This window comes from Dyella ginsengisoli LA-4 (assembly GCF_000334915.1).
Lineage (GTDB): Bacteria > Pseudomonadota > Gammaproteobacteria > Xanthomonadales > Rhodanobacteraceae > Dyella_A > Dyella_A ginsengisoli_A.
This window is the reverse complement of record NZ_AMSF01000075.1, coordinates 1-55469: the sequence shown is the minus strand read 5'-3', so window position 1 is coordinate 55469 and position 55469 is coordinate 1. Positions and strand designations below refer to the sequence as shown.

Genomic DNA, 55469 nt, shown 5'->3' with positions numbered 1-55469 from the left:
GCCAGCGTTCGAGCACGGCCGTGTCGTCCTTGCCGATGGCGATGATGCGGAAGCCGGCCCAGACCTGGCCGGAGGCGGCAGGGCGTTCCTGCCACTGGGCCTGCACCCCGACTTCGATGTGCTGCGGCTGCGGGCCGAGTCCGTGCAGCGGCAGTTGCACCTGGTAGATCGCCTCGTCGCGCGGAGCCTGCTGGCAGATCAGCAGCATGCCGCCGGCCGAGAGGTTGCCCAGAAAGCCCATCGGCTTGCCGGCGATCACATCGGTGACCACTGCGGTGAAGTTGACGCGCTTGCGCTCGGCGCGGCGCTGCTCGCTGGACGGGAACGGAGGGTTCATGGCGGCCTCAATATGCCGGTCGGCCGGGTCGGCCGTTCGGTGTGCGCAGCAGGTTGCCGGTGAGCGAGTGCCAGGCGCGATCCAGGAGCGATTCCTTCATCTCGCCCAGCTCGCGTACGCGGCCCTTGACGATCTCGTGCGCCAGCTGCGGCAGGCTGATGTCGTCGGTGCGGATGCCGCGACGATTCACGAACAGGGTCTGTCCGGACACCGGTGAGAACCAGGCCAGCTTGCGCTGGCTGGTCTTGCCGGTCTTGCGGTCGGTGAACTCGAACCAGCGGCCGAACGGGAGCAGGCGCAGCCGCTCCTGTGTCTCGATCTCGCGGGGATCCACCACAGGCTCGCGCCGCGCCGGTGGTCGCGTCGCGGGCTCCTTGTGCTCGCGCCCGGTCTTTGCAGGCGATGGCGGTGCCGCCTCCGTTGGCGCCGCGGGCGGTGAGGCGGGCGCCACCGTGGGTGCCGCCGGCTGCTGGTGCTCGCCCAGCCGCTGGTGCTGCTTCAGGCGCAGCGCCAGATCGGTGGTGCTCAGCGTCTCGCCTCCGGCCATCGGGGCCGGTGCGTCGCCCGGGTTCACCAGGCGCTGGGCAACCTGATCGGCTTCCTCGTGGTGCATGCCGATCTGCTGCAGGCCGGCCTCGACGTCCGCCTGCAGTTGTGCCCGGTCGGCGATCGGCTTGCGTCCGAGCAACTGGTCGGTGATGAGCAGCTGTGCGGCCACCGCGTCGCTGTCCTCGCCGTGGCGCAGGATGGTCAGCGCCAGCACGTCGGACCAGGCGCGATCGAGCAGCGCGCGCAACAGGCCGCGCGGCGGGTCGTGGGCGAAGCGTTCGCCGATCAGCTTGGCCGCCCGCTGGCGCGCCTGGTCGAGCCGCTCGCGTCCCTGCATCGCCTCGATGTGGCGGCGCTCGGTCGCCTGTGCCTTGCGCGTGAGCAGGGTGAGGTGCTGCTGGATGTCGGCCAGCAGTGCCGTGTACAGCCCCGCGCTGGGCGGCTCGCGATTGGCGCGTTCCACCAGCTGCTCGAGCTTGGCACGCAGGTGCCGGTCGGCATCGCTGCCGGAATCGTCCAGCCAGTCGTTGGCCACCTCGGTGACCGTGCCCAGCAACTGGCGGGCGGGGTGCTCCTTCTGGTCGAAGAAGTTGCGGTCGCTGACCGCCATGCGCAGCACCGGCAACTGCAGGCCGCCGAGCAGTGCGTGGGTGCCCTCGCTGTGCTGGGTCTGCTGCGACAGTTGCTCGAACAGCATCGAGACCAGCTCGACCGTGTCCCCCTGCTCGGCGCTCAGGCCCGTGCGGGGGGCGTCCACGGGTTTGTCCGCGTTGAGCTGGGTCAGCAGCTCCTCGCGCAGCAGCTGCGCGCTGCGCAGCTCGCGGGTGGCCTTGTCGGCGACCAGGGAGAGATGCTTCTGCAGCGCGGACAGGGCGGTCTGCAGCTCCTCCGGCGTGGCTGCCTCGACCGGTTCACCGCCGTAGGCGGCGGGGCTGCGCCGACGTCGCGCGAGCAGTTCGCGCAGGCTGTCGAGCACCGCGATTGGCTCGTCCGCATGGGCATGATCGGTGGAGGCGCCCGCAGCGATGTTCGACCCCGGGGGCGCGGCTGGCGGCGCAGCGACGGGTGGCGTGCCGGCCGCTCCCGCTGCTCCGCCGGTTCGGGCCGGGGCGGCAGTAGGGCGCACCAACGGGTAGGGACGCAGGAGCGGCAGGATGCCCTCCTGTTCCAGCATGGCGTTGAGCGCACCGTAGAACCCGGACAATTCCGGCAGCAGCGCCGTCTCCAGGCAGCGCAGCAGCAGCAGGTCGTGTTCGACCGGCAGCTCGATGGCCGCGGTGGCGCTGCGCAGCGCGCGTGCCAGGGTCAGCGGTCCCACCGGAATGGCACCGCCCTCCAGCGGCGGCGCGGCGACCAGCACGGCAAGCCGGTAGCCCAGCTCGTACAGGGCACCGCCGCCCCGGGCCTCGCCGCGGGCGGCGAGCTTGTCGAGCGCAACCGTCATCTCGTGTTCGGTGGTGTCCACCAGGCTCAGCTGCAGCAGCCTGGGTTCGTCCGTCGCGCTGGGCCCGGTACCGGGGCCGAGCTGCTGGAAGGCCTCGCCAATGCGTGCGAGGAAGCGTGCTTCGAGCGCACCCCGTTCGGCCATGACGCGTTGGCGCACATTGAAATGGCGCTGCTGGTCGAACGGATCGCGGGCACCTTCGGACAGGGCGAACAGCTGGCGCTCGAGTTCGTCGAGGCAGGCCCGCACCGGCTGCTTGAGCCAGTCGGTGCTCATCGTCTGGCAGCGTTCGATCAGGCGACGCGCGCGCCCCGACCAGTGGTCGCTCGGTCGCCCGTGACCGCCGCCTTGCGGCGACGGCTGGCCTGGCTCATGCGGTTCTACATCCATGGCTGACCTTGAGAACTCCCCCGGGGCAACGAGTCTATGCCGGATACGTCGGTTACGTCACGATCCTGGAAGTCGGCAGAAGGCAGCGTGCCGCAAGCCCCGTATCGTAGGCCCACGCCATCGGCGTGGACGCAGGGGCGGTAGCAACCGGTGGAGCAGCAGATCGACATCGCGACCATCGACGCGCCGTGCTGGGGCACGGTCGGCGCCGGGCGCTGCCGGGGTGGGCGACCCACCCAGCAGGACGACCTGGTGTGCCTGCACGATCCGCTTTCCGCGACCTGGCTGCTGGTTCTGGCGGACGGCATGGGTGGGGAGGGCGCCGGCGAACTGGCTTCGGCGGGGGTGATCGCCGCCGCGAAGTCGCTCTGGACGCGGGGTGACTGGCGCAACCTGCCCGGCGCGGTGTTTCTCGAGCAGTTCTGCCAGGAGGCGCATCTCGAATTGCTGCGGCGTGGGGCGGCGCTGGCCGATGCCTCCCCCCGCGCGACCGTCGTGGCACTGCTTCTCAAGGGGCGACACGCCTTCTGGGCGCATGTCGGCGACAGCCGGCTCTACCGTATCGAGCACCACCGCGTCGCGGGCTGCACGGAGGACCACAGTCTGGTGCAGGAGCGCGTCCGGCGCGGCGAACTGGCCGCAGACCAGGCCGGCAGCGCGCCGGACCAGCATCAGTTGTTGCGGGGGCTGGGTGGCGCACGCCGGCCGGAGGTCGAGCATGGCTACGCGCCGCGGCGGCGCGACCAGCGCTTCGCCCTGTGCAGCGATGGCGTGTGGGCGCACCTGTCCGGGGCGGAGCTGGCCGCGTTCGCCGATTATGCCGACCCCTCGCTCGCCGTGCGCGAGGCGCTCTCGCTGGTGCTGCGCCGGGGACGGGGGGAAGGCGACAATGCCGCCCTCATCCTGGTCCGTGCGGAGCCGGCCCCTTTTCACCTGCTCGCGTCGATGCGGCGCGCATGGTCCAGGATCCTCGGTGCGTTTGCCGTCCGCCGGCACACCGATGCCACATTTTCCGGTCGACAGGTTTCGCTGCATGTCCCTGAGCCACGCTGATTCCTCCTCCACGCATGCGCCTGGCATGGCCCGGCGCCTGGTCTGGCTGCCCATGCTGCTGGCCCTCGGCGGCTGTGCCCAGCTGCAGGGCCTGTTGCATCCGCCGCCGAAGGTCGCGCCGGCCCCGCCTGCACCGCCTCCGGCACCCGTGGCGGCCCCGGCTCCCCCGCCGGTCGAGCTGCATCCGTTGGCCTGGATCGTCAACCGGCAGCTGCAGCGTGGTCACTACGAGGAGGGCGAGCGCTACCTCTGCCGCTACCTCGAGGCTCATCCCGGTGACCGCGCCGCCGAGGATCTGCTGCACCAGCTCACCGACGATCCGCGCGAACGGCTCGGTCCGCCCGCGCAGGTCCATGAGGTGCAGGCGGGAGAGTCGTTCAGCACCCTGGCCAGGCGCTATCTCGGCGACGGCCGCCAGTTCCTGATCCTGGCCCGCTACAACGGGTCGGACGACCCCTCCCGCCTGTGGGTGGGGCAGAAGGTGAAGTTGCCGAAGAGCCGCCGGGGCGCGGTGCGGCCGGCCGCTCCGGCCGTGGCCGAGGCGTCGTCCGGTTCGGCTGCCGTCCGCTCGCAGGCGTTGCAGCGCGAGAGCCTGTCGTTGCTGCGTGCCGGTCGGGAGACCCAGGCGCTGGCGAAACTGGACGATGCGCTGAAGGAAGACCCGGGCCTGGCTTCGGATCGGGGAGCTGCCGACGCGCTGCGCCAGCAGTTGGTGTCCACCTGCCACGAACGGGCCATCGTGCTGTATCGCGACCAGAAGCTGACGCCGGCGATCGCGCTGTGGGACCGCGTGCTGGCGATCGAGCCGGGCTATGAGCCGGCCATCGCCTACCGTGCGCGGGCGCTGGAGCTGCAGCGCCGCCTCAAGCAGCTCTGAAAGCGGGTCAGTCCGACGCGGATGGGCGCGTTCGGGTGGTAGGGGTGCGGTGGCCGCGCTCCAGTGCAGCCACCGCGCCGGGACCGCGCTGCGTGCGTGGTGCCAGCGGTCGTCGTTGGCGAGACTGCAGCGCGCCGGCCATCAGGTTGAAGGCGGCAAACAGACGGCCCAGTTCGTCCTGCCGCACCAGCCGGATGCGATAACGCAGATCGCCACGCGCCACCCGCAGCATGGCGTCGCCGATCAGGGCGAGCGGACCGAGCAGCCGGCGGAACAGGACGTAGGCGGCGAACAGCACCGCGACCAGGGTGACGCCCAGTACGGTCGCGATCACTCCGAGGGTGGTCCTCTGGGCGGCACGCAGCGGCGTGCGGCTGATGCCCAGCCGCAGGGTGCCGACGTTGGCCGCCTGGTACTGGATCGGCGCGTTGAACAGCAGCAGGCCGTCGCCGCCGCCGCGGTCTTCGCGGTAGCTGTCGATGTCGCCACGGCGTGCCAGCGGCGTCGCGGGAAGCGCCGGCAGGCCGTGCCCCACCTCCTGCGACTGCGTGCTGGCCACCACCTGGCCGTCGCGGTCGGCGATGGCCAGGTAGCGGATCTGGTGGTTGCGAGCCATGTCCTCGACCAGCGCACGGGTGGCGGCGTGGTCGCCCAGCAGCAGGTCTTCGGCCGACTCGCTGGCGACCATGCGACCGAGCGAACCGCCGAAATCCAGCGCCAGCCCGCTCACCGCGCGCCCCTGCATGGCGTAGATCGCGATCATCCCGACCAGCAGCACCAGGCTCAGCGTGACGCCGAGCAGGGCCGACCAGCGCAGCCGCAGCGACACGATCCGCCCCACCAGCGGCTGCTCGTGCAGGCGCTCGTACTCGCGCTTGGCCAGTTGCAGATCCGCCACCACCTCGCTGCCGCGCTGATAGCGGGTGGCCGCGTCCGGTGCCAGCAGGGTGTGGACGATGTCGATGAGGATCGAGGGCGCCGCGACGTCCATCGGCTCGAGCGGCGGCAGCGGGGACTGCTGGCGTTCCTCGATCAGGCGCAGCACGTCCTCGGTTTCGCTCCAGGGCAGGCGTCCGGCCAGCAGCCAGTAAAGCACCACGCCCAACGAATACAGGTCGCTGCGGGCATCGGTCCGCTCGCCGCGCAGGTGCTCCGGCGCCATGTAGGCCGGGGTGCCGCCGACCTCGGTGCGTGGGCCGCCGGTGTTGCGCTGCGCGCCGCGCCGCTCGGCGATGCCGAAGTCGGCGATCTTGGCGTGGCGCCAGCCGTCGGCCAGCATGATGTTTTCCGGCTTGATGTCGTGGTGCACCACGCCGTGGGCGTGGGCGTAGTCCAGCGCGGAGGCCATCTGGATCGCCAGCTCGATCACCGTCGGCAATGGCGGCAGGCCGTCCTTGGCGGCACGGCTGGCCAGGGTGTCGCCGGACAGCCGCTCCATCGCGATGTAGGGGCGGCCGTCGTCGGTCTGCCCGGCATCGAACAGGGTGACGATGTGCGGATGGCTCAGGTGACCGGCCGCGCGTGCCTCGACCAGGAAACGGCGCCGGTAGCCCTCGTCCGCCGCCACGCCGGCATGCAGGCACTTGATCGCCACTTCGCGTTCGATCTGCGGGTCGTAGCCGGCGTAGACCACCGCCATCGCGCCGGTGCCGAGCACGCCTTCGATGCGGTAGCGGCCCAGCATCTTCGGCCGCTGCGGATCGCGGACGGCCGAGAGCATCAGTGCAGCCACCAGGCCAGGGCGCCGATGCCGGCGAGCAGCAGACTCGCGCCGCCGATCCAGGCGGCACGGCCGAGTCGGCCGACCCCACGCTCGCGGGTCAGGAACACGAACTCCGCCTGGCCGAGACGGATGCGGTCGCCATGGCGCAGGATCGCCTCGTGCACGCGGCGGCCGTTGACGAACACGCCGTTGGTCGAGAGCGTGTTCATGATCACGTAATGGCCCTGCTGGTTGATCAGCCAGGCGTGCGAGGCGGAGACGCTGGGGTCGTCCAGCACGATGTCGTTGTCGCCGCGCCGGCCGATGGTCTGCTTGCCGGTACGCAGCGGGAAGCGCAGCTTGTCGAAACCCGGCCCGCGCCCGGCCAGCACCGGCTGGGCCACGCTGGCGCGTTCCTCCACCGGTGGCGAGAAGGCGACCGCGTACTCGCGCAGTTCCTCGGCGGTGAACAGGCGGGTGCCTTGCGTGCCGGAGAGACGGGTGTGGGTGGGAGCGGGTCCGTTCATGCGTAAGAGAGCGCCTTGCGTGGATGGAAAGGGGCTTCCTGCCGGTGTGCGTCATCCGGCCCGCCCTGTGACGGACCCTTGAGGTAGAACTTGAGCAAGTTGCGCGAAGTGCCGGCGTGACGGGCGGCACAGTCCTGGCGGTCGGTCAGGACAGGAAGGCGCCGATGACGTCGTTGAGGAAGCGCTGGCCCAGCGGCGTGGTGGCCAGCCGGGTCGGGTCGTCGATCAGCCAGCCGCGCCTGCGGGCGTCGGCGAGGGGCGTGGCGATGCGCTCGGGCGGCAGGCCGGTGAAGGCGCTGAATTCGTCCATCGGCACGCCGTCGATCAGGCGCAGCGCGTTGAGCATGTATTCGAACGGCAGGTCGCTGGTGTCCACCGCTTGGTCGCCGCCGACGCGGGCCGGGCCCCCGGCCGCCTCGAGATAGGTACGGGGCAGCCGCTGCTTCCAGCGGCGCCGCACCTGTCCAGAGGCCGTATCGGTGAGCTTGCCGTGGGCGCCGGCGCCGATGCCGAGGTAGTCGCCGAAGCGCCAGTAGTTGAGGTTGTGCGTGCAGCGCCGACCGGGCCGGGCATAGGCCGAGATCTCGTACTGACCGTAGCCGGCGTCGGCCAGGGCGGACTCGCAGGCTTCCTGCATCGCCCAGGCGTGGTCGTCGTCGGGCAGCGGCGGCGGGTTGGCGGCGAAGGCGGTGTTCGGCTCCAGCGTGAGCTGGTAGTGCGAGAGGTGCGTGGGCGCCAGCGCCACGGCGCGTGCCACGTCGGCCAGCGCGCCCTCGAGCGTCTGCTGCGGCAGCGCATACATCAGGTCGAGGTTGATGTTGGCGTAGCCGGCATCCTGGGCCGACTTCACCGCCGCCTCGGCCTCGCCGGCCGAGTGGATGCGGCCGAGCCGCCTGAGCTTGTCGTCGTCGAAGCTCTGGACGCCGAACGAGAGCCGGTTCACCCCGGCGGCGAGGTAGCCGTCGAAGCGGCCGTGCTCGACCGTGCCGGGATTGGTCTCCAGCGTGATCTCGGCGTCGTCGACGAACGGCAGCCGGGCGCGGGCGCCATCGAGGAAGCGGGCAACCAGCTCCGGCGCAAACAGGCTCGGCGTGCCGCCGCCGAAGAACACGCTGACGATCGGGCGGCCGTGCAGCGCGGCGCCGAAGTCGCGCATATCGGCTTCTAGATCGGCCAGCAGCACGTCGATGTAGTCGGCGTAGGGGGGCGGGGCGTCGCGCAGGCCGTGCGAATTGAAATCGCAGTACGGGCACTTCTTCACACACCACGGCATGTGCACGTACAGCGCCAGTGGCGGAGCGACCAGGGCCATCTCAGGCGGCGAGGTCGGCCAGTCGTGCGTGCAGCTGCGCCAGCGCCTGGCCGCGGTGGCTGATGCGGTTCTTCAGCGCCTTGTCCAGTTCGGCGGCCGCCCGTTCGTGCCCGTCCGGCAGGAACAGCGGGTCATAGCCAAAGCCACCCTCGCCACGCGGCGCGTGCAGCACGCGGCCGTGCCAGCGGCCCTCGGCGACCAGCGGGGCCGGATCCTCGGCGTGGCGCAGCAGCACCAGCACGCAGATGAAGAAGGCCCGGCGCTCGGCGTCGGGGCGGCCGTCGAGCTCGCGCAGCAGCCGCGTGTTGTTCGCGGCGTTGTCACCGTGCGTGCCTGCGTAGCGCGCCGAGTACAGGCCCGGTGCGCCGCCGAGCACGTCCACGCACAGGCCGGAGTCGTCGGCCAGCGCGGGCAGGCCGGTGACGCGGGCGGCGTGGCGGGCCTTGAGCAGGGCGTTCTCGACGAAGGTGAGGCCGGTTTCCTCGATGTCCTCCACGCCCAGCGCGCCCTGCGCGACGACCTCGAAGTCGGCGTCGGCCAGCAGCTGACCGAACTCGGCGAGCTTGCCGGGGTTGCCGCTGGCCAGGACGATGCGTCTCATCGCTCAGCCCTCGGCCAGCGCCGCGCGCTGGGCGGCGACCAGTTCGCCCACGCCCTTTTCGGCCAGGGCCAGCAGGGCATCCATCTCGTCGCGGCGGAACGCATGACCTTCGGCGGTGCCCTGTACTTCGATGAAGCCGCCGCCGTCGTTCATCACCACGTTCATGTCGGTGTCGCAGTCCGAGTCCTCGGCATAGTCGAGGTCCAGCACCGGCTGACCCTTGTAGATGCCCACCGACACCGCCGCGATCGCGCCGATGATCGGGTTGCGCTTGAGGTTCTCGCGCGCCATCAGGTGGTTCACCGCGTCGACCAGCGCCACATAGCCGCCGGTGATCGCCGCGGTACGGGTGCCGCCGTCGGCCTGGATCACGTCGCAGTCCAGGGTGATCACGCGTTCGCCCAGCGCCTGGCGGTTCACGCAGGCGCGCAGGCTGCGGCCGATCAGTCGCTGGATTTCCATGGTGCGGCCGCCCTGGCCACCCTTGGCCGCCTCGCGCTGCATGCGGGTATGGGTGGCCCGCGGCAGCATGCCGTACTCGGCGGTGATCCAGCCCTCACCCTTGCCACGCAGCCACGGCGGCACGCGGTCCTCGATGCTGGCGGTGCACAGCACGCGGGTGTCGCCGAAGCTGACCAGCACCGAGCCTTCGGCGTGGCGGGTGAAACGGCGTTCGATGGCGATCGGGCGCAGCTGGTCGCTGGCGCGTCCGCTGGGGCGGCTGACGGTTTGCATGGGTCGGGGAGCCTGATTGGGCAGGGCAGGACGGGAAAGTTTACCATTGCGCTCTTTCTCGGCATCTCCGCAAGGGCCCCCATGATCCGCAGCATGACTGCCTACGCCTCGGCTGACCTGGCAGGCCCCACCGGAGCGCTGAGCTGCGAGCTGCGCACGGTCAATCACCGCTACCTGGAAATCAGCCCCCGCCTGCCGGATGAGTTGCGCGGCTTCGAGCCGTTGCTGCGCGAGCGGGTCGCGGCGCGGCTGTCGCGCGGCAAGCTCGATCTCACCGTGCGTCTGCGCGGCGAGGGTCGCAACGATGCGCTGCAGCTCAACGAAGGCATGCTGGCCCGCCTGACCGAGCTGGCCCGCGAGCTGCAGCCACGTTTTCCGACGATGCAGGTGGAGTTCACCGAACTGCTGCGTTTCCCGGGACTGCTCGACCGCGCCGACGTGGACAACGATGCGTTGCAGGAGGCGCTGTTCGCCGTGCTGGACCGCGCGCTGGACGCCCTGGCGGCGACCCGCGAGCGCGAAGGCGCCAAGACCGCCGACATGCTGCGCGAGCGGCTGGACGCGATCGAACGGGTGGTCGCCGACGTGCGCGGCTGGATGCCGGATATCCGCGCCGCGCTGCGCACCCGGCTGGAGGGCCGGCTGGCCGACCTCAAGCAGCCGGCCGACCCGGGCCGGCTGGAGCAGGAACTGGTGTTGCAGATCACCCGTGCCGACGTCGACGAGGAGCTCGACCGCCTCACCACCCACATCGCCGAGGCGCGCCGCGTGCTGGGACTGGCCGAACCGGTGGGGCGCCGGCTGGACTTCCTGATGCAGGAGTTCAACCGCGAGGCCAACACACTGGGCTCCAAGTCGGTGGACTCGCGCAGCACCAACGCGGCGGTCGAACTGAAGGTGTTGATCGAACAGATGCGCGAACAGGTGCAGAACATCGAATGAGCACGTCGGCGGCAGGAACCCTCTTCGTGGTGGCGGCGCCCTCGGGGGCCGGCAAGTCGACCCTGGTCAATGCGCTGCTGGAGCGCGAGCCCACGATCTCGCTGTCGGTCTCGCACACCACGCGGCCGCCGCGGCCCGGCGAGCAGTACGGCCGCCACTACTATTTCGTCGAGCGCGCCGAGTTCGAGCGCGAGGTGGCCGAGGGCATCTTCCTCGAGCATGCCGAGGTGCACGGCAATCTCTACGGTACCTCGCGCACCACGGTCGACGGCCTGCTGGCGCAGTCGCGCGACGTGCTGCTGGAGATCGACTGGCAGGGCGCCCGACAGATCCGCGCGGCCAAGCCCGATTGTGTCAGCGTGTTCATCCTGCCGCCGTCGCGGCCCGAGCTGGAGCGGCGGTTGCGCGGGCGCGGGTCGGATGCGCCGGAAGTGATCGAGCGCCGCCTGCACAACTCCCGCGAGGAGATCGCCCACGCGCACGAGTTCGACTACATCGTGGTCAACGATCGCTTCGAGGATGCGCTGGACGATCTGCAGGCGATCGTGCACGCGGTACGCCTGCGCAGCCCGCTGCAATGGGCGCGGCACCAGGCCCTGATCGAGGCCTTGCTGGCTCCCTGAGGCCGGATTCGCGACCCGGCGGGATTTTCCCCGTGGCAGCAGAAACTTGCGTTGCATCCCGCGGTCTCTCGCGGGCCTCCGTGCAATGGCGCGGGAGGCCCGCTTCGGCTACCTTGTCCTTCTTTCGTCGCGCCCCTTCCCGATGACCGATCCCTTACGTCCGACCACCGATGCCGAGCCGCTGGTAAGCGTTCGCGGCCTGACCACGGTGCTCAGCGGCAAGACCATTTTCGATGCCCTGGACATGGACATCCCGCGTGGCCGCATCACCGCCATCATGGGGCCCAGTGGCACCGGCAAGACCACCCTGCTCAAGCACATCACCGGCCAGATGGCCGGCGACGCCGGACAGGTGCTGGTCGATGGACAGGATGTCGGCGAGCTGTCGCGCAGCCAGCTGTTCAAGCTGCGCGAACAGATCGGCTACCTGTTCCAGAACTCGGCGTTGTTGACCGACTTCGACGTGTTCGAGAACGTCGCCTTCCCGCTGCGCCAGCACACCGATCTGTCGGAAGAGCTGATCCGCAACGTGGTGCTGCTGAAGCTGCAGGCGGTCGGCTTGCGCGGCGCGGCGGCGCTGATGCCCAGCGAGCTCTCCGGTGGCATGGCGCGGCGTGTGGCGCTGGCGCGGGCGATCGTGTTCGACCCGATGCTGATCCTCTACGACGAGCCGTTTGTCGGTCTGGACCCGATCGCGCTGAACCAGGTGCTCAAGCTGATCCGCACGCTCAACGACACGCTCGGCATCACCAGCGTGCTGGTGGCGCACGAGCTGGACGCGATCAAGCAGGTCGCAGACCACGTCTACCTGATCGCCAACGGCAAGGTCGTGGCGCAGGGTGATCCGAAGACGATCGCCGACGACGGCTCTCCGTGGACGCGGCAGTTCTTCGGTGGCGAGGCCGATGGCCCGGTGCCGTTCCAGTACCCGGCCGGCGACTACGCCCAGTCGCTGGGCTTTCCGCGGAGCCAGGCATGAGCGCGCAGACCCAACGCAACATGGTGACCGAGGCGCTGGCCCAGATCGGTCAATGCGGCCTGTTCCTGCTGACCATCCTTAAGGCGGTGCCGGGCAGCTTCCGCTACGTCCGCGAGACCGTGCGCCAGCTGTGGTTCGTCGGCGCGATGAGCCTGACCATCATCATGACCTGCGGCCTGTTCGTGGGTATGGTGCTGGGCCTGCAGCTGTACTACGTGCTGTCGATCTTCGGCGGCACCGCGGCCAGCGGCACGGTGGTGGCGATCGCGATCTACCGCGAACTGGGCCCGGTGGTCACCGCGCTGCTGTTCGCCGGTCGCGCCGGCACCTCGATCACCGCCGAGATCGGCCTGATGCGCGCCACCGACCAGATCGCCGCGATGGAGATGATGGCGGTGGACCCGATCGCCTACGTCGTGGCGCCACGCTTCCTCGCCGGCCTGATCGCCATGCCGTTGCTGTGCAGCGTGTTCTGCGCGCTGGGCATCTTCGGTGGTCATCTGGTCGGGGTGACCTGGCTGGGTATCGACAACGGCACCTTCTGGTCGAACATGACCGCCAACGTCGACGTCTGGAAGGACGTGGTCAACGGCATCGTCTACAAGAGCGTGGCGTTCGGCGCCGTGGTCTCGCTGATCGCCGTGTTCCAGGGCTACACCACCCCGCCGACCAGCGAGGGCGTGGCTTACGCCACCACCCGTACCGTGGTTGCCTCGTCCATCGCCATCCTGGCGCTGGACTTCGTGCTTACCGCCTTCCTGATGTGACTTCCATGATTTCTTCCGTCTCTTCCGCTTCGAGGATCGTGCCGTGACCCAGCGAAAATCCTATGCCGTCGGCACCGGCCTGTTCATCGTGCTCGGCTTTGCCGCGCTGGCCTATCTGGCCACGCAGACCACCTCGGTGGCCAACGTCAGCCAGGGGCCCAGCTACGACGTCACCACCCAGTTCGCCAACGTCGGCCAGCTCAAGGAGCGTGCGCCGGTGAAGGTGGCGGGCGTGCGGGTTGGCCAGGTCGAGTCGATCTCGCTGGAGCCCGGCAAGGAGGTGGCGGACGTCACCCTGTCGATCGACAGGAAGTACGGCCAGATCCCGGTCGATTCGGTCGCCACGATCTACACCAGCGGCCTGCTGGGCGACCAGTACGTGGGCCTGCAGTACGGCACCGCCAAGCAGTACGTGAAGGATGGCAGCCGGCTTGCCCTGAGCAAGTCCACCGAGCCGCTCGAGGCGATGCTGGGCAAGTTCTTCGGCGCCGGTGCGGCTGCCGACGACCTGGGTGGCACCTACGCAGTGAAGGCCCGTTTCACCAACGTCGGCGCGTTGTCGCCCGGCGCCCCGGTGAAGATGGCTGGCGTGGCGATCGGCAGCGTCAAGTCGGTACAGGCCGACCCGGTCAAGCTGGACGCGCTGGTGACCCTGTCGATCGACAAGAAGTACGACCAGATTCCCGACGATTCCTCGGCGGCGGTGTTCACCAGCGGTTTGATCGGCAGCCAGTACGTTGCGATCCAGCCCGGCGGCTCCCCCGACATGCTCAAGGACGGTGACGAGATGATCCTCACCCAGTCCGCCATGCAGCTGGAGGACCTGATCGGCAAGTTCCTGGTCAACGGCTCGCCGGGCGACAAGAGCGGCGGCAAGTCGTCCGACGCCAAGTGATGGTTTCCCGAAATCCCTCCCCCTGGAGTTTCCCCATGTTGCGTCCCATCGCCCTAGCCCTGGCCCTGACCTTCGGTGCCGCGCTCGCCACTCCGGCGCTGGCGCAGGATCCCGCCCCGGCGGCGTCCGCGCAGCAGACCCCGGAGCAGGTCGTGCAGACCATCGCGCACGATCTGGACACCACCATCGCCGGCCACCGCGACGAGCTGAAGAACAACAAGGAAAAGCTCATCGGCGTGATCGATGACATTTTCCTGCCGCACTTCGACATCGACTACGCCTCGATCCTGGTGCTCGGCCAGCATGCGCGCGAGGCCACGCCGGAGCAGCGCGAGCGCTTCGCCAAGGCGTTCTACAACTCGATCACCAACCGCTACGCGGAAGGCCTGCTGAACTACACCAAGGGCGCGGTGGTGGTGCTGCCGTTCAACGGTGATCTCAACAACAAGCGCACCGTGGTGCGCACCCAGGTAGTGCTGGAGGATGGCAAGAAGGTCGCCGTCGACTACGCGTTCCGCAAGACCCGCAGCGGTGAGTGGAAGGCCTACGACGTGATCATCGAGGGCATCTCCTACATCACCAACTACCGCAACCAGGTGGATGCGGAGATCCGCAAGGTCGGCATCGACAAGCTGATCACCAACCTGGAGACGCGCGGCGAAGACGCCCTGAAGTCGATGGAACAGGACAGCAAGGCAAAGGCCCCGTGACGGCTGCCGGCTGCCAGCTCGAGGACCGCGCGGATGGCACGCTTGCCGTCCGCGGCGTGCTGACCTTCGATACGGCCAATGCCACCTGGCGTTCCCTGCGCGAGCGGCTGGCCCGGGCGCCTGCCCAGGTGCTGGACCTCTCCGCGGTGGAGCGCAGCGACAGCGCCGGCCTGGCCTGCGTGCTGGCCGTGTTGTCCGAGGCGGGGAAGCAGGGGCAGTCGTTGCGGGTGCGGGGACTGCCGGCCGGAATGCGGCGGCTGGCCCAGGTGTGCGAGGTGGAGTCGCTGTTGGCGGCAGGCTGAGTCGCCGGTAGCGACCTGCAAAAAAGGCCCCGGTACGGGGCCTTTTTCATTTCCGTCGCGGATGACCTCAGTGGCTGCCGGGCTGCTCGCCCTGGTCGGCCTGCTTCGGATGCTTGTTCTCCCACTGGTGCTGCTCCTGCAGCAGTTCGTCGGGATCGAAGCCCTGCTGGTCGAGCCCCTGCATCTGGTCGATCACGCTGGCCGGCGGGTTGCCGTCGTAGATCTTGTACAGCCGGCGTTGACGATAGGCGTCACGCACGAACACATAGGGATCGTACGCGGACTTGAGGAATCCCTCCGCGTCGAAGGCGCGCGAGCGCAGGTTCACCAGATAGACCAGCTGCGGGATGTACTGCTGGCCGTAGTGATAGCTGTGGTTGCGGGCGTAGATCGTCAGCGGGTCGAAGAAGTAGCCATCCACCGGCACCTGCCAGACGTCGCGCACCGTGGAGGGGCCGAGGAACGGCAGCACGATGTAGTCGCCCTCCGGCACGCCCCAGCGGGCCAGGGTGACGCCGAAATCGGTCTGCTGCAGCGGCAGGCCGAGCGAGCTGGCCGGGTCGAACAGGCCGCCGATACCCAGGGTCAGGTTGACCAGGAACCGCCCGGTGCTCTGCAGCGCCTGCTTGGGGCGGGCCTGCAGCAGGTCGTTGGCCACGGTGACCGGCTGCCGCAGGTTGGTGAAGAAGTCGCTCACCGAGCGGCGCACCGGTGGATTGGTGATCTTGCGGTAGCCCACCGCGACCGGACGGATCACCGCCTGGTCCACGGCGTCGTTGAACGCATAGACCTTGCGGTTGACCTTCTCGAGCGGGTCGTCGGTGCGCGGCTTGGCGATGGCGCAGCCGGCGAGCAGCGAAACCAGGCCGAGCGCAGCGACCCGGCGCAGCCATGAAGGAATGTGGGGAAAAGGCATCGGTGAGTAGTCCGTTGCGGTGCCGTGGGAAAATTAAGTGTACTTCTCGGTTTTATAATATGCACGCGTTTCGCCGCGCTTTCGTCCTGAACCGGCGGCAGACCAACCGGGCATGATACGGGTTGGCGCATTGCCAGCAAAGCCTACGCTGGATACACTGAACGACCTTCCAAGTTGCTTTACCGCCTGAGGATTTCGCATGGCACGCATTACCGTGGAAGACTGCCTTGAGGTGGTCGACAACCGTTTCGAGCTGGTGCTGATGGCGACCAAGCGCGCCCGCCAGCTGTCCAAGGGCGCCGAGCCGGCCGTCAATCCGGACCATGACAAGCCTACCGTGCTTGCGCTGCGCGAGATTGCCGATCGCCGCATCGACCAGGCCACCATCGACGAGATCGACCGCGCCGAACGCGAGCGTGCCGAGCGCGAGGCGCTGGAGTGGGCCGCGGCCGAGGTGGACGACGATCTCTCCAAGGGCGGGGACGACTGAGCATGTGCTCCGACGGCACCATGCGCTGCACGGGATCGGTGGCGGAAGCCGCCGATCTCCGTGATGGTGCCTGCTGTCGTCCGGTCGCCCCGCGCGGGGTGACTGTCTGAGCGGGCAGCGCATTCCCGCACCCGTCGCCGCGACGGATCCTTCGCAGGACGCGGCGTTGCCGGACTACGTCCTGGCACTCAAAGACCGCCTCGCCTACCTCCCTGAAGACCAGGTCGAGCGTGTCGTTCGCGCCTTCCGCGTCGGTGCTCATGCGCATGCGGGGCAGGCGCGCAAGAGTGGCGAGCCCTACATCACCCATCCGGTCGCCGTGGCCGGCATCCTGGCCGAGCTGGGCCTGGACGCCGAGACCATCATCGCCGCGATCCTGCACGACACGCTGGAAGACACCCAACTGAGCCGCGTCGAGCTGGCGGGCGAGTTCGGCGAGACCGTGGCCGAGCTGGTCGATGGCGTCACCAAGCTGGACAAGATGAAGTTCGGCAGCCGCCAGGAGGCCGATGCGGAGAGCTTCCGCAAGATGCTCCTGGCGATGGCCCGCGACATCCGGGTGATCCTGATCAAGCTGGCCGACCGTCTGCACAACATGCGCACGCTGGGTGCGAAGGACACCTCCTCGCGCCGCCGCATCTCGCGCGAGACGCTGGAGATCTACGCGCCCATCGCGCAGCGGCTGGGCATGAACAAGTTCAAGGCCGAGCTGCAGGACCTGGGTTTCCGTGGCCTTCATCCGGACCGCTACCGGGTGATCAGCGAGCGCATCCGCGCGGCGCTGGGCAACCGGCGCGAGGCGATGGGCAAGATCGAGGCGGCGCTTACCCAGCGCCTTGCCTCCGAGCACATCGAGGCCCGCGTGGTCGGGCGCATCAAGTCGCCGTGGAGCATCTATTCGAAGATGCGCAGCGAGCACAAGACGTTCGCCCAGCTGATGGATGTCTATGGCTTCCGCGTGGTGGTCGATACCGCGATGCGCTGCTACATGGCGCTGGGCGCGGTGCACACGCTGTACAAGCCGGTGGACCGCCGCTTCAAGGATTTCATCGCGATTCCGAAGGCCAACGGCTACCAGTCGCTGCACACGGTACTGCTGGGGCCGTTCGGTGCGCCGATCGAGGTGCAGATCCGCACCGCCGAGATGGATTCGGTGGCCGAGCGGGGCGTCGCCGCCCACTGGGCCTACAAGACCGACTCCGGCCCGGCCAACAGCGCACAGGCGCGGGCGCGCGAGTGGCTGTCCGCTCTGGCCGACAGCCAGGCCAACACCGCCTCGTCGAGCGAGTTCATCGAGAACGTCAAGATCGACCTGTTCCCGGACGAGGTCTACCTGTTCACGCCGCGCGGCGACATCCTCTCGCTGCCGCGCAACGCCACCGCGCTGGACTTCGCCTACGCCGTGCACACCGACGTCGGCCACCATGCGGTGGCCGCGCGCGTGGACAAGAAGCTGGTGCCGCTGCGCACGCGGCTGGAGTCCGGGCAGCTGGTGGAGATCATCACCGCGCCGTCGGCGGTGCCGAACCCGGCCTGGCTGGAGTCGGTGGTCACCGGCAAGGCGCGCACGGCGATCCGCCAGTTCCTCAAGCATCTGCAGCACGAGGACGCGGTCGATTTCGGCCATCGCATGCTCGACCGTGCGCTCGATGCGCTCGGCTCCAGCCTCGATGGCATCGCGCCGGCCGTGCTCGACCGCTTCCTCGCCGATGCAAAGCTGCATCGGCTGGAGGAGCTGCTGGCCGACATCGCGCTGGGCAACCGGATGCCGGACGTGGTCGCCGCGCAGCTGGTGGCGGCGCGGGGCAAGAAAGCGTCCCGCGCCGTGGCGACGGCGGCACCGAGCAGCGAGAAGATCCGCATCACCGGCGCCGAACGCGGCGTGCTGAGCTTCGCCAACTGCTGTCATCCGTTGCCCGGCGACGACATCGTCGGCTACCTCTCCGCCGGCAAGGGCATCGTGGTGCACCGTGAGGAGTGCCCGAACGTGGCCGAGCTGCGCAAGCAGCCGGAGCGTCGCGTGTCGATCGAATGGGACCGCGACGTGCAGGGCGACTACCGTGCCGAGCTGCGCATCGAGGTCATCAATCGCCCCGGCGTGCTGGCCACGGTGGCCTCGGCGATCGCGGACGCCGATTCCAACATCGAGAACGTGGAATATGTCGAGCGCGACGCGGCGGCCGCCACGCTGCTGTTCACCATGGAAGTGAAGAGCCGCCGCCACCTGGCCGAGGTGATTCGCCGTGTGCGGCGTACCGGCGTGGTCAGCGCGGCGCACCGCTACCCGCTCTGACCGGCGCTTGCCTCGGACCGGCCGGCCGTCGCACGATGCGGCGCTCCGCGATCCTTCCCCCGAACCCGAGGTGTCCCATGTCCCGCAGCATCATCGCCACCGACCAGGCGCCCGCCGCCATCGGCCCCTATTCGCAGGCCGTGCGCGCCGGAAACACGGTGTATTTCTCCGGGCAGATCCCGCTGGATCCGGCGACCGGCGCGCTGGTGCAGGGCGACATCCGCGCGCAGACCCGTCGCGTGTTCGACAACCTTGCGGCCGTGGCGGCTGCGGCCGGCGGCTCGCTGGCGCAGATCGTGCGCGTGGGCATCTACGTCACCGATCTGGCGCATTTCGGCGAGGTCAATGCGGTGATGGCCGAGTATTTCGAGGCGCCGTATCCCGCGCGTTCGACGATCGAGGTCTCGGCGCTGCCGAAGGAGGCCCAGGTCGAAGTCGACGCGGTGATGGTGCTCGACTGATCCGTCGCCGCGGCCACCACCCACGCCGGTGCGCTCCTGCGCCGGTGCGGCGGGGCCGCCGCCTCGGCTAGGCTTGGCGGGATGGCTGCCCGTTCCCGATCGACTCCCGCTCCCGCCGACGAGCCCCCCGGGCTGCGTCCGGTCACCACGCTGCCCGGCGTCGGTCCTGCGCTGGCCGAGTCGTTGGCGCGACTGGGCCTGGAGCGGGTGCAGGACCTCTGGTTCCACCTGCCGTTGCGCTACGAGGACCGCACCCGGGTGACGCCCATCGCCGACCTGCGCCCGGGCGACCGTGTGCAGGTCGACGCGGTGGTGGAGGCGGTGGAGCGCGGTTTCCGCTACCGCCCCCAGCTCAAGGTCGTGGTGAGCGACAGCACCCGGCAGAGCCTGCTGCTGCGCTTCTTCCATTTCCATCGCGCGCAGGCCGACCTGCTCAAGCCGGGCACGCGCCTGCTCTGCTACGGCGAGGTGCGCCTCGGACCGCAGGGGCTGGAGATGGTGCATCCACAGTACGAGCGGCTGGCCGGCAACGCGCCGCTGGTGCTCGACGAGCTGCTCGACCCGATCTATCCCACCACCGAGGGCCTGGGCACGCGGCGACTGGCCGGGGTGGTCGGCAAGGCGCTGGCGCTGCTGCCCGGCGACGAGGCGCTGGAACTGATCCCGCCGGCGCTGTGCGCCGAGCACGGCCTGACCTCGCTGCGCGAGGCGCTGCTGTACGTGCACCGGCCGCCGGCAGACGCCCATCTCGGCCAGCTCACCCTCGGCCACCATCCCTCGCAGCAGCGGCTGGCCTTCGAGGAGCTGCTGACCCAGCATCTCAGCCTCAAGCGCCTGCGTGCGGCCGTGCGCAGGCGACGCGCCCCGGCGCTGGGTGGCGGCGGGGCGCTGGTTGCGCGCTTCCTTGCCGCGCTGCCGTTCCGTCCGACCGGTGCGCAGCAGCGCGTGGCGCGCGAGGTCGCGGCGGACCTGGCCCGGGCCAGGCCGATGCTGCGGCTGGTGCAGGGTGACGTCGGCTCCGGCAAGACCGTGGTGGCGGCGCTGGCTGCGCTGGCCGCGGTGGAGTCGGGCTACCAGGTCGCGTTGATGGCGCCCACCGAACTGCTCGCCGAGCAGCACCTGCGCAACTTCCGGCAGTGGCTGGAGCCGCTCGGCATCGCGGTGGAGTGGCTGGCCGGCAAGGTGCAGGGCAAGGCCCGGCAGAAGACGCTCGCCCGCGTCGCCGAGGGGGCGGCGGTGGTGGTCGGTACCCATGCGCTGATGCAGGAGGGTGTGGTGTTCGGGCGGCTGGGGCTGGTGATCGTCGACGAGCAGCACCGCTTCGGCGTGCACCAGCGCCTGGCGCTGCGCGACAAGGGGCTGGAGGGTGAGCAGGTGCCGCACCAGCTCGTGCTGACCGCCACGCCGATCCCGCGCACGCTGGCGATGAGCGCCTACGCCGACCTGGACGTCTCGTCCATCGACGAGCTGCCGCCGGGGCGCACGCCGGTGCAGACGGTGGCGATCTCCAACGCGCGCCGCGGCGAGGTGATCGAGCGCATCGCCCATGCCTGTCGCGAGGGGCGCCAGGTCTACTGGGTCTGCACGCTGATCGAGGAGTCCGAACAGCTGCGGGCGCAGGCCGCCGAGGTGGCACACGCTGAACTGGTGGCCGCGTTGCCGGACCGGCAGGTCGGACTGATCCACGGCCGCATGAAGCCGAAGGACAAGCAGGCGGTGATGGATGCGTTCAAGGCTGGCGATCTGGCTGTGCTGGTGGCCACCACGGTGATCGAGGTCGGGGTCGATGTGCCCAACGCCAGCCTGATGGTGATCGAGAACAGCGAGCGGCTGGGCCTGGCCCAGTTGCACCAGCTGCGCGGCCGGGTCGGTCGGGGCGCAGTGGCCTCCAACTGCGTGCTGCTGTACCAGCCGCCGATCGGTGCGCTGGCGCAGGAGCGCCTGCAGGTGATGCGCGACACCAACGACGGCTTCCGCATCGCCGAAAAGGATCTGGAACTGCGCGGCCCTGGCGAGGTGCTCGGTACGCGCCAGACCGGTCAGCTCGCCTTCCGCATCGCCGACCTCACACGCGATGCGCATCTGCTCGCCGCGGTCCAGTCGGTCGGCGAGGTCATGCTGCGCGAGCATCCGCAGTCGGCCGAGCGGCTGATCGAGCGCTGGGTCGGCGGCGCCGCGCGCTACGCCCATGCCTGACCCGGCTCGCGTTGTCCGGTCTCCCTTGGCACGCGTAAGCTAGGCGGCTCGAACCGACCCACGTGAAGGACCATGAGTAAACCGCACCTGCTGATTGATACCGATCCGGGCGTCGACGACGCACTGGCGATCCTGATGGCGCATGCCCATGCCGACGTTGCGGGGTTGAGCGTCGCTGCCGGCAACGTGGGACTGGGCCACACCGTGCGCAACGCGCGAACCCTGGTCGATCTGGTCGGTGCCCGTACCCCTGTGTTCGCCGGTTGCCCCAGTCCGCTGGTGCGTCGGCCGGAGGAGGATGCCGCCTTCGTCCATGGAAGCGACGGGTTCGGCGACGTCGGCTTTGCCGAGCCGCAGGCGGGGGTGGAGGACGAGGCCGCCGCGCTGGCACTGCTGCGCCTGACCCGCGAGCGGCCGGGCGAGCTCACCGTGGTGGCGCTCGCCCCGCTGACCAACGTGGCGCTGGCTCTGAGACTGGATCCGACGCTTCCCGATCGGGTGAAGCGCCTGGTGGTGATGGGGGGGGCGGTCACCGGCCACGGCAATACCGGCAAGGTGCCGGCCGAGTTCAACGTCGGCTTCGATCCGGAGGCGGCCCATGTGGTGTTCGAAGCCTTCCCGGAGTTCGATCTGGTGGACTGGGAGGCGACCCTCCGTTACGCCTTCGACGATGCCGAGTTCGATCGCTGGCTGGCCGCTGGTGACGAGCGCGCGCGGTTCTTCGGTCAGGTATTCGGTACCGCCCGCGCGTTCAATCGCACGCACGACCGCAGCGGCGTGATCGCTGCGGACGCGCTGGCCATGGCGGTGGCGATCGATCCGTCCATCGTCGTCCGCAGCGAGCGGCGTCACGTCGCGGTGGAGCTCGATGGCCGCCTGACCCGCGGCGCCACCGTGGTGGACTGGGCCGGGCGGCTCAAGCGGCCGGCCAATGCGAACATCGTGCTGGAGATCGATGCCGGGCGCTTCGCGGCGATGGTGCGCAGGGCGCTCGGCGCCCAAGGTTGACCTGGCGGTTCCCGGCTGAGTAAAATGCCGCTCTTTTCACCCGCAGCTTTGAGCCTGTCATGAAGCCCGATATCCATCCGAACTACCGCCCCGTGGTGTTCCAGGACCTGTCGTCCGATTTCGCGTTCCTGACGCGCTCGACGATTGCAGCGAAGGAAACCGTCAAGTGGGAGGATGGCAACGAGTACCCGCTGGTCAAGGTGGATATCTCCAGCCATTCGCACCCGTTCTACACCGGCAAGCAGAAGACCATCGACCAGGGTGGTCGCGTCGACCGCTTCCGTCGTCGTTACGCGCAGAAGTAAGACTTCTGCGCGGGCCGATCCATGGCCCGCCGTTGCAAGAAACCGAGCACAGGGCAGGCTCCGCGCCTGCCCTGTGTTTTTTTCGTGGCCGCCATTCGACCATCCGCTGACGCATGTCCGCGGGGAGGTTGTGCGATAATTGCGGGCCCGGGCGCTCCGATGCCCGTCGCAGCGTTGGTCTTCCCCAGCCGGCGCTGTCCCGATTCCCTCGCCAGCCGGTGCCGCGCCCGTGGCCGCCTGCGGCGGTGACATACGTGAAGGAGGTTTCCGTGTCCGAGTCCAAGATCGTCAAGCTGACCGACGAGTCGAACAACCGCAGCAGCGAGCTGCCCCTGGTGAGCGGCACGCTGGGTCCGTCGTGCATCGACCTCGGCACGCTGTACAAGGACACCGGCCACTTCACGTACGACCCGGGTTTCGGCAGCACCGCTGCCACCAAGAGCGCGATCACCTACATCGACGGCGACCAGGGCGTGCTGCTGTACCGCGGTTACCCGATCGAGCAGCTGGCCGAGAAGTCCAGCTTCCTCGAGGTGGCCTATCTGCTGCTCAATGGCGAGCTGCCCAAGCAGGCCGAGTTCGCCAGCTTCGAGCACCAGATCACGCATCACACGATGATGCACGAGTCGCTGAAGAACTTCTTCCAGGGCTTCCACCACAACGCGCACCCGATGGCGATGCTGGCCGCCTCGATCGCCTCGCTGTCGGCCTTCTATCACGACGATCTCGACGTCGATAACCCGGAAGACCGCAAGCTCGCCGCGATCCGCCTGATCGCCAAGATGCCGACCATCGCCGCCGCGGCTTATCGTTATTCGATCGGTTGGCCGATGCGCTATCCGCGCAACAATCTCGAGTACGTCACGCGCTTCCTGCACATGATGTTCGAGGTACCGAGCGAGCCGCTCCAGCTCAACCCGGTGGCCGCCAAGGCGCTGGACCTGCTGTTCATCCTGCACGCCGACCACGAGCAGAACGCCTCCACCTCGACCGTCCGCCTGGTCGGTTCGACCGGCGCCAACCCGTACGCCTCGATCGCCGCCGGCATCACCGCGCTGTGGGGCCCGGCGCACGGCGGCGCCAACGAGGCGGTGCTGAAGATGCTCGAGGAGATCGGCACGCCGGACAAGGTCGAGACCGCGGTCAAGCGCGCCAAGGACAAGAACGACAGCTTCCGCCTGATGGGCTTCGGCCACCGCGTGTACAAGAACTTCGACCCGCGCGCGAAGATCATCCGCGAGATGTGCCACAAGGTGCTGGGCGAACTGGGCGTCAACGACCCGCTGCTCGACGTGGCGATGAAGCTGGAAGAAGCCGCGCTGAAGGACGAGTACTTCGTCGAGCGCAAGCTGTATCCGAACGTCGACTTCTACTCCGGCATCATCTACAAGGCGCTGGGCATCCCGACCGAGATGTTCACCGTGATGTTCGCCATCGCCCGCACGGCCGGCTGGATCGCGCACTGGATCGAGCAGCACGAGACCCCGGGGTCGCGCATCGGTCGTCCGCGCCAGGTCTACACCGGCTCGGTGCCGCGCGACTTCGTGCCTGCCGACAAGCGCTGATCGAGGCTTCCGTCCGGCGTCGCGCCGGATGGGCCGCCTCAGGAAGAACGCCCCGGGCTGACCGGGGCGTTTTGCTTTTCAGCGCAGTGCGGCGAGCTTGCGCTCGAGGGCATCTTCCTCGTCCTGCTCGTGCAGCAGTTGCTCCACCGCGGCCAGCCCCGCACGGCGCATCGGCCGCTCGTCGATGCGATCGACCGGTGCCTGGCGCAGCGCATCCACCGGAAGCACCGTCAGGTCGAAGGGCAGGCCGTCGGCGGAAAACAGCGCCACCGGGAACTCGGCCGTGTCGTCGCGGCTGGTACGCAGTCGCCGGGTCTGGGTTTCGTACGGTACGCCGCGCCCATGCAGGAAGCGCAGCACCGCCTCGGGATCATCGCTGAAAAGATGCAGGCAGATCGCCGAGTGTGCGTCGGCGGTTCCCTCCAGCACGGCGCCTACCAGGCGCGGCTGGAAGTCATCGAGGAAGCGCATCGCCTCCACCGCGGCCTCGCGGCAGCGTCGCAGATGCTGCGGTTGGCTGTCGGCCTGGAAGATCCGCTGGTGTTCGCGCAGCGCGCGCTCGATCTCGTCGTTGCGGGGCAGGCTCTGCGCATCCAGGATGCCGAGCCGCTCGGAGGCCTTCAGCTTGGCGTGGTGGAAATCGCGGATGCCGTGCTCGCTCATCAGCCGGGCAGCCTCCTGGGCGACGCGCAGCCGGTTGCGCTGCAGGCGGTCATGGGCGTGGATGCGGTGATGCTCGCCTCGGGCCATGTCTCGCTCCTTCCTCGGTGGCCGCCGCCCTGGGCCGGGCGGCGGTCGCGGTATCGATCCTACCTGCTGGGTCAGAAAATGTCGTAGGCGTGCTTCTTGTCCTTGTCCTGCTGCTGCTGCGCCGCCTGGCTGCGCAGCTTGTCCAGGTCCTCGACCTTGAAGACCTCGGGCATGGTGTCGGTGTCGCCCGGTGGTGCCGGCAGGCCGGTGGTGCGGTCGATGGTGATCGTGCTGATGCCGGGCGGCATCGGCAGCGAGTTCTCCGGCAGGCCCTTCAGCGCTGCACCCATGTACTGCATCCAGATCGGCAGGGCCGCCTGGGCGCCGAACTCGGCCACGCCGTTGGCGCGCCCCAGCGAGGTGAAGTCGTCGAAGCCGACCCATACCGCCGTCGACAGGTCGCCATTGAAGCCGACGAACCAGGCATCGCGATGATCGTTGGTGGTGCCGGTCTTGCCGGCGAGGTCGGGCCGATTGAGTGCCCGGGCGGCCGCGCCGGTGCCATGCAGGATCACGTCCTTCATCAGCGAGGTGATCAGGTAGTCGTTGCGGATGTCGATCACGTGCGGTGCCAGCACTGGCGGGGCCTTGGCGTCGCCATGGGTGTCCTCCGGCAGCACGGTGTCGCCGACATCGGCGAGGCTGGCGGCGCCCGCCGGTGCCGACGTCGAGGTGGCGGGCGAGGTGGCCGGGGCGACGCTCTTCTCCACCGGCGGCGGGCCCGGCGGCGGCGGGTTGAGCAGCCGTTCCTGGCACGAGCGGCAGGCGCGCGCGGGATTGGCCAGGTACACCGGCTTGCCGTCGCGGTCGTCGATCTCCTTGATGAAATACGGCTTCACCAGATAGCCGCCGTTGGCGAACACCGAATAGCCGCGCGCCATGTCCATCGGCGAGACCGATGCGGTACCCAGCGCCATGGACAGGTTGGCGGGCAGGGCGTCCAGCGAGAAGCCGAAGCGCGTGGCGTACTCGCGGGCGAAGCTCACGCCGATGGCGTCAAGCAGGCGCACCGAGACCAGGTTCTTCGACTCCACCAGCGCCTGGCGCAGGCGGATCGGTCCGTCGAACTTGTTGTCGTCGTTGGCCGGGGTCCACAGTCCGCCCGGCTTGGACGGGTCGGGCAGGGCCAGCGGTGCGTCGTTGACGATGGACGCCGGGGTGAAGCCGCGCTCGAAGGCGGCCGAATAGATGTAGGGCTTGAAGCTGGAGCCGGGCTGACGGGCGGCCATCACGGCACGGTTGAACTTGCTGCGGGCGAAGTTGAAGCCGCCGACCAGCGCTTCGATCGCGCCGTCCTCCGGGCTCACCGACGCCAGCGCGCCCTGCACCTTCGGGACCTGCGCCAGCTCCCATTCCCCCTTGTCGTTGCGGGCGAGCCGGATGATGTCGCCGCGCTTGAGCACGGTGTCCACCGCCTTCGGGGTGGCTCCCGTGCGGGTGTCGCTGACGTAGGGGCGCGCCCAGGACACGGCGGCCAGGTCCAGCGTGGCGCTCTCACGGGAGGAGAGGTAGACCGTCGCCTGCTGCGGCGTCACCGCGGTGACCACGCCGGGCAACATGCCCGACACGCTCGAGTAGCTGGCCAGCGCGTCGTCGAACTCCTTGGTGCCGGCGTTCGCCGGCAGGTCGGTGTGGGCCTCGGGACCGCGCCAGCCGTGGCGGCGGTCGTAGGCCACCAGTCCGTCGCGCAGCGCCTGTACGGCCTCGGTCTGGCGCTGGCTGTCGAGGGTGGTCTTGACCACGTAGCCGTCGGTCAGTGCATCGTTGCCGAGCCGGTCGAGCACCTGCCGGCGCACCATCTCGGCAAGGTACGGTGCCTCGACCTCGATCGGTTGCTCGTGCGGGTAGGCGTTGTTCGGCTCCCTGATCGCCTGCTCGTATTCCTGCTTGCTGATATAGCGGTGCTCGAGCATCTGCCCCAGCACCCAGTTGCGGCGCGCCAGCATGCGGGTCGGGCTGTTGATCGGGTTCACCGCCGACGGCAGCTGGAACGTCGAGGCGATGGTGGCGCACTCGGCGATGGTGAGCTGGTCGAGCGTCTTGCCGTAGTAGTACTCCGCGGCTGCTGCCACGCCGTAGGCGCGATGACCGAGGAACATCTTGTTGAGGTAGAGCTCGAGGATCTGGTCCTTGGTCAGCTCGTTCTCCATCCGCACGGCGATGAAGATCTCGATCAGCTTGCGCGAGTAGAGCTTCTCCGGGCTGAGGAAGAAGTTGCGCGCCACCTGCTGGGTGATGGTCGAGCCACCGGAGCCCTTTTCACCGCCGGAGATGATCACGTGCCAGGCGGCGCGCGCGATGCCGTGCCAATCGAAGCCGGGGTGGCTGTAGAAGTCGGCATCCTCGGCCGACAGCACCGCGTGCTTGAGGCGGTCCGGGACGTGGGCGATGTCCACCGGGATGCGCCGGGTCTCGCCGAAGGTCGCGATCAACTTGCCGTCCGCGCTCTCCACACGGAGCGGGACCTGCATGCGGTAATCCTTGAGCTGGTCGACGTTGGGAAGGCGGGGGGCGATCAGCCAGTAGGCGACGCCGAGTGCGGCTACGCCGAGCAGCAGTCCCGAGAAGGCCAGGATCAGTGCCCAGCGGAGCAAACGCTTGAAAATTCGCATGAGTATTGGGGTAGCGAGACCTGAGTCAAAACGTGCCAGAGTATAGATGTAGCAGTATCCACCACACGGCCGGCGGGCTTCCGCAGGAACCTGCGCCAATCGAACTCCAATGACTCAAATGTGTGACCCATCACGCCACTGAGTCGAGAAAGTGGCCGTATACCGTTGCTATTGCGTTAATTTTTGGATTTAATGCCAGCGCGCAGCCGCCGGATTCCGGCTCGGAGCGCTAGGGGTAAGGGGGACAAACCGTGGGTCTTTTCACACCCAAGAAGCCGCCGCTGATCGGCGTCGACATCAGTTCGACTGCCGTCAAGCTGCTGCAGCTCAGCCAGACCGGAGGGCGTTACCGCGTGGAGCACTACGCGGTGGAGCCGTTGCCCCCGAATGCCGTCGTCGAGAAGAACATCGTCGAGGTCGAGGCCGTCGGCGAGGCGATCCGGCGGGCGCTCGCCCGCTCCGGTTCCAAGCTCAAGCACGCTTGCGCTGCCGTAGCCGGCTCGGCCGTGATCACCCGGGTCATCCCGATGTCCGCGGAACTCTCCGAGGACGATCTGGAAGGTCAGATCCAGGTGGAGGCGAACCAGTACATCCCCTACCCGATCGAGGAAGTAAGCCTCGATTTCGAGGTGCTGGGACCGGTGCGCGACAACCCGGACATGAACAACATCCTGCTCGCCGCGTCGCGCACCGAGAACGTGGACATGCGCGTGGCAGCGCTCGATCTCGGCGGCCTGAGCGCCAAGGTGATCGACGTCGAGGCCTTCGCGCTGGAAAACGCCTTTGCGATGCTGGCTGACCAGTTGAATGTAGGGCGCGATGCCCTGGTCGCCGTGGTCGACATCGGCGCCACCATGACCACGCTCTCCGTGCTGCGCAACCAGCGCACCATCTACTCACGCGAGCAGGTATTCGGCGGCAAGCAACTGACCGACGAGATCATGCGTCGCTACGGGCTCTCCTACGAGGAAGCCGGTCGGGCCAAGCGCAAGGGCGGCCTGCCGGAATCGTACGAGACCGAGGCACTGGAGCCGTTCAAGGAGTCGCTGATCCAGCAGATCAGCCGCCTGCTCCAGTTCTTCTTCGCCGGCAGCGAGTACAGCAAGGTGGACCAGGTGGTTCTCGCTGGCGGGTGTGCCTCCATCGAGGGCCTCGGCCCGATGCTGGAGGAACAGCTGGGCATCTCCTGCGTGGTGGCCAATCCGCTGGCACGCATGTCGCTGTCCTCGCGCGTGCAGGCCCAGGCCCTGGCCCAGGATGCCCCGGCGCTGATGATTGCGGTCGGCCTGGCGCTGAGGAGCTTCGACTGATGGCACATATCAACCTCCTTCCGTGGCGCGCCGAACGCCGCAAGCAGCGCGAGCGCGAGTTCTTCATGCAGCTGGGTGCGGCCTTCGTGGCTGCGCTGCTGTGCCTGATCCTGTGGGGCTGGTGGATGGACCTGCGGATCGACAACCAGAACGAACGCAACGCCTACCTGCAGACCGAGATCCACCAGCTGGACGAGAAGATCGCCAAGATCAAGGACCTGGAGAAGGTCCGCGATCGCCTGCTGGCGCGCAAGCAGATCATCGAGCAGCTCCAGGCGAACCGATCGCAGATGGTCCACTTGTTCGACGAGCTGGTTAAGACCATTCCGGCCAGCGCTCGTCTCACCGGCCTGAAGCAGACCGGCGATTCGATGTCGCTCGACGGCGTCGCCCAGTCCAACGCCAGCGTCGCCGAGTACATGCGCAACATCGAGGCTTCGCCCTGGATGGGACACGCCGATCTGCGCAAGACCGAAAACGTGCACAAGGACGTACGGATGCCTTACGTATTCGGCCTGAACGTCACGTTGAGCCGACCGAAGGACGAGGGGCAGCCGGTCGCTGTGCCGGATGACAAGACGCCAGCGGGGAACCCGGCATCGACGGGTGCCAAGCCGGCGACGGGAGGGGCCAAGCCGTGAAGCTCTTTGATGATCTGCGCAGCCTCGACAAGAACAACATCGGTGGCTGGCCCCAGTCGGTCAAGATTTTCTTCACCGTCGCGCTGTTCGCCCTGATCGGCTTCCTGGGCTGGTACCTGTACATCAGCGATCAGCAGGATCAGCTGCAGTCGTTGGCGCACAAGGAAGAATCCCTCAAGCAGGAATTCGTGACCAAGCAAGCCAAGGCCGTGAATCTCGAAGCGCTGCAGCAGCAGCTCGACGAGATGCAGGACATGCTGCGGCAGCTGCTTCGCCAGCTGCCCAGCAAGACCGAGATGCCGGAGCTGCTGGTGGACATCTCCCAGACCGCGCTGTCTGCGGGCCTGGAGGTCGATTCCTTTGTTCCCGGGGCAGAAACGCCGAAGGACTTCTACGCCGAGAAGCCGATCGCGCTGAAGATGAGCGGTACCTATCACCAGTTCGGTACGTTCATCAGTGGCGTCGCCTCGCTGCCGCGCGTGGTGATCCTGACCCTGCATGACGTCTCGCTGACGCCGGCCAATCCTTCGGCCGATGGCGGCGGCAAGCTCGTGCTGCAGGGCACGGTGAAGACCTATCGCTACCTCGATGACGACGAGACCGGCGACGCGAAGAAGCATGCTGCGGGCAACAAGAGGGGGCGGAAATGAGCCGGTCTTTCGCCATGAACCCCGGTCGTGGGCTACGCATCGCTGCGCTTTGCGGCGCACTCATCGCCCTGGCCGGGTGTACGCGCGGCATGTCTGATCTGCGGACCTGGGTCGCCAAGGAAAAGCAGAAGAAGGGCGCGCCGATCGAGCCTCTGCCGGTGATCCGGACCTTCGAAACGTTCGAGTACAAGGACCAGGGGGATCGTGATCCCTTCAGTCCCAGCTCCGCCGAACTTCAGCCATCCACCAACACGGCATCCACCGGCCCGCGACCGGACGAGAACCGTCCGAAAGAGCCGCTGGAGATGTTTGCGCTCGACAGCCTGAAGATGGTGGGCACGATCGGCACGGGGGCTGGCATGGAGGTCCTCATCAAGGACCCGGGTGGCGTCATCCACCGCGTGCACAAGAACGAATACATGGGCCAGAACTACGGCCGAATCACGGCGATCAGCGACGACCACGTCGATCTGATCGAACTGATCTCCAACGGTAATGGTGGCTGGATGGAGCGTCCGGCCAGCATCGCGCTCGGCGAGAAATAGGAAACACAGGGGCTGATGCAATGAGCAACCAAAACACACCTGTTCAGGGCCGAATCATGCGCCACGCGAGCCGCTACCTGGTGACCCTCCTGTTCGCCGCCGGATCCCTGTGGTCGCAGGCGACCCTGGCTGCCACGTCCACGCTGAAAGACATCAGCTACAACGTGCTGCCTGGCGGCCGCATCGAACTGCACATCAACTTCGAGCAGGGCCAGGTGCCCGAGCCGAAAATCTTCACCACCGACACGCCTCCGCGCATCGCTGTCGACTTCGTCGACACGACGAATGCCGCAGCAAGGCATATGGATGTCGGCAAGGGTTCCCTTTCGGGTATCTCCGCGGTGTCGGCGGGCGATCGCACGCGTGTGGTGGTCGACCTGATCCGCCCCTCGAGCTACACCACCCGAGTGGACGGCAACAGCCTGGTTCTGACGGTCAACAACGGCACTGACGCCCAGACCACCACGACTGCGGCGAACATCGATCCATCCAAGCGCCTGCCTTCGGCGAGCAGCGGCCCGGCGGTATCCAATATCGACTTCCGCCGCGGCCCCAATGGCGAGGGGCGCGTGCTGGTGAACTTCAGTGGAGCCGGCGCCACCCCCAACATGCGGCGCGAAGGGGACAAGGTCATCGTCGATCTCGATCACGTGAACCTGCCGCCCAGCCAGGCGCAGCGTCTGGACGTGATGGATTTCGCGACTCCGGTGCAGGCCATCGTGACCCGTGCGGCCAGCAATGGCGCGCAGATGGAGATCAGCACGTCGGGCAACATCGAGACGTCGGCCTATCAGTCGGGCGACCAGTACGTGGTCGAAATCGCACCGAAGAAGAAGGAGGCCGCCACGGGCAAGCTGGCCAAAGGCCAGGAACCGGTCTAAACCGGCAGCCGCGTCACCTTCAATTTCCAGGACATCCCGGTGCGCTCGGCATTGCAGCTGCTTGCCGACATCTCCGGCCTCAACCTGGTGGCATCGGACTCGGTGGGCGGCAGCGTGACCCTGCGCCTGGTGAATGTGCCCTGGGATCAGGCGCTGGACGTGGTGCTGCGCGCCAAGGGCCTGGACAAGCGCCGCAACGGCAACGTGATCTGGATCGCCCCGCAGCAGGAGCTGGCCAAGTACGAGCAGGACCTGGCCGATGCCCGCATGAAGGCCGAGGACAACGCCGAGCTGGTGACCGACTACATTCCGATCAGCTACGGCAAGGCGGCGGATATCGCCAAGTTGCTCACCACCGAGGCCAAGCAGGGCACAGGTTCAGGCGGTGGCGGCGGCGCATCCGCCAATGCCAGTCGCGGATTCCTCTCGCCGCGTGGCAGCGTCTCGTACGACAACCGCACCAACACCCTGCTGATCAGTGACACACCGGAGAAGATCAAGGAGATCCGCGCGCTCGTGGCCGTGCTCGATCGCCCGGTCCAGCAGGTGCTGATCGAGTCGCGCATCGTGGTGGCGACCGACCAGTTCACCCGGGAGCTGGGTGCCAAGTTCGGCATCAACGGTTCCCAGACCAATCCGAGCGGCCAGGTGCTGCAGCTGGGTGGTGCACTGGGAACGAATATCGGCAGCAACGGCGCGCCGGCTTCGCTGGGGTCCGGTGGTCTCAACGTGAACCTGCCCACCACCACGCCTGGCGGCAGCCTCGGCCTGGCGATCCTGGGTGCGAACTATGCGCTCGATCTCGAGCTCTCCGCGGCACAGACCGAGGGGCGTGGCGAGGTGATCTCCAGTCCGCGCGTGATCACTGCCAACCAGCAGGAGGCGGTCATCCGCCAGGGCCAGCAGATCGGCTACGTGACCTATCAGAACAGCGCCACCGGCGCGGCCGGCAGCGGCACCGCCACCGTGCAGTTCAAGGACGCCGTGCTGGAGCTGAAGGTCACCCCGACGATCACCGCCGACAACCGCGTGTACCTGAAGATCAACGTCAAGAAGGATGCGCTGGCGAAGTTCATCGACGCCCCGGGCAGTGGCCAGGTGCCGCAGATCGATACGCGCGAGCTCAACACCTCGGTGCTGGTCGACAACGGTCAGACGGTGGTGCTGGGTGGCATCTACGAGATCACCAAGCAGAACACCGTGACCAAGGTGCCCGGCCTCGGCGACATCCCCGGCATCGGCATGCTGTTCCGCAAGACTTCGCGGCAGAACGACAAGGCGGAGCTGCTGATCTTCGTGACGCCGCGCATCCTCAGCGACAAGCTGCAGTAAGCCGGATCGGAAGAGAAATAGTGAAAGGGCGGCCGAAAGGCCGCCCTTTTTCATTGGGTCGCTTCGCATGACCACCGGGCTATATCGCCGCGCTGGCTAAACTTCCATGATCGGACGCTGTCCTACGCCGCGTCTCCCATGGAAGCCTTCCGGATGACCGATCTCGCGCCAGCCCAGCCAGCCACCGCCCTGCAGCAGTCCTTTTCCCTCCTGAGGGAGGGATTGCAGCGTTCCATCATCGGGCAGCCACGACTGATCGATTGCCTGCTGATCGCCCTGCTGGCCGACGGCCATCTGCTGGTGGAAGGGGCGCCCGGCCTGGCCAAGACCACGGCGGTGAAGGCGCTGGCTTCGTGCATCGATGCCGATTTCCATCGCGTGCAGTTCACCCCCGATCTGTTGCCCGCCGACCTGACCGGCACCGACGTGTTCCGCCCGCAGTCCGGAAACTTCGAATTCGAGCGTGGTCCGCTGTTCCACAACATCGTGCTGGCCGACGAGATCAACCGCGCGCCGGCCAAGGTGCAGTCGGCGTTGCTCGAGGCGATGGCGGAACGGCAGATCACGGTCGGTCGCAGTACCTGGCGCCTGCCCGAGCTGTTCCTGGTGATGGCGACGCAGAACCCGATCGAACAGGAGGGTACTTTCGCCCTGCCGGAGGCCCAGCTCGACCGCTTCGTCATGCATGTCACCATCGGTTACCCGGATGCTGCCGCCGAGTTGGCGATCCTGCGCCTGGCGCGCGGGCAGGCCAGTCGTGCGGCGCACGGCCAGCAGACCGCTCCTGCCGCGCGATTGACTCCTGCCGACGTGATGGCTGCGCGTGAAGAGGTGCTGGAGGTGCACATGGCCCCCGCACTGGAGGAATACATCACGCAACTCGTGCTCGCCACGCGCGATGCCGGACGCTACGGGGCGGAGCTCGATCGCTGGATCGCCTGGGGCGGCAGTCCCCGCGCGACCATTGCGCTCGATCGTTGCGCCCGCGCGCATGCGTGGCTGAACGGTCGTGACTACGTGTTGCCCGAAGATGTCCATGCCGTGGCGCATGAGGTGCTGCGCCATCGCGTGCTGCTGAGTTACGAAGCCGAAGCCGAGGGCGTGCGGCCCGATCAGGTGATCGATCGCCTGCTGGATCTCGTGCCATTGCCGTGAGCGCCGTGCTGCCGTCACACCCGGCCGATGGCGTCACCCAGGTGGCGCTGTCGGAGCTGTTGGCGCTGCGTGCGCGCGTGGGAAGGATGACTCTGCCGGTCCATGTCAGCCGTGCCTCACGCGCGGGTCAGCAGTCGAGCCGACTCTACGGCCGCGGGATGGATTATGCCGAGTCTCGCGTCTACCAGCGTGGGGATGACGTGCGGCGACTGGACTGGCGGCTCACTGCACGCAGCGGCAAGCTCCACACCAAGCTGTTCCAGGAGGAGCGCGAGGGGCGACTTCTGATCCTGCTCGACACTCACGCATCCATGCGATTCGGCACGCGCACGCGGTTCAAGTCGGTGCAGGCGGCGCGCGCCGCGGCATGGGCTGCATGGGCCGCCGTGAAGGGAGCCGAACGTGTCGGACTGATGGGCTTTGGCACGCGCGATGAATTGTTGGCGCCGCGCGCCGGCGCACGCGGTGCGCTCGCGGTCTGCGGCGCGCTCGCCGCCTGGGGCGGACGGTCGGCCGATGCCGACGAGGAACCGCTGTCGGCCGCGCTGCAACGGGCCATGCGGACGGTCCACGGAGCCAGTCGCGTGCTGTTGATCACCGATGGCGCCTGTTGCGACGAGACTGCTCGACGCGCCCTGGTGGAGTTGTCCCGGCGCGCCCGCCTGGGTGTGCTGGCGGTGGTCGACCCCCTCGAGGTGGCGCCCACGCCGGAAGGCGACTATCCGTTTGAGCACGGGGGCGTGCGCGCGCAACTGCACATTCATGGCGAGCGGCAACGTCATTGGCTGCCGGGCCTGCTCGGGGCGGGGCATGCAAGGCTGGCTGCGTTGTGTCGCGCCACGGGCGTGGCTTGTCGCACCGTGGACACGACGGCCGATCCGTTCGATGCCGTCGCTGCGCTGCTGGGCGCCCGGAGTGGCCGATGAGCCTGCCACTGCCCGCATCCGCCGCTTCCGCTGCATCCGCGCCGTCTGGTCCGGAGCTTCGCGACATCCATCTGCCGCCGCCGCCGTCATGGTGGCCGCCAGCACCGGGCTGGTGGGTGCTGGCTGCGTTGGCGTCGTTGCTGCTCGCCTGGGCGGTCTGGCGCTGGATTTCGCGTCAGCGGCATCTGCGAGCACGCGCGGCGTTGCTCGCTCTGGTGGACGACGCCCTGTCCGGGACCGAAGGTCGTCCGCAGGAGGCTGCGGCGGCGCTGCATGCGCTGCTGCGCCGCGCGGCGCGGAGACTGGATGGAGGCGGTGGCACGCTTCGCGGCGAGGCCTGGCGGGAAATGCTCGAGCGGGTGCCGGTCGATGCAGCCGTAATCGACCGCCTCACCGATCTGGATACCCTGATCTACCGACCCGCCCAGGCCATCGAACGCGATGCCCTGGCCGACGCCGTTCGAGCCTGGCTTGGTGCGTTCGCTGATCAGACCCGACGCAGCGGTGCGAACCGGAGGGCGCGTCGATGATGTGGCCCGAGTTCGCCTGGCCCTGGCTGGCCATCGCTCTGCCGCTGCCGTGGCTCGTGCGCCGCTGGCTGCGACCCACGGCACCGGGACGGGCCCTCCACCTGCCGCACCAGGGCATCGCGCTCGCCGTCGCGGTGCCGGTGAAGGCGGGCGGCGCGCGGCCCTGGATGCTCGCACTGGCGTGGCTGTGCCTGGTCGGCGCCGCGATGCGCCCGCAGTGGGTCGGACCGCCACAGGCGCAGCAGCGCAGCGGTCGGGCGATGATGCTTGCGGTGGACCTGTCCGGCAGCATGCGCACCGACGACATGCAGCTCGCCGGTCGGCCGGTGAGTCGCTTCGGCGCGGTGGAGGCGATTGCCAGCGACTTCATTGCCCGCCGCAGCGGCGACGAGATGGGACTGGTGCTGTTCGGCAGCCGCGCTTTTCTGGTCACGCCGTTGACCTACGATCTGTCGGCAGTACGCGCCCAGCTGCAGGGCGCAGCCGTGGGCCTGGCCGGCACCGAGACGGCGATCGGCGATGCGATTGCCGTGGCAGTGAAGCGTCTGGCGGCCTTGCCGGAGCAGGCGCGGGTCCTGGTGCTGCTGACCGACGGCGTGAACAACGCCGGTAGCATCACGCCGATCGAGGCGGCGAAGGCGGCGAAGGCGGCCGGCGTGCGCATCTACACCATCGGTATCGGTGCCGACCGCATGACCGTGCCGGATTTCTTCGGCAGCCGCGTGATCAATCCGTCGGCTGATCTCGACGTCGGCATGCTCACCTCGATCGCCGAACAGACCGGTGGCCGCTTCTTCCGCGCCACCGACAGCCGCCAGCTGGCCGATGCGTATCGCACCATCGATGCGCTGGAGCCGATGCCGCAGCGTGCGCCCACCCTGCGTCCCCGGCACGAGCTGTTCCGCTGGCCGCTCGGCCTGGCGCTTCTGTTGCTGGGGCTCGCGACCTGGCCGCGCTGGCGCGTCCTCGACGGGGAGACGCCGGCATGATCCAGGCGTTGCACGCATTCCATTTCCTGCGCCCGCTGTGGCTGCTTGCGCTGCTCGGCTTGCCGCTGGCGACCTGGTGGCTGGTGCGTGCCGACGCCGGCGAACGGGCGCTGTCGCGCTTGGTCGACCCGGCGCTGCTGCCGCATCTGCTCGCTGGCCAGCCGGTGGGGCGCCGCGCCGCCACCGGCCTGCTTGCCGCGGGATGGTTGCTGGCGACGCTCGCCTTCGCCGGCCCGACCTGGAGCCGTCGGCCGCAGACCCTGTATGCCGATCGGGCAGCCCAGGTGATCGCACTGAACCTGTCGCCGCGCATGCTCGCACGCGATATCGCTCCCAGTCGGCTGGACCGCGCCAAGTTCAAGGTGCGCGACCTGCTGCGCAGCAACCGCGATGGACAGAATGCGCTGGTCGCCTGGTCGGGCGAGGCGTTCGTGGTGGCGCCGCTCACTTCCGATGCGTCCAGCCTCGACGAGCTGCTCGATGCGCTCGCGCCGGACACCATGCCGACCGAAGGCGACAACGCGACCCAGGCGATCGAGCAGGGCGTCAAGCTGATCCAGCAGGCCAAGGCCGGGGGCGGGTCGGTGGTGTTGGTCACCGACCGCGTCGATGCCGGTGCGGCCGGCGCGGCGCGCCAGGCGCTCGCGCAGGGTGTGCGTGTGTCGGTACTGGGCATCGGCACGTCAACTGGTGGGCCGGTGCCGCTCGACGGCGGTGGTTTCCTGCGCGATGCACAGGGCAACCTGGAGATGGCGCGGCGCGACGATGCCGCGCTCGCCGCAGTGGCGCGTGCAGGCGGCGGCGTGTATCAGCCGGCCACCGACGACCAGCGCGACGTCCAGGCGTTGCATGCCGAACTGCCGCAGAGCGCACAACTCGCCGCGGGCGACGCGCGCAGCGAGCAGTGGCTGGACCGCGGACCCTGGCTGTTGCTGCCCTTGCTGGTGATCGTCGCCCTGGGCTTTCGGCGCGGCTGGCTGCTGATGCTGCCGTTGGCCTGCCTCCTGGCTGTGCCGGCGCCGGCGCACGCCGATGGCTGGCGCGACCTGTGGCTGCGTCCCGACCAGCAGGCGGCCCGCGCGCTCAGGCAAGGCGACGCGCTGGCGGCCAAGCGGCTGGCACAGGACCCGGCGCTGCGCGCGGCGGCGGATTACCGCAGTGGCGACTACGCGGCGGCGGCCCGCAGCCTCGACGGGCTGTCCGGCAGCGACGCGCAGTACAACCTCGGAAATGCGCTGGCCAAGCAGGGAAAGTACAAGGAGGCCATCGCTGCCTACGATCGCGCGCTGGCGACCAACCCGCACAATGCCGATGCGAGTGCCAATCGCCAGGCCGTGCAGGACTGGCTGAAGCGCCAGCCGCCGCCGAAGGGCGACAACGGAGCGCAGGACGACAAGGATCACCAGGGCAAGGACGGCCAGCCGCAGGATCAGCAGGGTCAGTCGAAGGGCCAGTCACAGCAGGGCCAGAAGGGCCAGCAGCAAGGCAAGCCGGGTGACGCCTCAAAGCCACAGCAGGGCCAGCAGGGCCAGCAGGGCCAGCAGCAGTCGTCGGGACAAGGCAAGAACGACGGTCAGGCCAAGCCGCAGACGCCCGAGCAACGCGCGGCCGAGCAGGCGCGCGCCGAGGCGGCGCGCAAGGCCTTGCAGAAGCAGATGGACCAGGCGTTGAAAGGCAAGCGGGCCAAGGGCGAGCCGGACCAGCCGCACCAGCTCGGCATGCCGGACCAGGACGATCCGTCCTCGCGCCTGCCCGCCGAGGTGCGGCAGGCACTGCAGCGCGTGCCCGACGATCCCGGTGCGCTGCTGCGCCGCAAGTTCGAACTGGAATACCGGCAGCGCCACGGCGGCGCCACCGGGGAGGATGAACAACCGTGATCCGTCCATGGCGCCCCCTTGTCGCAGTCCTGCTGCTCTCGCTGATGCCGATGCTGGCGCAGGCCGCGGTGCGAGCCACGCTGGACCGCAGCACCGCGCATCTCGGCGAGACGGTCACGCTCAACCTGCATTCGGATACCGCGCCGATCAGCGCTCCCGACCTGTCCGCGCTCAACCAGGACTTCCAGGTACTTGGCCAGTCCAGCGGGACCACCCGCAGCTTCGTCAATGGCAAGAGCACCGTCGACTACTCCTACGGCGTCGCCTTGCGTCCCCTGCACGAGGGCACGCTGCAGATTCCGGCGCTGACGATCGGCAACGAACAGACCCAGCCGCTGACCCTCGAAGTCACCGCGCCCAGCGCGGCCGATGCCGACGTGCACGGCCCGGTGTTCGTCGAGGCGCGCTTCGATCCGCCGCACCCGTACGTGGGCCAGCAGGTGGCGCTGAGCGTGAAGCTCTACTACACCAGCAACCTGGCCAACGCGTCGCTGTCCGACCCGGCCATCGACGGTGCCGACGTCAATCGGCTGGGCAACGACACCGACTACCAGGCGCAGCGCAACGGTCGCACCTACAACGTGATCGAGCGGCGGTATGCGGTGGTGCCGCAGAAGGCCGGCGAGCTGACCATGGCGCCGATCGTGTTCCAGGGCGACCTGCTCGACCCGAACGATCCGAACAGCTTCCTCGGCATGGGATCGCCGGTGCAGACACAGAGCAATGCGCTCACGCTGCGGGTGCAGGCGGCACCGGCCAGCTGGGGGCAGTCGGCGTGGCTGCCGGCGCGCCAGCTCACCCTCGGCGTGGACGGCCTGCCCGGTCCCGGCACGCCGGTGCGCGTGGGGCAGCCGTTCAATCTCACCCTGCGCATCGATGCCACCGGGCTGTCGTTCGAGGCGCTGCCGTCCCTGACCCTGCCCACGCTGGACGGTGCCACGGCGTATCCGGACAAGCCGGTGACCGGCAACCGGGTGGACGGCGGATGGATCATCGGGCATCGCGAGCACCGTTTTGCGATCGTGCCCGGTCGTGCGGGCACGCTGACCCTCCCGGCGATCACGGTGAAGTGGTGGAACGTGGTCACCGGCCAGCCGGAGACGGCCACCATTCCCGCCCACAGCATCCGGGTGTTGCCGGCGACCGGGACGACGGCGTCGGCCGGCGGTCCCGCGCCCGCGGCGTCGACGCCTGCGGCGACCGTCGGCGCCGGGAAGACGCCGGCAGCGCCTGCGACGGACTCCGGAACGGCGCGGACCACCCGTTCGCCGTGGATGTGGATTGCCCTTGCGCTGGGGACGCTGTGGTTGCTCACCCTCATCACGCTGCTGCTGCGCCGGCGGCGCTCCCCGCGCCCGGTGAGCTCGGTGCGTGGCGAGCCGGATGCGCCGGCGCCCCCGAAGGACCGCCGCGAAGCCTTCCTGCGCGCTGCGCGGAACGGTGACAGCGAGACCCAGGCACATGCGCTGCTGGCCTGGGCCCAGGGCGAGCGCCCGGGCTTGCGGCATCTGGAAGCCGTGGCGGCCGCGCTGGACTCGCAGGAGCAGCGTGCCGTGATCGCGGCGCTCGAGCGCGCCCGCTACGCCGGTGCGGTGGCCAGTCCTTCCCCCGCGGCACTGGAGGCGGCTTTCGTCCACGGCTTCGCCTGGCGCGATGCAGGCGCAGGTAAACCTGTCGACGAACCGCTGCCGCCGCTGTACCCGTTCAAGCTCCGCTGAGCGCGCGGGCGAACACCTCGCCCATCGCCGTGTCGCGCGCGCACAGCGTGACCTGCATGTCCGGGTGACGGGTCAGCACGGAGCGCACGCTGCGCACGGCTACCGCCGCTGCGGCTTCGGCCGGATAGCCATACACCCCGCAGCTGATCGCCGGGAACGCCACGGTGCGCAGGCCGCGGGCGTGGGCCAGTTGCAGCGAGCGCTGGTAGCACAGCTCCAGCAGCTCGGGCTCGCCGTCGTGGCCGCCGAGCCAGACCGGGCCAACGGTGTGGATCACGTGGCGGGCGGGCAAGGCGAAGCCCGGGGTGATCACCGCCTCGCCGGTCGGGCAGCGCACGCCCGGCAGCACCTCGGGCAGCGCCCGGCAGGCGGCGAGCAGCGCCGGACCCGCCGCACGGTGGATCGCCCCGTCGACCCCGCCGCCGCCGAGCAGGCCGGGGTTGGCCGCGTTGACGATGGCGTCCACGGCCAGGGTGGTGATATCGGCGACGATCTTGCTCAGGGTCATGGTCTGTCCAAGATGGGGCACGTATGCTTCCCCATGATGGTTGATCCGGAGTGCACGGCAAACATGACGAAAACCGAAGATCTACCGTTCGGCTACCTGCTCAACGACGTCACGCTGCTGTTCCGCAAGCACTTCGACCGTCGTGCCGTGCGGTTTGGCCTGACCCGCGCGCAGTGGCGCGCCACCAAGATGCTCCACTACCGCGAGGGGCTGCGCCAGACCGAACTGGCCGAGTACCTGGAAATGGAGCCGATTGCCGTCGGGCGGGTGATCGATCGCCTGCAGGCGGCCGGCTTCGTCGAGCGTCGCCCGGATCCGCGCGATCGTCGCGCGTGGCGGCTGTACCCCACCGAGCAGGCGAAGAGCGTGATCGGCGACATGGAGCAGATCGGTCGTGGTCTGCGGCGGGATGCCACCGTGGGCATCAGCTACGAGGAACTGGCCCAGGCGCTGGGCGTGATCACCCGCATCAAGGACAACCTGCAGGCGCTGGACCAGGCGGCAGGCGAGGGAGACGACCCGTTGCCGATCGGCGACGGGGAGGAGTAGCGGGCCATCGGCCGAACCGTGCCCGCCGGGTCGGTACCGCCGCGGCGCCTTCACATGCCGGCGGCTTAAGCTTCTGCTTTGCGAAACGGGAGGCGGGGATGCGGAACCATCACGCGAAACAGCTCATGGCGGTCGTGCTGCTGACCCTGGTCGCCGGTGCCTGCACCAGCCGGGCAGCGACGCCAGGCACGCTCGACGACGCGGCCCTGCTGGCCTATGCGAAACAGCCCTGGGACAAGGCCACCCTGATGCACACCACCGTACCGCTGGGCCGCTACCACGGCGTCCCCGTGGTGGCCGAGTTCCCTTGCGGGGACGTCTGTCCGCAGTACACCCAGCGCATCATCCATTTCGATCTGCCCGAAGGAGCGGACTGCGCCGCCGCGGGCGGGGTGGAGCGGGAGGTGCTGGTACCGATGGCGATCGCCATGCGCACGAAGCGCTTCTGCTTCCCCAGGGTGCTGGTCGACGCCGGGCTGCACGCGGTGCGTTGAGCCCGGCGTCGCCGTGGGTTCCGGTTACTCCCCCGCGCCGTCGTGGGCGAAGGCGCCCGGCGCCGAGCCGAAATCGCCCCGGGCCTGCGCCGCCATGTAAGCGTAGGCCGCGTAGACCGCCACGTTCTGGGCCAGGTCCTGCGGGTCGATCTTGTCCAGCGTGTCCTCCGACGTGTGGTGCCAGTCGAAGTAGTAGGTGCCGTCCTGGGTCAGCGACAGCGCGGCCATGCCCCTGGCGTGCATCTGCGAGAGATCCGAGCCGCCGCCGCCGGGCTTGTCCGGGTCGTAGGCCACGCCGATCGGCGCCAGCACCCTGGCGATCTGACCGATCGCGCCACGCGCTTCCGGCTTGACGCTGGCGCTCATCCGCCAGATGCGGCCCGCGCCGAAGTCCGACTCGGTGCCGAGCACATGCCTGGCGACCTCGGCGGCGTGCTTCTCGGCGTAGGCGCGACCGCCAAACAGCCCCATCTCCTCGTTGGCGAAGGCGATTACCCGGATGGTGCGGTCCGGCCGCTGCGGCAGGTCGTGGATCAGCTTGGCCGCACCCATTGCGATCGCCACGCCGGCGCCGTCGTCGATCGCGCCGGTGCCCGGGTCCCAGGAGTCCAGGTGGCCGCCGATGTCGACGATCTGCTCGGGGTGCTTGCGGCCGGTGATCTCGCCGATCACGTTGGCGCCGGTGTAGGTGCCGGCCAGGCCGCAGTCCAGGTCCATCGTCACCGTCACCGGCTTGCCGTAGGCGAGCACGCGCTCGAGCTGGTCGGCATCCGGTTCGGCCAGCGCCGCGGCGGGAATCGCCTTGGCCGGGTCGGTGAAGCCGGTGACGCCGGTGTGCGGCGCACGGCTGTGCGGGTCGGTGCCGGCCGAACGCAGCAGGAAGCCGGCCGCCCCCTTGGCCTGGGCGATCACCGGGCCGCCCACGCGCACGCCCGAACCGATGGCGTAGTCGTGGCCGTCTTTCTGTCGGGTCATGCGCGCGCCGACATAGACGATGCGCCCCTTGATCGTGGCCGGGTCGGCGGCCTTCAGTGCCGCCAGGGTCGGAAACGCGACCACCTGCGCGGTGAGTCCGCCCTTCGGTGTTGCCGGGGAATAGCCCAGCGCGGTCAGCACCAGCTTCTGCGGGAAGGGCGCGACGATGGCCCCGCTCTCGCTGCGGCGCTCCCACAGCGGGAAGCTCACCGGCTCGGTCCAGACCTTGTCGAAGCCCAGCGCCTTCATCTTCGCCACCACCCAGTCGCGGGCGCGCTGGTCGTTCGGGCCGCCGGCCAGGCGCGGGCCGATCTCGGTGGTCAGGCCTTCGACGATGCGGTAGGCGGTGTCGTCGTGCATCGCGGTGTCGCGCAGTTGCTCGGCCGTCTTCACGGCCTGTGCGGGAATCACGGTGGGTGCATTGGCCGCGCTGGCGGTGGCGCAGGCCAGCACGAGGCCGGCGGCGATCGGGGTGAGCAGGGTGCGGCGCATCGGGCGATCTCCGGGGGCAAACCCCGATTATCGCGACAATGCGCGGCGCGGCTTAGGCCGGAAGTCATGGGCGGCCGGGCGGGCCGGCCGCCCGGGCGGATCAGCCCTGTGGGCGATCCTTGAGCAGGTCGCGGATCTCGGTCAGCAGCACCACGTCGGCCGGCGGCGCGGCGGGCGGAGCGGCTTCCTCCTGCTTGCGGCTGAGGCGGTTGATCGCCTTGACCACCATGAAGATCGCGAAGGCGACGATCAGGAACTGGATCAGCGTGTTGACGAAGGTGCCGTAGTTGATCGCCACTTCGGCGACCTTGTGCGCGGGGTCGGAGTTGTCGGCCGCCTTGAGCACGAGCTTCAGGTCGGAGAAGTCCACGCCGCCGGTGAGCAGGCCGATCGGCGGCATGATCACGTCGTTCACCAGCGAGGTGACGATCTTGCCGAACGCGCCGCCGATCACCACGCCGACGGCGAGGTCGATCACGTTGCCGCGCATGGCGAATTCCTTGAACTCCTTCAGCATGCCCATTGGCGTCCCCTCCCGAGGGTGTATGGATGACCGTGCGACTCTAGCCCAGCGGTGAGGCCGGGGACAGCGGCCACGTCCGTCAGACGATCCGCCCCTCGAGCACCGCCACACCGGTCAGCTCGGCGCGGAACCGGTCGCCGCGCTGCAGTGCGGCGACGCCGGACGGGGTGCCGGTGAACACCAGGTCGCCGGCCTTCAGCTCGAACAGTCTCGACAGCGCAGCGAGGATCTCGGGGACGCCGTGCACCATCTCGCCCAGCGTGGCGTGCTGGCGCAGGGTGCCGTTCACATCGAGCCGGAGCACGGTGCCTGGCGCGACGGTCGCGACGTCTGCCGGCATCAGCGCGGACACCGGTGCGGAGTGGTCGAAGGCCTTGGCGACGTCCCACGGGTGGCTCTTGGCCTTGGCCGCGGCCTGCAGGTCGCGGCGGGTCAGGTCCAGCCCGACGCCATAACCCCAGATCCGCGAGGCGGCCTGCTCCGGCGACAGATCGCGGCCGCCATCGCCGAGCGCCACCACCATCTCCACTTCGTGGTGCAGGTCCGACGTCGCCTGCGGGAAAGGTACGTCGGCGCCGTCGGTCACCAGCGCGTCGGCTGGCTTGCAGAAGAACAGCGGCGCATCTTTCTCCACCGTCGCGCCCATTTCACGCGCGTGCTCGGCGTAATTGCGTCCGATGCAGAAGATGCGCCGCACCGGGAAGCGCGCGTTGCTGCCGGCGACGGGGAGGCTGGGAACCGGGGAGGGCGGGATGACGTAGTTCATGGCGCGGAAGGTTAGCAGGCGTTGCACGGGGCAGTGACAGCTGTCACGCCCGATGCCTGATGCCGGCCGCTGCCGGGCGCCGCCGGCCCCGAGCACACTGCTCAACGCAAGGCACCGGCGACCGCCGGGCAGGGGACACTCGTGGATCACACCGAACTGCTCAACCAGCTGAAGATCGACCGCGCGGCAAAGGACCTGGAGCCCTCCGGCCCGGGCGGTCGGCTGGTCTGGATTGCGCTTGCCGTACTGCTCCTGCTGGCCGTGGCCGGCGGCCTGTTCTGGTGGCACCAGCGGCCATTGCAGGTGAAGCTGGCCACCGCTGTCGCGCCCTCGGCCGCGGAGGCGTCCGGCGCCGTGCTGCAGGCGACCGGCTACGTCACCGCGCGCCGCCAGGCCACGGTATCGGCGCAGATCACCGGCACGCTGACCGAGGTGCTGATCGAAGAGGGCGACCACGTCCACAAGGGCCAGGTGCTGGCGCGGCTGGAAGACAGCGCCTACCGCGCCAGCCTCGATGCCGCTCGCGCCAATGCCCGGGCCGCGCATGCCCAGGCCGGGCAGATCGAGGCGCAGCTGCGTCAGGCACGGGCCGACGCGGCTCGCCAGGACGCCCTGGTCGCGCGCGGGCTGGTGTCGAAGCAGGCCGCCGAGCAGGCGAGGACCGCGGTCGACAGCTACCGCGCGCAGCTCGCCGCGCAGCGCCTCGCCGCCGATGCCGCCGATGCGCAGGCGAAGCAGGCGCAGGTGAACTTCGACTACACCGTGGTGCGCGCACCGTTCGACGGCGTGATCACCGAGAAGGCCGCGCAGGTCGGTGAGATCGTTTCGCCGCTGTCGGCCGGCGGCGGCTTTACCCGCACCGGTGTGGGCACGATCGTCGACATGGACTCGCTGGAGGTGGACGTCGACGTCAACGAGGCCTACATCGGCCGGGTCAAGCCGGAGATGCCGGCCGAAGCGGTGCTCGACGCCTATCCGGACTGGACCATCCCGGCCCACGTGATCGCGATCGTGCCGGCGGCCGACCGCGGCAAGGCCACGGTGAAGGTGCGCGTGGCGCTGGAGAAGAAAGATGCGCGCATCGTCCCGGACATGGGCGTACGCGTCTCGTTCCTGGAGAAGAAAGCCGCGCCGGCCGCGCAGGCGCTCCAGGGTGTGCTGCTGCCTGCGTCGGCGGTAGTCGAACGCGACCATCGCCGCGTGGTGTTTGTGGTCAGCGGCGGTCGCGCGGCGATGCACCGGGTGGATCCGCAACCGGCCGGCAGCGACATGGTGCGCGTGCCGGTGGGCGTGGCGGCGGGCGACCGCGTGGTGGTCGCACCACCGGCCTCGCTCGATGACGGGACGAAGGTAGAGAAGGCGACGGACGCGCACTGAGTTGCGCGTCGACCGTCGTGCACGCGGCCACGCCGGCCGTATCGGACAGACACCTAAGGATTGCCGGGAGAACCCAGATGAGCGCATTGATCGAAATCCGCGACCTCGCCAAGGTCTACGAGCGCGGCAAGCAGAAGGTGGAAGTGCTTCACCACATCGACCTGGACATTGCCGAGGGCGACTTTCTCGCCCTGATGGGACCGTCCGGCTCGGGCAAGACCACCCTGCTCAACCTGATCGGCGGACTGGATACGCCCAGTGCCGGCAGCATCGCCGTCGGCGGCCAGCGGATCGACCAGCTCGGCGCCGGCGCGCTGGCGAAATGGCGCGCCGCCCACGTCGGCTTCGTGTTCCAGTTCTACAACCTGATGCCGATGCTCAGCGCACAGAAGAACGTGGAGCTGCCGCTGCTGCTGACCAGGCTCTCCGCGGCGCAGCGGCGTAAGAACGCCTCCATCGCGCTCCAGCTGGTGGGCCTGGCCGATCGCGCCTCGCACAAGCCGAGCGAACTTTCCGGTGGCCAGCAGCAGCGCGTGGCGATCGCCCGCGCGATCGTCTCCGACCCGACCCTGCTGGTCTGCGACGAGCCCACGGGCGATCTCGACCGCCAGTCCGCCGAGGAGGTGCTCGGCCTGCTGCGCACGCTCAACCGCGAACACGGCAAGACCATCGTGATGGTCACCCACGATCCCAAGGCCGCCGAGTACGCCAACCACACCCTGCACCTGGACAAGGGCGCGCTGGTCGAATCGGCCGCGGCCTGAAGGAGGCGGCGATGAAATACTTCCATCTGGTCTGGGCGGCGCTGTTCCGGCGCAAGACCCGCACCTTCCTGACCCTGGTGTCGATCATCACCGCGTTCCTGCTGTTCGGCATGCTCGATGCGGTGCGCACCACGTTCGACAGCGGCAGCAAGAGCATCGCCGGCGTGGATCGGCTGATCACCTCCTCGCGCTACTCGATCATCCAGTCGTTGCCGCAGGCACTGCAGGCCCGCATCGCCGCCGTGCCGGGTGTGCGCGACGTGGCGTATGCCAACTGGTTCGGCGGCATCTACCAGGATCCGAAGAACTTCGTCTTCAGCTACGCGGTCAGCCCGAACTACCTGGACGTCTATCCGGAAATCCAGCTGCCGCCCGAACAACGCAAGGCATTCGACGACACGCGCACCGGCGTGGTGATCGGTCCGCTGCTGGCGAAGAAGTACGGCTGGAAGGTCGGCGACAAGATCCCGCTGCAGTCGACCATCTTTCCGCAGAAGAACGGCGACAAGACCTGGCAGTTCGACATCGTCGGCATCTACAGCCTGGGCAAGGGCGCGGCCAACGGCATGGACCAGCTGTTCCTGCTGCACTGGAAATACTTCGACGAAGCGAACCTGTATGCCCGCCACGAGGTGGGCTGGTACATCGACCGTCTTGCCAGTCCCGACGATGCCGACCGCGTGGCCAAGGCGATCGACGCGATTTCGGCGAACTCCGACCACGAGACCAAGTCGCAGACCGAGCAGGCGTTCAGCGCCTCGTTCGCCAAGCAGCTGGGCGACATCGGGCTGATCGTCACGGCGATCATGGGCGCGGTGTTCTTCACCCTGCTGCTGCTGACCGGCAACACGATGGCGCAGGCGGTGCGCGAACGCACCTCGGAACTGGCGGTGCTGAAAACCATCGGCTTCTCCAGCCGGGGCGTGCTGGGCATGGTGCTGGCCGAGTCGGTCCTGCTGCTGGTGTTCGGCGGCATCATCGGCCTGGGCATCGCCTCGGTGCTGGCGCCCGGGGTGAGCAAGGGCAGTGGCGGCATGGTCAACCTGCCGCCGGTCGGTGCGGGCAGCTGGGCGCTGGGCCTGGGCCTGATGGTGCTGATCGGGTTGGTGGTCGGCGCGCTGCCGGCACTGCGCGCGATGCGCCTGAACATCGTCGATGCCCTCGCGGGCCGCTGAGGAGATCCGCACCATGAAGAAATTCCTGTCTTTCCTCGGCAACCTCGGCCTGCTGTTGCTGCTGGCGGTCGCGTTGGTCGTCTGGACCCGCCTGCCGGTGATGGCGGTAGGCGTGCTCGCGGTGTTGCTTGTCCTGTGGCTGGTGCTGTTCCGGCGCGGCCGGCAGACACTCTCGGTGACCCGCGTGGGCATCAGCACACTGGGCCAGCGCCTCGGCGCTTCGTCGGTGATCGTGATCGGCATCGCCGGCGTGGTCGGCGTACTGGTGGCGATGCTGGCGATGGGCGACGGCTTCGCCGCCACCCTGGCGCAGACCGGCAGCGACGATACCGCCATCGTGCTGCGCGGCGGCTCGGCCGCCGAGCTCAATTCGGTGCTGGAACGCGACAACATCGACGTGATCGAGCAGGCACCGGGCGTGGCCAAGTCGGCCGACGGCAAGCCGGTGGCCTCGGCCGAAATCTCGGTGGTCGCCAACCTGCCGAAGAAGAGCGACCGCACCGTCGATGCCAACGTGCAGATCCGCGGCGTCGACGACGCGGCCTGGACGCTGCGGCCGAACGTGAAGATCCTCGCCGGCCGGCGCTTCAAGCCGGGCCTGCGCGAGCTGGTGGTGGGGCAGGGAGCGCTGCGCCAGTTCGCCGGACTTCAGGTGGGCAAGCAGATCCGTCTGGCCGGGCAGAACTGGACCGTGGTCGGCGAATTCGCCTCCGGCGACTCACACGATTCGGAGCTGTGGGGCGATCGCCAGACCGTCGCCTCGACCTACCGTCGCGGCTCGAGCGCACAGTCGGTCACCGTGCGGCTGACCTCGCCGGAGGCGTTCGACACCTTCAAGTCGGCGCTGGTCGGCGATCCGCGCCTGAAGGTGGACGTGAGCACCACCCGCGACTACTACGCCAAGCAGTCGGAGGGATTGACCAAGGTGATCCGCGTGGTCGGCATCACGGTCGGCGTGATCATGGCGATCGGTGCGATCTTCGGCGCGCTCAACACCATGTTCGCCGCCGTCGCTGCGCGCGCACGGGAGATCGCCACGCTGCGCGCGATCGGTTTCCGTGGCGTACCGGTGGTGGTCTCCGTGCTGCTGGAAACGATGCTGCTCGCCCTGCTCGGCGGCCTGTTGGGCGGCTTCGTCACCTGGGTGATCTTCAACGGCTACACCGCATCGACCCTGGGTTCGAACTTCAGCCAGGTGGTGTTCCAGTTCAAGGTGTCGCCGCAGCTGCTGTGGACCGGCATCAAATGGGCGCTGGCGATCGGCCTGGTCGGAGGCCTGTTTCCTGCCGTACGCGCCGCGCGTCTGCCGGTGAGCACGGCATTGCGGGAACTCTAGGGCGGGAGCGAGGCATGGAGTGAAGGGGATTGCGGGCCCGCGGTGCGTCGCCCGCTTTCCCGCCCCGTCCCTCGGCGCCTCCGGAGGCTGCCTGCCCGCTGCCGCCAATGGCGAAATGTCATCGCCGCTGCCGCGACAGGGTGATCACCGCGACGCCGAGCAGGATCACCGCCATGCCGGCCAGGTCGAACGGGCCGACGTGCTCGCCCGCGAGCAGCACGCCGAACAGCACGGCGACCGGCGGATTGACGTAGGCGTAGCTGGTGGCCAACGCCGGGCGGGCATGGCGCAGCACGTAGAGGTAGGCGCTGAAGGCGATGATCGAACCGAACACCGCCAGGTAGATCAGCGCCGCGGTGGCATGCCAGGTGGGATGGGACGGCAGCCGTTCGCCACCGCCGAAGCCGACCGCGAGCAGGGCGAGGCTGGCGCACAGCATCTGTGCGGCGGTATTCATCGGGCCGGTAGGCATGTCCTGCCGCTTGCTCCATGCCGAGCCGAAGGCCCAGCACATCGCTGCAGCGATCAACGCCAGCGCACCCAGACGCGAGCCGGACAGCCCGCTGCCAAGGTTGAGCACGATCACGCCGGCGAAACCCACCAGCAATCCGACTGTCTCGCGGCGGGTCGACCACTGGCCATAGAGTCCGGCGAACAGGGCGGCGAACAGGGGCATGCTCGCCACCGCCACGGCAGCGATGCCCGAACTCACCCGCTGCTCGGCAAAGCACACCAGTCCGTTGCCGAAACCGAGCAGCAGCACGCCGGTGACGGCGGCATTGCGCCACTGCCGGCGGCTCGGCGCGGCGACGCCGCGCAGGCGCAGAAAGCCGTAGAGCGCGAGGCCCGCGCCCAGGAAGCGCACGCCCGCCAGCAGGAAGGGCGGATAGCTTGCCAGCGCGAAGCGGATGGCGAGGTAGGTGGAGCCCCAGATCACGTAGAGCGCGAACAGAGCGAGCGGGATCAGCACGCGTTCGTCGGCGTGACCGCGGGTCGCGGCGATGTCGGACATGTCGGGGCGGGCTCGGGAAGGGACGCGCGATTATCGACGAGAGCGCGATGCGGAACGAGGCCGCTCGCCGACATTTTCCTGACCGGTGACGGCGCGCTCGCGTTCCAGCAACTGCCGCTTGCGCTCCACCCCCCAGCGCCAGCCGCCCGGCGAACCGTCCTCGCGGACCACGCGATGGCAGGGCACCACCAGTGCCAGCCGGTTGCTACCGCAGGCGTTGCCGACGGCCCGCGCCGCGCGCGGCATGCCGAGCCCCGCGGCCAGTTCGCCGTAACTCACCGTACTCCCGGCCGGGATCCGCGTGAGGGCCTGCCAGACGCGCCATTGAAATGCGGTCGCCGCGACGTCCAGCGGCGGCAGTTGCGCGGCATCGACTGCACTCCAGCCCAGCTTGTGCGCGACATGGGCGATCACCGCGTCGAGCCATTCCTCGCGACCGGCCTCCACCCGTTCGCGGGTGGCGTGGGGGAATTCGCGCGTCAGCCGGGTTTCCAGGGCGGCCTCGTCGTTGTCCAGCGTGACCGAACACAGTCCGCGGGTGGTGGCGGCGACCAGCATCGGACCCAGCGGAGTGTGGGTGATGGTGTAGCGGATGTGCGCTCCGGCGCCGCCGGAGCGATAGCTGGCCGGGGTCATGCCGAGCAGGCGGTCGCTGTGCTCATAGACCCGGCTGCCGGAACCGAACCCGGCCGCGTAGACGGCGTCGCTCACCGGCTGACCCTCGCGCAGCGAACGGCGCAGCTGGTCGAAGCGTCGTGCCCGATGATATTCGGCCGGGCTCACGCCGAAACGGCGACGGAAGGCGCGTTGCAGATGGGTCGGACTGAGTCCGGCCTGCGTGGCCAGAGTGGCCAGGGTGGGCAGTTCATCGGACTGCTCGATCCGTGCGCGGACGGCTTCGAGCGCAACGTCGGTGCGGGTCGTGGGCATGGCGGCATCCGTGGGAGGATGCGCTCAGGCTAGCGCTGCACTTTGTGCCGGCGCCATCCGGATCTTGCGCGTAGCGTCAGTGCGAGTGGGCGGTGTTGCGGTTGTCGCGCAGCACCACGAATTCACCCTCGATGGTCTGCGCGTCGTGCGATGCGCGCGAACCGGCAGCGGCCGGGCGCGAGGAGCCCAGTTTCCACTGACGGACCGCCAGCAGCACCAGGCCGCCGACCAGCAGCACACCGGCCACGACCAGGCCGAATACCATCAGCACGCCGATCACGGCCAGACCCAGCAGCACCGAGAGGGCGCGGGCAAGCGGATGGCGGGCGCGACGCGAAGCGGGCAGGACGAAACGCATGTGTTAAAAATCCGTGTGGTAAAATCAATGACTTACGCGTGCAACGATGAGGCCTCCGCGAACGTGACACAAGTGCCGATGGATAGAAACGAGAGCGCCCGCGCGATTTGCCGCACCGGGGACATTCCCGACGGGGAGGCCATCGCGGTGGATGCCGTGCTGCCGGAGGGCAAGGAGAATCTCATCGTGCTGCGCTTCGGCGAAGCGGTGCATGCGTACCTCAATATCTGCCCGCACGCCGGCCGCCGGCTGGACTGGGCGCCCGGCAAATTCCTGCTGAGCAAGGGGGCGCTGGTGTGCGCCGCGCACGGAGCCAGCTTCATGGCGGCCAGCGGGGCATGCATCGGCGGGCCATGCCGCGGGCAGGGGCTGCGGCGGGTGCCGGTGCGGGTGGAGGCGGGGGAGGTTTTCCTCGACGCCGGCTGAGCCGCCGCCGGGCTCAATGGAACATCAGGTTGATCATCACCATGGTCACCAGCAGCACCGCCAGGGTCAGCGGCACGCCCACACGCAGGAAGTCCTTGCCGCGGTAGCCACCGGGACCGGCGACCATCATCAGCGCCGGGTGGCCCGAGCTGATCAGGAAAGTGTTGGACGAGGAGACCGCGACGATCAGCGCATAGGCCGACGGGTTGCCGCCGGTGGCCACGGCGACGCTGATCGCGATCGGCACCATCATCACCGTGGCGCCCACGTTGGACATCACCTGCGAGAACAGCAGGGTGAGGATGGCCAGCGCCAGCTGCAGGATCCACGGCGCGGCGTGGCCGAGATAGACCAGCACCTCCTGCGCCAGCCAGGCGGCGGTGCCGGTGGCGTCCATCGACCAGCCCAGCGGAATCAGGCAGGCGGTGACGAAGATCGTCTTCCAGTTGATCGCCTTGTACGCCTCGTCCATGTTCAGCACGCCGGTCAGCAGCATGCCGATCGCGCCGGTCATCATCGCCACCGACAGGTCGAGGTTGGTGAACAGCGCCAGGCCCTTGGCCAGCAGGAAGAAGCCCACCGCGTGCCAGATCTTGCCGGGGCGCTGTTCCTCCTTCGGGATGTCGGTGACCACCACGAGGTCCTTGTCCTCGGTGGCTTGGGCCAGTTCGCGCCAGCTCGAGTGCAGCACCAGGGTGTCGCCGGGGCGCAGGCTGATGCCGCGCACATCGTCGCGCAGCACCTGGTCGCCGCGGTGCACCGCCAGCACCGAGATGCCGTAGCGCTTGCGCAGGCGCAGCGCGCCGATGGTCTGCTTGATGAAGCGCGAGCTCGGCGGGATCACCGCCTCGGAAATGCCCGCGCGGGTCGGGTTGAACAGCTCGCCAAGCTGGCGCATGCGCGGGGACAGCCGGCAAAGCTGGTTGTTGGCGAACTGCGCCAGTTGCTCCCGCGGTCCGAGCACGCCGAGCACCGAGCCGACCCAGATCACCTGGTCCACCGGTGGCGCCATGCGCGAGTCGTTGCCGCTCTTGATCGCCAGGATCAGTGGCGCCTCGCGCAGCTGCTCCACCTCGCCGATGCTCATGCCGACCAGCGGGCTCTCGGCGGTGACGGTGAGCTCGGCAGTGTCGCCGACGATGCCGTAGGTGTCGGCGAAGTAGCTCTCGGTGCGGCCGGGAGTGACCTTCAGCCGGTCGTCTTCACGCTCGGGCAGCAGCCTGCGGGTGAAGAAATAGAAGAACGTCACGCCCAGCACGGCCAGCGCCAGGCCGATCGGGGTCACGCTGAACAGGCCGAACTTCGGGATGGTGTGTGCACCCGGCGGCAGGTTGTTGTTGGCGCTGGCGATCAGGTCGTTGAGGATGATCAGCGGCGAGTTGGCGATCAGCGTGGTGTTGGTGGCGGTGAGGATGCAGAACGCCATTGGCAGCAGCAGCCGCGAGATCGGTACGCCGGTGCGCGCGGACAGCCGGCTGATCACCGGGATCATCAGCGCGGCCAGCGCCTGGCTGGGGATCACCGCGCTGAACAGGCTGGTGACCGAGTTGATCACCACGCCCAGCCGCGACTCCATGCCCCGCGCCATGCGCATCACGAAGTTGGCGGTGAGCGAAAGCACGCCGGCGCGGTCCAGCCCGGCGCCCATGATCATGATCGCGATGATGGCGATCACCGCGTTGCCGGCGAAGCCGTTGAACACGCGGTCGGAGGGAATCAGCCCGGTCAGGCCGATCACCACCACCACCAGCAGCGCCACCATGTCGGCGCGGATCCACTCCAGCACCAGCATGATCATGGTGAAGGCCACCAGGGCCAGCACCAGGATCATTTCGGGAGTGAGGGTCAGGCCCAAGGGGTGAGGTCTCGCCGGGTTGGGGGTCGCACGCCGTCAGCACACGGGGCCAGGCCGCACGTCTGCGTGCGGTGGTGCGAAGTAAGCCTCACGCGGCGCCCCGTCCCTCTCTTGGTGCGCAGTATATGCGGGCATGCATGACGGCTGGTGAATCCTTTCGTCGAAGCCGTCTTCAGCAGCGGCGGTAGAGCAGATCCCGGACGCCATGGCCGAGCTTGAGGCCGCGGCGCTCGAAGTGGGTCTCGATGCGCCAGTCGGGTTTCTCGGCATAGCTGCCGGGGGCGACTGCGTTGCGCCAGTCGGGCGCTGCCTCCATCACCTCGAGCATGTGTTCGGCGTAGGGCTCCCAGTCGGTGGCCAGGTGCAGCAGGCCACCGGGTGCCATGCGCGAAGCGAGCAGGGCCACGAAGGCCGGTTGCACGATGCGCCGCTTGTTGTGGCGCTTCTTGTGCCAGGGGTCGGGGAACCAGATGCGCACCTCGGAAAGCGTGCCGGGGGCCACCTCGTGCTCCAGCACCTCGACCGCGTCGTGCTTGTAGATGCGCACGTTCCGCGCGTCGCGCGCAGCCAGGGCATTCATCAGCCGGCCGACACCCGGACCATGCACTTCCACGCCGATGAAGTCCCGTTCCGCATCGTGTTCGCTGGCCCAGGCCAGCGCCTCACCATTGCCGAAGCCGATTTCCAGCACCCGCGGGGCCTGCCGCCCGAACGCGGCGGCGAAGTCGCGCGGTTCGCCGCGGTAGTCCAGGCCGAAGCGTGACCAGTGCGCGTCGAAAGCGCGCTGCTGGGCCGGGGTCATGCGGCCCTCGCGGAGCACGAAGCTGCGGATGCGGCGCAGATGCGTCTCGTGCTCGGCGTCCGCCGGGGCGTCGTCGTGGTGGGAGTCGTCGCTCATGGATGATCCGGGTCGGGCGGCCGCTGCGGCCGGCGCGCTGATCGGCCCGCCGGTTGGCGGGCCGATGGTTCGTCGAATCGTCGATTGTATCGCCGTCCGCTCCCGTGTGTGGTCTCAGCGGTGCTTGAAGCGTTCCGCGCCCGGGTTCTCGCGCTCCCGATGCGCAGGTGGTGACGGCCGGTTCTGCTGCGCGGCATGCGGGCTTGGCGTCGGGCGAGGCGCCGGTGCGGCTTGACGTGGGGGAGTGTAGGCGCGCGGTACCGGCTCGAATCGGCGGGGGGCAGGTGCCGCCTCGCTCATGGTGGCGCGACGGGGCTCCAGCCGCATCGGCGGCGGCGCGGGCAGACTCGCGGGGCGTGCGCTCGGCGCCTGCACCACGCGAGGCTCCGCCTCGGGCCCACGGCGTGCTCCGATCATCGCTGGGCGTACCTGTTCGAAGCGCGGAAGGGTCGGTAGCGCGCGCGCCTGTGGCCGGTTCTGCGCCGCGGGCTCCCGGCGGGTCACCGGCTCCTGACGTGGCGCCACGGGCTCCTGCACGAACCGGGGTACCGAGGGCAGCATGCTCGGGCGGAGTTCCCGCCTGCTTTCGGGGCGTGCCGCTGGCGCATCGATCCGGTCGCGCGCGATGCGTGCCGCTGGCGACATTGATGCATCGGCCGGCGAGGCGATCCGGCGTTCGGCGGGTATCGCCGCCGGGCGCGCCTGCGGCATGCCCGCCCGGAACACCCGATCTCCGGCTTGTCGCTCAACGTCGCGATGCATCACCACGGGTCGGGCGAAGTGGCCCGTTTCCGCCGCGCGCGGCGGAAACGGGCGGTTCCCTACTGCCATGGAGCGTGCCCGGGGCAGGCGGCTGGCGCCACCCAGGAGCGTCACGCTACGCGCCTCGGCGGCATCCAGGTGCAGTCGGTGGGCCTGAACGGGGCGGGCCTCGGCGAAGGCCTGGCGCGACATTGCAGTGATGCCGTGCGGAGGCCGCTCGTGGCTGTATCGCAGCTCGGGGTCGCGTCCTTCGTGGTAGCGGCGCCAGCGCTCGTTGAAGTAGCGCTCGTCGGCCTCCCGCCGGTCGCGTCCATCGCGATCGTGGCGGTGGTCGTGATCCCAGTGCCGGTGGTGCCCGTTCAGCCGGCGGTAGT

53 protein-coding genes and 1 pseudogene (1 of these 54 running past the window's edge) are annotated in these 55469 nt (G+C 68.9%); 34 read left to right on the top strand and 20 right to left on the bottom strand.

Annotated features, from left to right (window positions below; all coding sequences use genetic code 11):
• A protein-coding gene (locus tag C693_RS0116915) for a PilZ domain-containing protein (RefSeq protein WP_017463470.1) crosses the window boundary here: on the bottom strand, nucleotides 1-337 show its 5' portion. The gene continues 17 nt to the left of window position 1, outside the view; the window shows 337 of its 354 coding nt (coding positions 1-337); it begins with the start codon at nucleotides 335-337; its stop codon lies beyond the left edge, outside the window.
• Nucleotides 338-344: 7 nt separating this feature from the next.
• A complete protein-coding gene (locus tag C693_RS0116910; protein WP_026107507.1) occupies nucleotides 345-2720 on the bottom strand; it encodes a DUF1631 family protein in 2376 nt (791 codons plus the stop codon).
• Nucleotides 2721-2870: 150 nt separating this feature from the next.
• On the opposite strand from C693_RS0116910, the gene C693_RS0116905 reads away from it, so the two are divergent.
• Together C693_RS0116905 and C693_RS0116900 are read left to right on the top strand one after the other, a co-directional pair.
• The gene (locus C693_RS0116905) at nucleotides 2871-3773 is read left to right on the top strand and encodes a PP2C family protein-serine/threonine phosphatase (RefSeq protein WP_017463468.1); all 903 of its coding nucleotides are present in this window, start codon (nucleotides 2871-2873) and stop codon (nucleotides 3771-3773) included.
• Nucleotides 3754-4650, top strand: coding sequence for a LysM peptidoglycan-binding domain-containing protein (locus tag C693_RS0116900; RefSeq protein ID WP_241762694.1), 897 nt, complete (start codon nucleotides 3754-3756; stop codon nucleotides 4648-4650). The genes C693_RS0116905 and C693_RS0116900 overlap by 20 nt, the downstream gene beginning before the upstream one ends.
• 7 nt (nucleotides 4651-4657) lie before the next feature.
• On the opposite strand, the gene C693_RS22050 is transcribed toward C693_RS0116900, so the two are convergent.
• The 5 genes from C693_RS22050 to rph form a co-directional block, all read right to left on the bottom strand.
• Nucleotides 4658-6370, bottom strand: coding sequence for a protein kinase domain-containing protein (locus C693_RS22050; RefSeq protein ID WP_017463466.1), 1713 nt, complete (start codon nucleotides 6368-6370; stop codon nucleotides 4658-4660).
• Nucleotides 6370-6879 carry an FHA domain-containing protein gene (locus tag C693_RS0116890; protein ID WP_017463465.1) on the bottom strand — a complete coding sequence of 170 codons (510 nt, stop codon included), beginning with the start codon at nucleotides 6877-6879 and terminating at the stop codon, nucleotides 6370-6372. The genes C693_RS22050 and C693_RS0116890 overlap by 1 nt, the downstream gene beginning before the upstream one ends.
• 145 nt (nucleotides 6880-7024) lie before the next feature.
• Nucleotides 7025-8191, bottom strand: a complete 1167-nt coding sequence (hemW, locus tag C693_RS0116885) for a radical SAM family heme chaperone HemW (RefSeq protein ID WP_017463464.1) — start codon at nucleotides 8189-8191, stop codon at nucleotides 7025-7027.
• Between the two features lies 1 nt (nucleotide 8192).
• Nucleotides 8193-8792 carry an RdgB/HAM1 family non-canonical purine NTP pyrophosphatase gene (gene rdgB, locus C693_RS0116880; protein ID WP_017463463.1) on the bottom strand — a complete coding sequence of 200 codons (600 nt, stop codon included), beginning with the start codon at nucleotides 8790-8792 and terminating at the stop codon, nucleotides 8193-8195.
• Nucleotides 8793-8795: 3 nt separating this feature from the next.
• Nucleotides 8796-9527, bottom strand: coding sequence for a ribonuclease PH (gene rph / locus C693_RS0116875; protein WP_017463462.1), 732 nt, complete (start codon nucleotides 9525-9527; stop codon nucleotides 8796-8798).
• Nucleotides 9528-9608: 81 nt separating this feature from the next.
• Between rph and C693_RS0116870 the strand changes: the two genes are divergently transcribed.
• From C693_RS0116870 to C693_RS0116840, 7 genes are all read left to right on the top strand, one after another.
• The gene (locus C693_RS0116870; RefSeq protein ID WP_026107506.1) at nucleotides 9609-10469 is read left to right on the top strand and encodes a YicC/YloC family endoribonuclease; all 861 of its coding nucleotides are present in this window, start codon (nucleotides 9609-9611) and stop codon (nucleotides 10467-10469) included.
• Nucleotides 10466-11092, top strand: coding sequence for a guanylate kinase (gmk, locus tag C693_RS0116865; RefSeq protein ID WP_017463460.1), 627 nt, complete (start codon nucleotides 10466-10468; stop codon nucleotides 11090-11092). Before C693_RS0116870 ends, gmk begins: the two co-directional genes overlap by 4 nt.
• A gap of 142 nt (nucleotides 11093-11234) precedes the next feature.
• Nucleotides 11235-12071: an ABC transporter ATP-binding protein gene (locus C693_RS0116860; RefSeq protein ID WP_026107505.1), complete on the top strand. Its 837-nt coding sequence runs from the start codon at nucleotides 11235-11237 to the stop codon at nucleotides 12069-12071.
• Nucleotides 12068-12838 (top strand): lipid asymmetry maintenance ABC transporter permease subunit MlaE, encoded by a 771-nt coding sequence (mlaE, locus tag C693_RS0116855; RefSeq protein ID WP_017463458.1) that lies wholly within the window; start codon nucleotides 12068-12070, stop codon nucleotides 12836-12838. The genes C693_RS0116860 and mlaE overlap by 4 nt, the downstream gene beginning before the upstream one ends.
• Before the next feature lie 43 nt (nucleotides 12839-12881).
• Entirely contained in the window at nucleotides 12882-13733 is an 852-nt protein-coding gene (gene mlaD, locus C693_RS0116850; protein WP_017463457.1) for an outer membrane lipid asymmetry maintenance protein MlaD, read from the top strand.
• Nucleotides 13734-13768: 35 nt separating this feature from the next.
• Nucleotides 13769-14443 (top strand): MlaC/ttg2D family ABC transporter substrate-binding protein, encoded by a 675-nt coding sequence (locus tag C693_RS0116845; protein ID WP_017463456.1) that lies wholly within the window; start codon nucleotides 13769-13771, stop codon nucleotides 14441-14443.
• Nucleotides 14440-14745, top strand: a complete 306-nt coding sequence (locus tag C693_RS0116840) for an STAS domain-containing protein (protein WP_017463455.1) — start codon at nucleotides 14440-14442, stop codon at nucleotides 14743-14745. Before C693_RS0116845 ends, C693_RS0116840 begins: the two co-directional genes overlap by 4 nt.
• A 67-nt stretch (nucleotides 14746-14812) precedes the next feature.
• Here the strand turns inward: C693_RS0116840 and C693_RS0116835 are convergent, their stop codons facing one another.
• Entirely contained in the window at nucleotides 14813-15661 is an 849-nt protein-coding gene (locus C693_RS0116835) for an MlaA family lipoprotein (RefSeq protein WP_017463454.1), read from the bottom strand.
• 199 nt (nucleotides 15662-15860) lie between these two features.
• Here C693_RS0116835 and rpoZ point away from each other — a divergent pair, with 199 nt between their 5' ends.
• The 7 genes from rpoZ (at nucleotide 15861) to C693_RS0116800 (ending at nucleotide 23979) form a co-directional block, all read left to right on the top strand.
• On the top strand, nucleotides 15861-16151 hold the full coding sequence (gene rpoZ, locus C693_RS0116830) for a DNA-directed RNA polymerase subunit omega (protein WP_017463453.1): 291 nt from the start codon (nucleotides 15861-15863) through the stop codon (nucleotides 16149-16151).
• Nucleotides 16152-16272: 121 nt separating this feature from the next.
• Nucleotides 16273-18444, top strand: a complete 2172-nt coding sequence (locus C693_RS0116825; RefSeq protein WP_026107504.1) for a RelA/SpoT family protein — start codon at nucleotides 16273-16275, stop codon at nucleotides 18442-18444.
• A gap of 77 nt (nucleotides 18445-18521) precedes the next feature.
• A complete protein-coding gene (locus C693_RS0116820) occupies nucleotides 18522-18905 on the top strand; it encodes a Rid family detoxifying hydrolase (RefSeq protein WP_017463451.1) in 384 nt (127 codons plus the stop codon).
• An 81-nt stretch (nucleotides 18906-18986) separates the two neighbouring features.
• Complete coding sequence (gene recG, locus C693_RS0116815; RefSeq protein WP_017463450.1) at nucleotides 18987-21101, top strand: ATP-dependent DNA helicase RecG; 2115 nt, start codon at nucleotides 18987-18989, stop codon at nucleotides 21099-21101.
• A gap of 72 nt (nucleotides 21102-21173) precedes the next feature.
• Nucleotides 21174-22109, top strand: a complete 936-nt coding sequence (locus C693_RS0116810) for a nucleoside hydrolase (RefSeq protein ID WP_017463449.1) — start codon at nucleotides 21174-21176, stop codon at nucleotides 22107-22109.
• A 59-nt stretch (nucleotides 22110-22168) separates the two neighbouring features.
• Entirely contained in the window at nucleotides 22169-22414 is a 246-nt protein-coding gene (locus C693_RS0116805; protein ID WP_017463448.1) for a type B 50S ribosomal protein L31, read from the top strand.
• 269 nt (nucleotides 22415-22683) lie between these two features.
• Nucleotides 22684-23979 (top strand): citrate synthase, encoded by a 1296-nt coding sequence (locus C693_RS0116800; protein WP_017463447.1) that lies wholly within the window; start codon nucleotides 22684-22686, stop codon nucleotides 23977-23979.
• Nucleotides 23980-24057: 78 nt separating this feature from the next.
• Here the strand turns inward: C693_RS0116800 and C693_RS0116795 are convergent, their stop codons facing one another.
• Together C693_RS0116795 and C693_RS0116790 are read right to left on the bottom strand one after the other, a co-directional pair.
• On the bottom strand, nucleotides 24058-24729 hold the full coding sequence (locus C693_RS0116795) for a hypothetical protein (protein WP_017463446.1): 672 nt from the start codon (nucleotides 24727-24729) through the stop codon (nucleotides 24058-24060).
• Nucleotides 24730-24800: 71 nt separating this feature from the next.
• Nucleotides 24801-27341: a penicillin-binding protein 1A gene (locus tag C693_RS0116790; protein WP_017463445.1), complete on the bottom strand. Its 2541-nt coding sequence runs from the start codon at nucleotides 27339-27341 to the stop codon at nucleotides 24801-24803.
• Nucleotides 27342-27592: 251 nt separating this feature from the next.
• On the opposite strand from C693_RS0116790, the gene C693_RS0116785 reads away from it, so the two are divergent.
• The 11 genes and pseudogenes from C693_RS0116785 to C693_RS0116735 all read left to right on the top strand — a co-directional run bounded on the left by C693_RS0116785 (nucleotide 27593) and on the right by C693_RS0116735 (nucleotide 39895).
• A complete protein-coding gene (locus tag C693_RS0116785) occupies nucleotides 27593-28651 on the top strand; it encodes a pilus assembly protein PilM (RefSeq protein WP_017463444.1) in 1059 nt (352 codons plus the stop codon).
• Nucleotides 28651-29292 (top strand): PilN domain-containing protein, encoded by a 642-nt coding sequence (locus tag C693_RS22045; protein WP_017463443.1) that lies wholly within the window; start codon nucleotides 28651-28653, stop codon nucleotides 29290-29292. Before C693_RS0116785 ends, C693_RS22045 begins: the two co-directional genes overlap by 1 nt.
• Nucleotides 29289-29942 carry a type 4a pilus biogenesis protein PilO gene (locus C693_RS0116775; protein ID WP_017463442.1) on the top strand — a complete coding sequence of 218 codons (654 nt, stop codon included), beginning with the start codon at nucleotides 29289-29291 and terminating at the stop codon, nucleotides 29940-29942. The genes C693_RS22045 and C693_RS0116775 overlap by 4 nt, the downstream gene beginning before the upstream one ends.
• Nucleotides 29939-30487 (top strand): pilus assembly protein PilP, encoded by a 549-nt coding sequence (locus C693_RS0116770; RefSeq protein ID WP_026107503.1) that lies wholly within the window; start codon nucleotides 29939-29941, stop codon nucleotides 30485-30487. Before C693_RS0116775 ends, C693_RS0116770 begins: the two co-directional genes overlap by 4 nt.
• A 56-nt stretch (nucleotides 30488-30543) precedes the next feature.
• Nucleotides 30544-32700 (top strand): annotated as a pseudogene (gene pilQ / locus C693_RS24505) (type IV pilus secretin PilQ).
• Nucleotides 32701-32853: 153 nt separating this feature from the next.
• A complete protein-coding gene (locus tag C693_RS0116760) occupies nucleotides 32854-33855 on the top strand; it encodes an AAA family ATPase (protein ID WP_017463438.1) in 1002 nt (333 codons plus the stop codon).
• Nucleotides 33852-34781, top strand: a complete 930-nt coding sequence (locus tag C693_RS0116755; RefSeq protein ID WP_017463437.1) for a DUF58 domain-containing protein — start codon at nucleotides 33852-33854, stop codon at nucleotides 34779-34781. Before C693_RS0116760 ends, C693_RS0116755 begins: the two co-directional genes overlap by 4 nt.
• The gene (locus tag C693_RS22740; protein WP_017463436.1) at nucleotides 34778-35311 is read left to right on the top strand and encodes a DUF4381 family protein; all 534 of its coding nucleotides are present in this window, start codon (nucleotides 34778-34780) and stop codon (nucleotides 35309-35311) included. The genes C693_RS0116755 and C693_RS22740 overlap by 4 nt, the downstream gene beginning before the upstream one ends.
• Nucleotides 35308-36300 carry a VWA domain-containing protein gene (locus tag C693_RS0116745; protein ID WP_017463435.1) on the top strand — a complete coding sequence of 331 codons (993 nt, stop codon included), beginning with the start codon at nucleotides 35308-35310 and terminating at the stop codon, nucleotides 36298-36300. Before C693_RS22740 ends, C693_RS0116745 begins: the two co-directional genes overlap by 4 nt.
• The gene (locus C693_RS0116740) at nucleotides 36297-38177 is read left to right on the top strand and encodes a VWA domain-containing protein (protein ID WP_017463434.1); all 1881 of its coding nucleotides are present in this window, start codon (nucleotides 36297-36299) and stop codon (nucleotides 38175-38177) included. Before C693_RS0116745 ends, C693_RS0116740 begins: the two co-directional genes overlap by 4 nt.
• A complete protein-coding gene (locus tag C693_RS0116735; RefSeq protein ID WP_017463433.1) occupies nucleotides 38174-39895 on the top strand; it encodes a BatD family protein in 1722 nt (573 codons plus the stop codon). The genes C693_RS0116740 and C693_RS0116735 overlap by 4 nt, the downstream gene beginning before the upstream one ends.
• Here the strand turns inward: C693_RS0116735 and C693_RS0116730 are convergent.
• A complete protein-coding gene (locus tag C693_RS0116730) occupies nucleotides 39882-40403 on the bottom strand; it encodes an O-acetyl-ADP-ribose deacetylase (RefSeq protein WP_017463432.1) in 522 nt (173 codons plus the stop codon). The two genes, C693_RS0116735 and C693_RS0116730, sit on opposite strands and share 14 nt — an antisense overlap.
• A 63-nt stretch (nucleotides 40404-40466) precedes the next feature.
• Between C693_RS0116730 and C693_RS0116725 the strand changes: the two genes are divergently transcribed.
• Nucleotides 40467-40952: a MarR family winged helix-turn-helix transcriptional regulator gene (locus C693_RS0116725; protein WP_017463431.1), complete on the top strand. Its 486-nt coding sequence runs from the start codon at nucleotides 40467-40469 to the stop codon at nucleotides 40950-40952.
• 98 nt (nucleotides 40953-41050) lie between these two features.
• Entirely contained in the window at nucleotides 41051-41446 is a 396-nt protein-coding gene (locus tag C693_RS0116720; protein WP_017463430.1) for a hypothetical protein, read from the top strand.
• A 24-nt stretch (nucleotides 41447-41470) separates the two neighbouring features.
• Here C693_RS0116720 and C693_RS0116715 read toward each other — a convergent pair whose 3' ends face one another.
• The 3 genes from C693_RS0116715 to C693_RS0116705 form a co-directional block, all read right to left on the bottom strand.
• Nucleotides 41471-42913 (bottom strand): M20/M25/M40 family metallo-hydrolase, encoded by a 1443-nt coding sequence (locus tag C693_RS0116715; protein WP_017463429.1) that lies wholly within the window; start codon nucleotides 42911-42913, stop codon nucleotides 41471-41473.
• A 100-nt stretch (nucleotides 42914-43013) separates the two neighbouring features.
• On the bottom strand, nucleotides 43014-43436 hold the full coding sequence (gene mscL / locus C693_RS0116710) for a large-conductance mechanosensitive channel protein MscL (RefSeq protein ID WP_017463428.1): 423 nt from the start codon (nucleotides 43434-43436) through the stop codon (nucleotides 43014-43016).
• A gap of 79 nt (nucleotides 43437-43515) precedes the next feature.
• Nucleotides 43516-44202, bottom strand: a complete 687-nt coding sequence (locus tag C693_RS0116705) for a fumarylacetoacetate hydrolase family protein (RefSeq protein WP_017463427.1) — start codon at nucleotides 44200-44202, stop codon at nucleotides 43516-43518.
• Between the two features lie 141 nt (nucleotides 44203-44343).
• Between C693_RS0116705 and C693_RS0116700 the strand changes: the two genes are divergently transcribed.
• The 4 genes from C693_RS0116700 (at nucleotide 44344) to C693_RS0116685 (ending at nucleotide 48854) form a co-directional block, all read left to right on the top strand.
• Nucleotides 44344-45579, top strand: a complete 1236-nt coding sequence (locus C693_RS0116700; protein WP_017463426.1) for an efflux RND transporter periplasmic adaptor subunit — start codon at nucleotides 44344-44346, stop codon at nucleotides 45577-45579.
• A 77-nt stretch (nucleotides 45580-45656) separates the two neighbouring features.
• A complete protein-coding gene (locus C693_RS0116695) occupies nucleotides 45657-46343 on the top strand; it encodes an ABC transporter ATP-binding protein (RefSeq protein ID WP_017463425.1) in 687 nt (228 codons plus the stop codon).
• Nucleotides 46344-46354: 11 nt separating this feature from the next.
• Entirely contained in the window at nucleotides 46355-47518 is a 1164-nt protein-coding gene (locus tag C693_RS0116690) for an ABC transporter permease (RefSeq protein ID WP_017463424.1), read from the top strand.
• A 13-nt stretch (nucleotides 47519-47531) separates the two neighbouring features.
• A complete protein-coding gene (locus C693_RS0116685; RefSeq protein WP_026107501.1) occupies nucleotides 47532-48854 on the top strand; it encodes an ABC transporter permease in 1323 nt (440 codons plus the stop codon).
• A gap of 118 nt (nucleotides 48855-48972) precedes the next feature.
• On the opposite strand, the gene yedA is transcribed toward C693_RS0116685, so the two are convergent.
• The 3 genes from yedA to C693_RS0116670 form a co-directional block, all read right to left on the bottom strand.
• Nucleotides 48973-49866: a drug/metabolite exporter YedA gene (yedA, locus tag C693_RS0116680; protein ID WP_017463422.1), complete on the bottom strand. Its 894-nt coding sequence runs from the start codon at nucleotides 49864-49866 to the stop codon at nucleotides 48973-48975.
• A 30-nt stretch (nucleotides 49867-49896) separates the two neighbouring features.
• Nucleotides 49897-50796 carry a methylated-DNA--[protein]-cysteine S-methyltransferase gene (locus tag C693_RS22030; protein WP_017463421.1) on the bottom strand — a complete coding sequence of 300 codons (900 nt, stop codon included), beginning with the start codon at nucleotides 50794-50796 and terminating at the stop codon, nucleotides 49897-49899.
• A gap of 76 nt (nucleotides 50797-50872) precedes the next feature.
• Nucleotides 50873-51154 (bottom strand): hypothetical protein, encoded by a 282-nt coding sequence (locus C693_RS0116670; RefSeq protein ID WP_017463420.1) that lies wholly within the window; start codon nucleotides 51152-51154, stop codon nucleotides 50873-50875.
• A gap of 27 nt (nucleotides 51155-51181) precedes the next feature.
• On the opposite strand from C693_RS0116670, the gene C693_RS0116665 reads away from it, so the two are divergent.
• Nucleotides 51182-51580, top strand: coding sequence for a Rieske (2Fe-2S) protein (locus tag C693_RS0116665; protein ID WP_017463419.1), 399 nt, complete (start codon nucleotides 51182-51184; stop codon nucleotides 51578-51580).
• A gap of 13 nt (nucleotides 51581-51593) precedes the next feature.
• On the opposite strand, the gene C693_RS0116660 is transcribed toward C693_RS0116665, so the two are convergent.
• From C693_RS0116660 to C693_RS23845, 3 genes are all read right to left on the bottom strand, one after another.
• Complete coding sequence (locus C693_RS0116660) at nucleotides 51594-53411, bottom strand: SLC13 family permease (RefSeq protein WP_017463418.1); 1818 nt, start codon at nucleotides 53409-53411, stop codon at nucleotides 51594-51596.
• A gap of 196 nt (nucleotides 53412-53607) precedes the next feature.
• Complete coding sequence (gene trmB / locus C693_RS0116655) at nucleotides 53608-54333, bottom strand: tRNA (guanosine(46)-N7)-methyltransferase TrmB (RefSeq protein ID WP_017463417.1); 726 nt, start codon at nucleotides 54331-54333, stop codon at nucleotides 53608-53610.
• A 114-nt stretch (nucleotides 54334-54447) separates the two neighbouring features.
• Nucleotides 54448-55469 (bottom strand): hypothetical protein (locus C693_RS23845; RefSeq protein ID WP_430536812.1); only part of this gene is annotated, 1022 nt, incomplete at its 5' end.

Excerpts from the sequence above, each read along its gene's own strand:
- C693_RS0116795 (WP_017463446.1), bottom strand. The coding sequence starts at position 24,729 with ATGGCCCGAGGCGAGCATCACCGCATCCACGCCCATGACCGCCTGCAG.
- C693_RS0116810 (WP_017463449.1), top strand. The coding sequence starts at position 21,174 with ATGAGTAAACCGCACCTGCTGATTGATACCGATCCGGGCGTCGACGAC.
- C693_RS0116685 (WP_026107501.1), top strand. The coding sequence starts at position 47,532 with ATGAAGAAATTCCTGTCTTTCCTCGGCAACCTCGGCCTGCTGTTGCTG.
- C693_RS0116805 (WP_017463448.1), top strand. The coding sequence starts at position 22,169 with ATGAAGCCCGATATCCATCCGAACTACCGCCCCGTGGTGTTCCAGGAC.
- mlaE (WP_017463458.1), top strand. The coding sequence starts at position 12,068 with ATGAGCGCGCAGACCCAACGCAACATGGTGACCGAGGCGCTGGCCCAG.
- C693_RS0116770 (WP_026107503.1), top strand. The coding sequence starts at position 29,939 with ATGAGCCGGTCTTTCGCCATGAACCCCGGTCGTGGGCTACGCATCGCT.
- C693_RS0116910 (WP_026107507.1), bottom strand. The coding sequence starts at position 2,720 with ATGGATGTAGAACCGCATGAGCCAGGCCAGCCGTCGCCGCAAGGCGGC.
- rph (WP_017463462.1), bottom strand. The coding sequence starts at position 9,527 with ATGCAAACCGTCAGCCGCCCCAGCGGACGCGCCAGCGACCAGCTGCGC.
- C693_RS0116720 (WP_017463430.1), top strand. The coding sequence starts at position 41,051 with ATGCGGAACCATCACGCGAAACAGCTCATGGCGGTCGTGCTGCTGACC.
- C693_RS22045 (WP_017463443.1), top strand. The coding sequence starts at position 28,651 with ATGGCACATATCAACCTCCTTCCGTGGCGCGCCGAACGCCGCAAGCAG.
- C693_RS22030 (WP_017463421.1), bottom strand. The coding sequence starts at position 50,796 with ATGCCCACGACCCGCACCGACGTTGCGCTCGAAGCCGTCCGCGCACGG.
- C693_RS0116740 (WP_017463434.1), top strand. The coding sequence starts at position 36,297 with ATGATCCAGGCGTTGCACGCATTCCATTTCCTGCGCCCGCTGTGGCTG.
- C693_RS22050 (WP_017463466.1), bottom strand. The coding sequence starts at position 6,370 with ATGCTCTCGGCCGTCCGCGATCCGCAGCGGCCGAAGATGCTGGGCCGC.
- C693_RS0116835 (WP_017463454.1), bottom strand. The coding sequence starts at position 15,661 with ATGCCTTTTCCCCACATTCCTTCATGGCTGCGCCGGGTCGCTGCGCTC.
- C693_RS0116725 (WP_017463431.1), top strand. The coding sequence starts at position 40,467 with ATGACGAAAACCGAAGATCTACCGTTCGGCTACCTGCTCAACGACGTC.
- C693_RS0116695 (WP_017463425.1), top strand. The coding sequence starts at position 45,657 with ATGAGCGCATTGATCGAAATCCGCGACCTCGCCAAGGTCTACGAGCGC.
- C693_RS0116845 (WP_017463456.1), top strand. The coding sequence starts at position 13,769 with ATGTTGCGTCCCATCGCCCTAGCCCTGGCCCTGACCTTCGGTGCCGCG.
- rdgB (WP_017463463.1), bottom strand. The coding sequence starts at position 8,792 with ATGAGACGCATCGTCCTGGCCAGCGGCAACCCCGGCAAGCTCGCCGAG.
- C693_RS0116670 (WP_017463420.1), bottom strand. The coding sequence starts at position 51,154 with ATGCGTTTCGTCCTGCCCGCTTCGCGTCGCGCCCGCCATCCGCTTGCC.
- C693_RS0116870 (WP_026107506.1), top strand. The coding sequence starts at position 9,609 with ATGATCCGCAGCATGACTGCCTACGCCTCGGCTGACCTGGCAGGCCCC.
- yedA (WP_017463422.1), bottom strand. The coding sequence starts at position 49,866 with ATGTCCGACATCGCCGCGACCCGCGGTCACGCCGACGAACGCGTGCTG.
- trmB (WP_017463417.1), bottom strand. The coding sequence starts at position 54,333 with ATGAGCGACGACTCCCACCACGACGACGCCCCGGCGGACGCCGAGCAC.
- C693_RS0116790 (WP_017463445.1), bottom strand. The coding sequence starts at position 27,341 with ATGCGAATTTTCAAGCGTTTGCTCCGCTGGGCACTGATCCTGGCCTTC.
- mscL (WP_017463428.1), bottom strand. The coding sequence starts at position 43,436 with ATGGGCATGCTGAAGGAGTTCAAGGAATTCGCCATGCGCGGCAACGTG.
- hemW (WP_017463464.1), bottom strand. The coding sequence starts at position 8,191 with ATGGCCCTGGTCGCTCCGCCACTGGCGCTGTACGTGCACATGCCGTGG.
- C693_RS0116705 (WP_017463427.1), bottom strand. The coding sequence starts at position 44,202 with ATGAACTACGTCATCCCGCCCTCCCCGGTTCCCAGCCTCCCCGTCGCC.
- C693_RS0116890 (WP_017463465.1), bottom strand. The coding sequence starts at position 6,879 with ATGAACGGACCCGCTCCCACCCACACCCGTCTCTCCGGCACGCAAGGC.
- recG (WP_017463450.1), top strand. The coding sequence starts at position 18,987 with ATGGCTGCCCGTTCCCGATCGACTCCCGCTCCCGCCGACGAGCCCCCC.
- C693_RS0116660 (WP_017463418.1), bottom strand. The coding sequence starts at position 53,411 with ATGATCCTGGTGCTGGCCCTGGTGGCCTTCACCATGATCATGCTGGTG.
- C693_RS0116760 (WP_017463438.1), top strand. The coding sequence starts at position 32,854 with ATGACCGATCTCGCGCCAGCCCAGCCAGCCACCGCCCTGCAGCAGTCC.
- C693_RS0116665 (WP_017463419.1), top strand. The coding sequence starts at position 51,182 with ATGACTTACGCGTGCAACGATGAGGCCTCCGCGAACGTGACACAAGTG.
- C693_RS0116745 (WP_017463435.1), top strand. The coding sequence starts at position 35,308 with ATGATGTGGCCCGAGTTCGCCTGGCCCTGGCTGGCCATCGCTCTGCCG.
- C693_RS0116820 (WP_017463451.1), top strand. The coding sequence starts at position 18,522 with ATGTCCCGCAGCATCATCGCCACCGACCAGGCGCCCGCCGCCATCGGC.
- C693_RS22740 (WP_017463436.1), top strand. The coding sequence starts at position 34,778 with ATGAGCCTGCCACTGCCCGCATCCGCCGCTTCCGCTGCATCCGCGCCG.
- C693_RS0116730 (WP_017463432.1), bottom strand. The coding sequence starts at position 40,403 with ATGACCCTGAGCAAGATCGTCGCCGATATCACCACCCTGGCCGTGGAC.
- C693_RS0116690 (WP_017463424.1), top strand. The coding sequence starts at position 46,355 with ATGAAATACTTCCATCTGGTCTGGGCGGCGCTGTTCCGGCGCAAGACC.
- C693_RS0116715 (WP_017463429.1), bottom strand. The coding sequence starts at position 42,913 with ATGCGCCGCACCCTGCTCACCCCGATCGCCGCCGGCCTCGTGCTGGCC.
- C693_RS0116900 (WP_241762694.1), top strand. The coding sequence starts at position 3,754 with ATGTCCCTGAGCCACGCTGATTCCTCCTCCACGCATGCGCCTGGCATG.
- C693_RS0116860 (WP_026107505.1), top strand. The coding sequence starts at position 11,235 with ATGACCGATCCCTTACGTCCGACCACCGATGCCGAGCCGCTGGTAAGC.
- gmk (WP_017463460.1), top strand. The coding sequence starts at position 10,466 with ATGAGCACGTCGGCGGCAGGAACCCTCTTCGTGGTGGCGGCGCCCTCG.
- rpoZ (WP_017463453.1), top strand. The coding sequence starts at position 15,861 with ATGGCACGCATTACCGTGGAAGACTGCCTTGAGGTGGTCGACAACCGT.